Raw genomic sequence first — 57,671 nt, forward strand, 5'->3', positions numbered from 1 at the left:
ACCCCGGGGCCGACCGCCACCCAGGCTCCGGCCGCCCCGCAGATGCCCTGACCCACCGTGGCCCCGCAGATGACGGCCGGTCGGATCGCGCTGCTGCTGACCAGCCCGCGCGTGGCGGGGCTGCTCGCCTGGCCTGCCTGGGAGCTGCTGCACGGGCCGGCCAGGTGCTCACCGACGACGCCGACCACCCGCAACGCGCGGCGGTGGAGGCCGCCGGGGTCCGCGTCCTCGTGGTCGAGGACGCGCCCGGGCCGGGGGAGCTGGCCGACCTCCTCGTGACCAGGGCGCGTGCCGGCGTCGACGTGGTGTGGCTGGCCGCCGACGACGGTGATCCGCGCTCGGCCGGGCGCTCGGTCACCTGCTGGCCACCGCCGCCGAGGCCGGTACGCGCGGCCTGCCCACCCTGGAGGTGGTGCCCGCCTCCTACGACCTGCCCGGCGCTCGGCTGCTCGACCTGGTGTCGGTGATGGACCAGCTGCGCGAACGCTGCCCGTGGTGCGCGACCAGACGCACCGCTCGCTGGTGCGGTACCTCGTGGAGGAGTCGTACGAGACCGTCGAGGCGATCGAGACCGGCGGCCGGCAGCACCTGCGCGAGGAGCTCGGCGACCTGCTGTTCCAGGTGGTGTTCCACGCCGGCTGGCCGAGGAGGACGCGGAGACGCCGTTCTCCATCGACGACGTCACCGCCGACCTGGTGGAGAAGCTGATCAGGCGCAACCCGCACGTCTTCGGCCCTGCCGCGGGTGGCCCGTCGGGACTCCGGAGTCGACGGCGGCCGAGGTGGAGAACGTCTGGGACCAGTTGAAGGCCGAGGAGAAGCGGCGGACTTCCGCGGTCGAGGGCGTGCCGCTGGCGCTGCCCGCGCTGACGCTCGCCGACAAGCTGCTCGGCGTACGAGAAGGTCGGGCGTCCGGGTCGACGGGCCCGATCCGGGCGTACTCGCCGAGGTCGCCGGTCACACCCTCGGCGAGCCGGGACGCCTGGACGCCGACCGGCTCGGCGCGGCGTTGCTGGCCCTGGTGGACCGCGCGCGCTCCGCGGACCTCGATCCCGAACAGGCGTTACGGGACGCCTGCCGGCGCTACGTCGATGCCGTTCGCGCCGCCGAGAATCCCGGTTGATCGCGAGTGATCCCGGCGGTGCGCGGGTCGGTTCGCGGTGCGCACAGGCGGCGCCGCTAGGGTGAAACCTGCCCTGGGCTCGGGGCATCCGTGACCTGAGGTTGTCTGGGAGGAAGCACGTGGCAACGATCGAGGCCCTCACCGCCCGCGAGATTCTGGACTCGCGCGGCAATCCCACCGTCGAGGTCGAGGTGGGTCTCGACGACGGCACCATCGCCCGCGCCGACGTACCCCCGGTGCGTCGACCGGCGCGTTCGAGGCGGTGGAGCTGCGCGACGGTGACGACAAGCGCTTCGTCGGCAAGGGTGTCACCAACGCCGTGCGCGGCGTGGTCGACGTGATCGCCCCGGAGCTGGTCGGCTACGAGGCCAGCGAGCAGCGGCTGATCGACGCCCGCCTGATGGACCTGGACGGCACGCCCAACAAGGCCAAGCTCGGCGCCAACGCTGCTCGGCGTGTCCCTGGCCGTCGCCCGCGCCGCGCGTCCTCGGCCGACCTGCCGTTGTTCCGTTACGTCGGCGGCCCAACGCGCATTTGCTCCCGGTGCCGATGCTCAACATCGTCACGGCGGTGCGCACGCCGACAACGACGTCGACTTCCAGGAGTTCATCGCCCCGATCGGGGCGGCCACCTTCGCCGAGGCACTGCGCTGGGTGCGGAGACCTACCACGCGCTGAAGGCGGTTCTGAAGAGCCAGGGCCTGTCCACCGGTCTCGGTGACGAGGGTGGCTTCGCGCCCAACCTGCCGTCCAACCGGGCGGCGCTGGACCTGATCGCCACCGCGGTCGGCGCGGCCGGCTTCCGGTTCGGCACCGACGTCGCGGTGGCCATCGACGCCGCGGCCACCGAGTTCTACGACGCCGACAGCGACCGCTACCGCTTCGAGGGCGGCGACAAGACGTCGGAGGAGATGGCGGCCTACTACGCCGAGCTGCGTGCGTCGTACCCCCTGGTGTCACTGGAGGACCCGCTGGCCGAGGACGACTGGTCCGGCTGGGCCGGGCTCACCGAGACCCTCGGCGGGAAGGTGCAGCTGGTCGGCGACGACCTGTTCGTCACCAACCCCGAGCGGATCGGCCGCGGCATCGCCGAGCGGTCCGCCAACGCGGTGCTCATCAAGCTCAACCAGATCGGCACGCTCACCGAGACCCTCGACGCGGTGGACATGTCCCACCGCGCCGGCTTCCGCACGATGATCAGCCACCGGTCCGGTGAGACCGAGGACACCACGATCGCCGACCTCGCGGTGGCGACCAACGCGGGCCAGATCAAGACCGGTGCCCCCGCGCAGCGAGCGGGTGGCGAAGTACAACCAGCTGCTGCGGATCGAGGAGGAGCTGGACGACGCGGCCCGCTACGCCGGACGTACGGCGTTCCCGCGGTTCACCTCCGAGTAGGTCCGGTGAGCGACGCGCGAGGTGGTCGCAACGCCCGGCCCGCGGGGCGCGGGCGAGGGCCGGGACGCGCCAAGCCCGGGACGTCCGGGCGTGGCACGTCCGGACGCGGTTCGCGAGGTGGTGCGGGCACTCCCCGGACCACCCGCCGCACCGCCGGCGCCGGCCCCACCCGCACGGCCGCCCGGGGCGAGGCCCGTCCGGAGGCGGTGCGGCCCGGTGTGGCCCGCCCCGCCGGACAGTGCCCGGTGCTCGTCGCGGCCCCGGCCGGTCCGACGCCACCAAGCCCGCTTCGCGGCGCAACGGCAACGTCACCGGCCGGGCGGCGATCCTGCCCTGGTGATCGCGGCGCTGGTCATCTCGTACGCGTCCAGCCTGCGGGCCTGGGTCGAACAACGCAGCCAGATCGCCGCGTTGCGCACCGAGGAGACCCAGCGCACCGAGCGCGTGGCCTCACTGGAGAAGGAGTTACGGCGCTGGCACGATCCGGCGTACGTCGAGGCGCAGGCCCGCGAGCGCCTGCGCTGGGTGAAGCCGGGCGGACCGGATACGTCGTCGTCGGTGAGGACGGCTCGGTCGCGAAGGCGCCGGCCGCCGCCGGTGGCGCCGCCGTCCGCTCGGGGCCCCAGCAGGCCTGGTGGTCCAGCCTGTGGGGAGTGTCGAGCGCTCCGGTGTGCAGCCGACGACGCCGCCCGTCGGCAAGACGCCCAGCACGCCGAAACACCAGCCGCCGAAGACCATCGACCCCAGCCCCACCCAGACGCCGCGACCGAACCGATGACCGCAGCACCTGACCCCCCCGACCCCGTGGATCCGGACGCCCCGGTGGACCCGGCCGACGTGTGGCGGTCAGCGCCCAGTTGGGCCGGCCGGCCCGCGGTGTGCACCGCGTCGCGCACCGGTGCCGGTGCGGACTGCCGGACGTCGTGGAGACCGAGCCGCGGCTGCCCGACGGTACGCCGTTCCCGACCACCTTCTACCTCACCTGCCCGCGCCTGGCTGCCGAGATCGGGCGGCTGGAGGCGAGTGGGCTGATGCGGGAGTGGACCGAACGACTGGCCGCCGACCCCGACCTGGCCGCCGGCTACCGGCGCGCACACGAGCACTACCTCGCCGCGCGCGAGCGTCTCGGCCACGTACCCGAGATCGCCGGAATCTCCGCCGGCGGCATGCCCGACCGGGTGAAGTGCCTGCACTCTCTCGTCGGCCACGCGCTCGCGGCGGGACCGGGAGTGAACCCGCTCGGGGACGAGGCGCTGGCGCTGTTGCCGGACTGGGCGGCGGGGGGACGCCTGCGTCGAGGTGGCCCGCCGGTACGCGTGGCAGCCGTGGACTGCGGCACCAACTCCATCCGGCTGCTGGTCGCCGACATCACCACCGAGCCGGCGACGGGAACCCGCCATCTGCACGAACTGGACCGCCGGCTGGAGATCGTCCGGCTCGGGAGGGCGTCGACCGCACGGGCCGGTTGTCCGAGCAGGCGCTGGCCCGGACGTTCGCCGCCTGCGAGCGGTACGCCGAGCGGATCCGCGAACTGGGTGCCGACCAGGTGCGGTTCGTCGCCACGTCCGCCTCCCGCGACGCCGACAACCGAGCCGAGTTCGTGACGGGGATTCGGAGATCCTCGGTGTCGAACCCGAGGTGATCACCGGTGCCGAGGAGCCGACCTGTCCTTCGCCGGCGCGACCCGCGAGCTGGCCGGTCGCCGGATCCCGACGCCGTACCTCGTCGTCGACATCGGCGGCGGCTCCACCGAGTTCGTCCTCGGCGGCGCCCGGCCGGAGGCGGCGGTCTCGGTCGACATGGGCTGCGTACGACTGACCGAGCGGTACCTCACCGACGACCCGCCCACACCTGAGCAGTGGAGCGGGCCCGGGCGGAGGTCGAGCGCCGGCTGGACGAGGTGGCCGGGGAGGTCCCGCTGGGAGCCGCGCCTCGCACCCCTCGTCGGCCTGGCCGGCACGGTGACGACGGGTGGCGGCGACGGCGATGGACCTGCCGGCGTACGACCGCGACCGGATCCACCACGGCCCGCATCGGCGCGGCCGACGGCACGCGCCGCGGCCGTTGCTGACGATGACCCACGGAGCGGAAGGCCTGCCGTCATGCATCGGGCGGGGGACGTGACGGCCGGGCACTGATCCTGGACGCATCCTGCCGTCCACCGGGATGCTCGACGGCTCGCTGACCGTCCAGCTCCGGCGATCCGGGCGAGGCTGAGGTGAGCCCGGCGAGGTGCGTCCAGGATCAGTGCGCGCCGCGGCCGATCACAGTCCACCCGGCCCGGATGCATGAACGGCAGCGCCTTCCGCTCCGCGTGGGTCATCGTCAGCAACCGGCCGGCGGCCGCGTGCACGTCGGCCGCGCCGATGCGGGCGTGGTGGATCCGGTCGCGGTCGTACGCCGGCAGGTCCATCGCCGTCGCCGCCACCGTCGTCACCGTGCCGGCCAGGCGACGAGGGTGCGAGCGCGCTCCAGCGGGACCTCCCGGCCACCTCGTCCAGCCGGCGCTCGACCTCCGCCCGGGCCCGCTCCACCTGCTCAGGTGTGGGCGGGTCGTCGGTGAGGTACCGCTCGGTCAGTCGTACGCAGCCCATGTCGACCGAGACCGCCGCCTCCGGCCGGGCGCCGCCGAGGACGAACTCGGTGGAGCCGCCGCCGATGTCGACGACGAGGTACGGCGTCGGGATCCGGCGACCGCCAGCTCGCGGGTCGCGCCGGCGAAGGACAGGTCGGCCTCCTCGGCACCGGTGATCACCTCGGGTTCGACACCGAGGATCTCCCGAATCCCCGTCACGAACTCGGCTCGGTTGTCGGCGTCGCGGGAGGCGGACGTGGCGACGAACCGCACCTGGTCGGCACCCAGTTCGCGGATCCGCTCGGCGTACCGCTCGCAGGCGGCGAACGTCCGGGCCAGCGCCTGCTCGGACAACCGGCCCGTGCGGTCGACGCCCTCCCCGAGCCGGACGATCTCCAGCCGGCGGTCCAGTTCGTGCAGATGGCGGGTTCCCGTCGCCGGCTCGGTGGTGATGTCGGCGACCAGCAGCCGGATGGAGTTGGTGCCGCAGTCCACGGCTGCCACGCGTACCGGCGGGCCCACCTCGACGCAGCGTCCCCCCGCCGCCCAGTCCGGCAACAGCGCCAGCGCCTCGTCCCCGAGCGGGTTCACTCCCGGTCCCGCCGCGAGCGCGTGGCCGACGAGAGAGTGCAGGCACTTCACCCGGTCGGGCATGCCGCCGGCGGAGATTCCGGCGATCTCGGGTACGTGGCCGAGACGCTCGCGCGCGGCGAGGTAGTGCTCGTGTGCGCGCCGGTAGCCGGCGGCCAGGTCGGGGTCGGCGGCCAGTCGTTCGGTCCACTCCCGCATCAGCCCACTCGCCTCCAGCCGCCCGATCTCGGCAGCCAGGCGCGGGCAGGTGAGGTAGAAGGTGGTCGGGAACGGCGTACCGTCGGGCAGCCGCGGCTCGGTCTCCACGACGTCCGGCAGTCCGCACCGGCACCGGTGCGCGACGCGGTGCACACCGCGGGCCGGCCGGCCCAACTGGGCGCTGACCGCCACCACGTCGGCCGGGTCCACCGGGGCGTCCGGATCCACGGGGTCGGGGGGGTCAGGTGCTGCGGTCATCGGTTCGGTCGCGGCGTCTGGGTGGGGCTGGGGTCGATGGTCTTCGGCGGCTGGTGTTTCGGCGTGCTGGGCGTCTTGCCGACGGGCGGCGTCGTCGGCTGCACACCGGAGCGCTCGACACTCCCCCACAGGCTGGACCACCAGGCCTGCTGGGGCCCCGAGCGGACGGCGGCGCCACCGGCGGCGGCCGGCGCCTTCGCGACCGAGCCGTCCTCACCGACGACGACGTATCCGGTCTCGCCCGGCTTCACCCAGCGCAGGCGCTCGCGGGCCTGCGCCTCGACGTACGCCGGATCGTGCCAGCGCCGTAACTCCTTCTCCAGTGAGGCCACGCGCTCGGTGCGCTGGGTCTCCTCGGTGCGCAACGCGGCGATCTGGCTGCGTTGTTCGACCCAGGCCCGCAGGCTGGACGCGTACGAGATGACCAGCGCCGCGATCACCAGGGCCAGGATCGCCGCCCGGCCGGTGACGTTGCCGTTGCGCCGCGAAGCGGGCTTGGTGGCGTCGGACCGGCCGGGGCCGCGACGAGCACCGGGCACTGTCCCGGCGGTGGCGCGGGCCACACCGGGCCGCACCGCCTCCGGACGGGCCTCGCCCCGGGCGGCCGTGCGGGTGGGGCCGGCGCCGGCGGTGCGGCGGGTGGTCCGGGGAGTGCCCGCACCACCTCGCGAACCGCGTCCGGACGTGCCACGCCCGGACGTCCCGGGCTTGGCGCGTCCCGGCCCTCGCCCGCGCCCCGCGGGCCGGGCGTTGCGACCACCTCGCGCGTCGCTCACCGGACCTACTCGGAGGTGAACCGCGGGAACGCCGTACGTCCGGCGTAGCGGGCCGCGTCGTCCAGCTCCTCCTCGATCCGCAGCAGCTGGTTGTACTTCGCCACCCGCTCGCTGCGCGCGGGGGCACCGGTCTTGATCTGGCCCGCGTTGGTCGCCACCGCGAGGTCGGCGATCGTGGTGTCCTCGGTCTCACCGGACCGGTGGCTGATCATCGTGCGGAAGCCGGCGCGGTGGGACATGTCCACCGCGTCGAGGGTCTCGGTGAGCGTGCCGATCTGGTTGAGCTTGATGAGCACCGCGTTGGCGGACCGCTCGGCGATGCCGCGGCCGATCCGCTCGGGGTTGGTGACGAACAGGTCGTCGCCGACCAGCTGCACCTTCCCGCCGAGGGTCTCGGTGAGCCCGGCCCAGCCGGACCAGTCGTCCTCGGCCAGCGGGTCCTCCAGTGACACCAGGGGGTACGACGCACGCAGCTCGGCGTAGTAGGCCGCCATCTCCTCCGACGTCTTGTCGCCGCCCTCGAAGCGGTAGCGGTCGCTGTCGGCGTCGTAGAACTCGGTGGCCGCGGCGTCGATGGCCACCGCGACGTCGGTGCCGAACCGGAAGCCGGCCGCGCCGACCGCGGTGGCGATCAGGTCCAGCGCCGCCCGGTTGGACGGCAGGTTGGGCGCGAAGCCACCCTCGTCACCGAGACCGGTGGACAGGCCCTGGCTCTTCAGAACCGCCTTCAGCGCGTGGTAGGTCTCCGCACCCCAGCGCAGTGCCTCGGCGAAGGTGGCCGCCCCGATCGGGGCGATCATGAACTCCTGGAAGTCGACGTCGTTGTCGGCGTGCGCACCGCCGTTGACGATGTTGAGCATCGGCACCGGGAGCAAATGCGCGTTGGGCCCGCCGACGTAACGGAACAACGGCAGGTCGGCCGAGGACGCGGCGGCGCGGGCGACGGCCAGGGACACGCCGAGCAGCGCGTTGGCGCCGAGCTTGGCCTTGTTGGGCGTGCCGTCCAGGTCCATCAGGCGGGCGTCGATCAGCCGCTGCTCGCTGGCCTCGTAGCCGACCAGCTCCGGGGCGATCACGTCGACCACGCCGCGCACGGCGTTGGTGACACCCTTGCCGACGAAGCGCTTGTCGTCACCGTCGCGCAGCTCCACCGCCTCGAACGCGCCGGTCGACGCACCGGAGGGTACGTCGGCGCGGGCGATGGTGCCGTCGTCGAGACCCACCTCGACCTCGACGGTGGGATTGCCGCGCGAGTCCAGAATCTCGCGGGCGGTGAGGGCCTCGATCGTTGCCACGTGCTTCCTCCCAGACAACCTCAGGTCACGGATGCCCCGAGCCCAGGGCAGGTTTCACCCTAGCGGCGCCGCCTGTGCGCACCGCGAACCGACCCGCGCACCGCCGGGATCACTCGCGATCAACCGGGATTCTCGGCGGCGCGAACGGCATCGACGTAGCGCCGGCAGGCGTCCCGTAACGCCTGTTCGGGATCGAGGTCCGCGGAGCGCGCGCGGTCCACCAGGGCCAGCAACGCCGCGCCGAGCCGGTCGGCGTCCAGGCGTCCCGGCTCGCCGAGGGTGTGACCGGCGACCTCGGCGAGTACGCCCGGATCGGGCCCGTCGACCCGGACGCCCGACCTTCTCGTACGCCCGAGCAGCTTGTCGGCGAGCGTCAGCGCGGGCAGCGCCAGCGGCACGCCCTCGACCGCGGAAGTCCGCCGCTTCTCCTCGGCCTTCAACTGGTCCCAGACGTTCTCCACCTCGGCCGCCGTCGACTCCGGAGTCCCGGACGGGCCACCCGCGGCAGGGCCGAAGACGTGCGGGTTGCGCCTGATCAGCTTCTCCACCAGGTCGGCGGTGACGTCGTCGATGGAGAACGGCGTCTCCGCGTCCTCCTCGGCCAGCCGGGCGTGGAACACCACCTGGAACAGCAGGTCGCCGAGCTCCTCGCGCAGGTGCTGCCGGCCGCCGGTCTCGATCGCCTCGACGGTCTCGTACGACTCCTCCACGAGGTACCGCACCAGCGAGCGGTGCGTCTGGTCGCGCACCCACGGGCAGCGTTCGCGCAGCTGGTCCATCACCGACACCAGGTCGAGCAGCCGAGCGCCGGGCAGGTCGTAGGAGGCGGGCACCACCTCCAGGGTGGGCAGGCCGCGCGTACCGGCCTCGGCGGCGGTGGCCAGCAGGTGACCGAGCGCCCGGCCGAGCGCGGGATCACCGTCGTCGGCGGCCAGCCACACCACGTCGACGCCGGCACGCGCCCTGGTCACGAGGAGGTCGGCCAGCTCCCCCGGCCCGGGCGCGTCCTCGACCACGAGGACGCGGACCCCGGCGGCCTCCACCGCCGCGCGTTGCGGGTGGTCGGCGTCGTCGGTGAGCACCTGGCCGGCCGCGTGCAGCAGCTCCCAGGCAGGCCAGGCGAGCAGCCCCGGCGCCACGCGCGGGCTGGTCAGCAGCAGCGCGATCCGACCGGCCGTCATCTGCGGGGCCACGGTGGGGTCAGGGCATCTGCGGGGCGGCCGGAGCCTGGGTGGCGGTCGGCCCCGGGGTGACGAGCTGGCCGCCCGGCTTCACCGCTCCGCCGGACCAGGTGCCGTAGCGGGGGTTGACCCGGACGCCGACCTGCTTGGCCGTCTTCGCCATCTCCCGCCCGACCAACTGGTCGGCCTTGGCCTGGTCCTGCTGGCTGGCCGGCTCCCTGCCGAGCAGCTTGGTGTTGAGTGCCCGCCGCAGGACGACCCACCGGGCGAAGCCGTCCAGCATGTCCGGCGGGATGACCACGCGCTGGGACTGGATCTGGGACTTCACCTGGTCGATGTCGGCCTGGCTGGCGCTCACCCCGGCACGCCTGGCGGTCGGCACGATCAGTGCGTCGTCGACGAGTTGCTGCAGCAGGTCGCTCTGCAGCTTCGTCGACTCGGAGTCGCTGAGATCGGACCGGCCGGCCTTGGCCAGGATGTCGCGCGACTGCTTCTGGAGGTAGGACACCGAGATCGTCTCGTCGCCGACTGTGGCCGCGGCTCCGGGGTTGGAGACCGCGCCGCAGCCGGACAGCGCCAGCCCGGCGACCAGAGCGACAACGGCGACTCGACCAGCGTGCCTTCGACCGACCACGGGACCTCTTCTCGTAACGGAAACCAGCCACGTCGCACCCGATCGTACGCAGGGCCTTCCGGCGGCGGGCCGACGGGCCGGACCCTACTCTCGACCCATGTCCGGCCCCATCTCCGAACGAACCGCACCCTCCGGAGCCTCCATGGTCCGGTTCCGGGCGGGCCTCGCCGCCGCCGGGCTGCTCGTCCTGGCCGGCTGCGTGGCGGCGTTCCTCGTCAGCCCGTTCGTCAGCGTTCCCGCGGGTGTGGCCGCCGGCGGCCTGGCCGGAGTACTGGTGGCCGGCCCGGCGCACCGGACCGCCCTGGTGCCTGTCGTGACCGTCGCAGCACTCGTCTCCCTCGCCGCCACGATTCTCGTCCCGGAGCCGCTGCCGCCGAGCGTGCAGTGGTTCGGGCTGTTCGAGCTGGCCGGGCTGCTGTGGCTGATCGTCCTGGTGGTCCGGCTTGCCCCGGCCCGGCAGGCGGTCGCCGTCGGCCTGCTCGCCTCGGCCGCGCAGGCGACGATGATCCTTCGTGCCGTACGCGGCTGGTCCCTGCTGGACCAGGTGGGGTCGGTCGGCTTCTGGGCGCTCGGCGCGGTGTGTGCCGCTCTCGGTGGGACCTACCTGCGGTCACTGGACAGCACCCGCGAGCGGGCCGTTCGCGAGGCACGCCGGACGCAGCGGCTGGCGCTGGCCCGGGACCTGCACGACTTCGTGGCGCACGACATCAGCGGCATCGTGGTCCAGGCGCAGGCCGCGCGCGCGGTGGCCGCGCAGCGGCCGGAGGCCGTTCTCGACGCGCTCGCCCGGATCGAGGAGGCCGGGCTGGCGGCGCTGTCCTCGATGGACCGGACCGTGCACATGTTGCACGACCCGGACGAGGACTCTGCGGAAGGCGGCGCGGAGCCGCCCGGCGCTGCGGACACCGGCCGGGCAGTCGCACCAGGTGTCGCCGACCTGCCCGAACTCCTCGACCGGTTCGCCGCCGGCGGGTCCGGGCCGGTCCGGCTGCACCTGCCCCCGGACCTGGCCGCCGCCATCCCCCGCGAGATCGGCTCCACCGTCCACCGGGTGGTGGTGGAGGCGCTGACGAACGTACGCCGGCACGCACCGCTCGACTCCGCCGTCACCGTCCTGCTCACCCGCGGGGACGGCGACGCCTCGACACTGACCGTGGAGATCACCAACCAGCGGGTCGGCCCCGGCCGTACGGACGCTCCCGTCGACGGCGGCGAACGCCGGGGCGGCCTCGGTCTGGTCGGCCTGGCCGAACGCGTACAGGCGCTCGGTGGCACCCTGTCCGCCGGTCCGTACGGCCGGGCGGGATGGCGTACGACCGCGGTCCTCCCCCTGTCCACCGGTCCGTCCACCGGTCGAGCCGGCCGGGGCGACGACCGAGGTGACCACCCCGTGACACGAGGACGAGAATGACCGGCGTGGCCACCCGGATCCTCATCGCCGACGACCAGGAGAACATCCGCAGCGGCTTCCGGTTGGTCCTGGACTCCCAGCCGGACATGCACGTCGTCGCCGAGGCCGCGGACGGCGCCTCGGCGCTGGAGCAGGCCCGGCTCCTGCGGCCGGACGTCGTGATCGCCGACATCCGGATGCCGCGGCTGGACGGCCTGGAACTCACCCGGGCGCTGGCCGGGCCGGACGTCCCCGACCCGCTGCGGGTGGTGGTGGTGACGACGTTCGACCTGGACGAGTACGTCCACACCGCGCTGGCGTACGGCGCCTGCGGGTTCCTGCTCAAGCGTGCCGGTCCCACGCTGCTGGTGGAGGCGGTGCGCGCGGCGGTGGCCGGGGACACGTTGATCAGTCCGTCGGTCACCGTTCGCCTGCTGCGCCACGTCAGCGAGCGGCGGCGCACCCGCACTGCTTCCCCGGTCGAGCCGCTGACCGAGCGGGAGGTCGAGGTGGCCCGCCTGGTCGCCGCCGGCAAGACGAACGCCGAGATCGGCGCCGACCTGTTCATCTCGGCGGGTACGACCAAGACGCACGTCGCGAACATCCAGCGGAAGCTGGGCGTACGCAATCGGGTGGGGATCGCCGCGTGGGTGTGGGCGTCAGGCGAGACGATCCCCTGAGAGCCACAAGTGCGGTGTGGGCGTCAGGCGAGACGATCCCCTGAGAGCCACAAGTGCGGTGTGGGCGTCAGGCGAGACGATCCCCTGAGAGCCACAGGTGCGGTGTGGGCGTCAGGCGAGACGATCCCCTGATTCGCGTCAGGAGCGGCGCGGGTGCCGTGGCGTGGGCGGGTCCGGCGCCAGCGAGCCGTCCGGGGCGATGTGCTCGAAGATCTGGTCGACAAGGGTGAGGACGTGCGGGTCCTCCACGGCGTAGATCTGCCGCCGGCCCTCTCGCCGGGCCGTCACCAGCCCGGCCAGCCGGAGCTTGGCCAGGTGCTGGCTGACCGCGGCGACGTTGGCGCCGGTGCTCTCCGCGAGCGTGCCCACGTCGTACTCGTGCCGGGCGAGCAGCCACACGAGGTGCAGCCGGGTGGGCGAGGACAGCAGGTCGAACGTGTCCGCCGCCGCTCGCAGCTGCGGCCCGGACAGCATGGGCTGCCCGATCGGCTCAGGTGACCCGGTCGGCTGGGGCGGATCGGCTGGATTGACCATGACGCCGCCGATTCTTCCGCATGCGCCAGGTGAGCGGAACGGCCGGATGTGAGCTGGCCCACAACAATTCGTCACTTGCGCAACTGGTTGACAATCCTGCCGGTCCGCGCCAGGCTGTACGACGCGAAGGGGAGTAGCCCCCAATGCCGCGGTCGACACGCTGGCAGCCCCTGTGGCGCCCGGCCCGGCAGCCTCCACCAGGCGGGCGAGACCTTCGACCAGGCGGATACGCCCGGGTCGAGAGGTCGCATCCCTCGGTCCGGCCTGATCGAGGAGCGACACTTCGCATGGATGCCCTGACGGCCAGCTTCTTCCTCAGCTTCGGCGTCATCTTCGTGGCCGAGCTCGGCGACAAGTCTCAGCTGATGGCCCTGACCTTCGCCACCCGCTACCGCGCACTCCCCGTGCTCGTAGGGATCACCGTCGCGACGGCCGTGGTGCACGCGGTGTCGGTGGGCGTCGGCTACTTCCTCGGTGCCAACCTGCCCACCGGTTGGATCTCCCTGGTGGCCGCGCTGGCGTTCTTCGGGTTCGCCGGCTGGACCCTGCGTGGCGACAGCCTCTCCGAGGACGAGGAACAGAAGGCCCGCCGGGCCAAGCAGTCCGCGATCGTCGCGGTCTCCGTCGCGTTCTTCCTCGCCGAACTCGGCGACAAGACGATGCTGGCCACCATCACCCTGGCCACCCAGCACGGCTGGCTGGGCACCTGGCTCGGGTCGACCGTCGGAATGGTGGTCGCGGACGCCATCGCCATCGTGATCGGCCAGCAGCTCGGCCGCCGGCTGCCCGAGCGTGCGATCAGGTACGGCGCCTCGGCCCTGTTCGCCGTCTTCGGCGTCTGGCTGCTCGTCGAGGCGATCACCCAACTGCGCTGACGCGTACGGCGCGTACGGCACGTACGACCAACACGGCGAACGAAAGGCGGCGGCCCGTCCTCACCGGACGGGCCGCCGCCTGTTTCACGTCAGAGCGCCAGCGGGCCACGTCGAAGGGTCAGGAGCCCAGCGTGTCGGGGTCGCCGCCGGTCCGCTCGTCTCGGTTCAGGGCGGTGATCGCACCCAGGTCGCCGGCCGACAGCTCGAAGTCGAACAGGTCGAAGTTCTCCTTGATCCGCGACGGAGTGACCGACTTCGGGATGACCACGTTGCCGAGCTGGATGTGCCACCGCAGCACGATCTGGGCAGGCGTCTTGCCGTACTTCTCCGCCAGCCTGCCGATCTCGGGGTCCTTCAGCAGCTCGCCGCCCTGGGCCAGCGGGCTCCACGCCTCGGTGGCGATGTTGTGCTCGCTGTTGAACGCCCGCAGCTTCTCCTGGATGAGGTACGGGTGCAACTCGATCTGGTTGAGGACCGGGACGTCGGTGGCCTCGTCGAACAGCCGCTGGAGGTGGTGCGGGTTGAAGTTGGAAACGCCGATGGAGCGGACCCGCCCGTCGGCGTACAGCTTCTCGAACGCGCGCCAGGTGTCGACGTACTTGTCCTGGCTCGGCACCGGCCAGTGGATGAGGTACAGGTCCACGTAGTCGAGCTTGAGCCTGCGCAGGCTCTCCTCGAACGCCGCGAGCGTGGAGTCGTAGCCCTGCTCGCCGTTCCACAGCTTGGTGGTGACGAACAGCTCCTCGCGGGGGACGCCGGACTCGGCGATCCCCTTGCCGGTGCCCTCCTCGTTGCCGTAGATCGCGGCCGTGTCGATGCTGCGGTAACCGACCTCGATCGCGGTGCGCACGGCGGCGGTGGCGTCCTCGTCGGGCACCTGCCAGACGCCGAAGCCGAGCTGCGGCATCTCCACACCGTTGTTCAGGGTGACGTTGGGTACTGCGGACATGCGCGTGAACCTCCATGGGAGTGCACTGGTGTGCCGGTCGTGTCGGCGACTCGTGAGGTCACGACCGGTCATCCCAAACATCAGACCACAGCGGCGGCCTTGCGGCGAGCGGGGGTCAGCGGGCCCGGCGACCCGGCGGTCGGTCAACGGGCCGGGCGACCCGGCGGTCGGTCAACGGGGCCTCGGCGGCGGGCGTACGGGCGCCGGTTAGATTTGCCCGCGTGGAGCTGCGCACGGTCGGCTTCGACCACCCCGATGCCCAGACGCTGACCGAGCAGGTGCAGCAGGAGTACGTCGTACGCTACGGCGGGATCGACCGCTCACCGATCGACCCGCGCGAGTTCGACCCGCCGACAGGACTGTTCCTGGTCGGCTACCTCGACGGCCGGCCGGTCGGCTGCGCGGGCTGGCGTACTCCGCCGTACACCCTGCTGTGGCCCGGTGACGCCGAGGTGAAGCGGATGTACGTCGCACCCGAGGCTCGCGGGCGGGGCCTGGCCCGCCGGATGCTCGCCGCCCTGGAACGCGACGCCGCCGCGGCCGGGAAGACCCGGATGGTTCTGGAGACCGGCCTCGGCCAGCCGGAGGCGATCACGCTCTACCTGTCCGCGGGTTACGCGCCGATCCCGTCGTTCGGCCTGCACCGCGACTCACCCGGCAACCGGTGCTACGCCAGGTCACTGGCGACCGGGACCGATCCGGCGCCGGAGCAGGTGGGCGGAGCTCAGCGGTAGCCGAAGTCCTGCGTCCACCACGGTCCACCGGGCCCGATGTGGGCACCGACGCCGATCGCCTTGATCTTGCAGTTCAGCATGTTCTCGCGGTGGCCCCGGCTGTCCAGCCAGGCCCGGGTGACGTCCTGCGGTGTCTGCTGGCCGCGGGCGATGTTCTCCGCGGCGGGAGCGTCGTAGCCGGCGGCCCGGATGCGGTCCCAGGGAGTCCTGCCGTCCGGCGTGTTGTGCCCGAAGTAGTCGCGGGCGGCCATGTCGGCGGAGTGCGCGTGCGCGACGGATCGCAGCCGGTCGTCCACCCGCAGCGGTGCGCAGCCGACGCGCGCACGGGCGGCGTTGGTCAGCAGGACCACCTGGGTCTCGTACAAGGCCTCCTCGCGGGTACTGGTGGTTCCCGAATCGGTCTGCGGCCTGGCGGTGCGGGCGGGAGGCGCCGGCTCCCGAGTGTGCAGGGACGTACGCCGGGGGGCCGGCGAGTCGACCCTGGCCTTCGGCTGCTCGGCCTTCTCGGCCGCCTTCGGCTCGGGTGGGTCGGCGGCCTCGCGCTTCTTCGGCGCCGGACCAGCCGGCTTGTCCGCGGGGGCGGTGTTCTTCGGGGTGGCGGCGCGCTCCGGCGTGGCCGCGGGCGGCGCCGTCACCCTCTTGGCCGGGGTGGGGGCCGGCTTCGCGGCCGGGGCGTCGGCGGCCCGCTCGGGCGTACCGGCGTGAGGCGGATCGGCCACCACGCGTTCCTGGCCGGCCCGGGGAGTCTGGTCGGCGGGCTGGAGGTAGCCGCTCAGCGCGAGCGCACCACCGCCGAGCCCGAGAACGCCGGTAGCCACCAGTGCCGGGACCATCAGGCGGCGCGACAGCGGGCGCCTGCCTCGGTGGCGCGGCCGGTCCGCCTCCTCGTCCCAGTAGCCGCGGTCGTGACGACCGTCGTCGTGGTGGAGTACGTCTCGGTCCTCGCGCGCCACGGCTTCTCCCAGGTCTCGAGTGCTGGCGGTCGATGGTCGTTCGGTCTGTTTCGCCCCATCGGCGGCACCTGTCGCGGATGTCGGTTACGGAAGATCCGGCACCGGAATATTAGGCGATGCCGGGAGCGGCAGCGGCAGCTTGGGCGACGGTTTCCGGGTGGGCGTCGGGTCGCTGGTCGGCGACCGCCTCGGCGAGGGATCCTTCGTCGGGGACTGCGTGGGTTTCGGCATCGCGGTGGGTTTCGGCGTCGCGGTGGGCGAGGGATCCTTCGTCGGCGACTGCGTGGGCTTCGGTGTGTCCGTCGGCGTCGGGCTGCTCGTGGGCGTCGGGTCCTTCGTCGGAGTCGCCGTCGGCTTCGGCGTGGCTGTGGGTGTCGGCTCGCCGGTCGGGGTGGGCGTACCCGTCGCCGTCGGGTCGCCGGTGGGCTCGCCGGGCTGTTCGGGTGTGCTCGTCCGGCCCGGCGTCGCGGTCTGGGGTGCGACGGCGCCGGGCCTGGCCACGCCCGCGGCCACCGGCGGGCCGGCGGCGAGCACGAACGGCGACTTCGCCGGCAGCACCTCCTGGGGAGCCGGCGCGCCGGGAACCGCGTTCGGCTGCGCGCCCGGCTGGGCGTTCGGCAGGGCGTTCGTGAGCGTGGACGGCAGCCCCAGCAGCGCCAGGCTCACGGCGGCCGCACCGGGACGCTGGGTCATCGCCGGGAGGTACGGAGCCGGCAGCGACTGGGCGGATCCCGACCCCGCCGCGTGGGCGGTGGACCCGAGGGGGCCGCGCACCGCGCCCGCGGGCACCGGAGTCTCCGTCGCCCCGTCGGGGCGGAGAGTCGACGCGGCCAGCGTGCCCGGCTCGTCGTGTCCCCCGCCGAGGAGGTACCACCCCACGCCGGTCGCGGCGGCACCCGCGGCGACGACGCTGGACAGCACCGCGGCGACCACCAGGGTCGGTCGGGGCCGGCGGTGCCGGCCCGGGCGCCACCGGTCGGAGCCCTCCACCGCGGCGAGCTCACCCGCGCCGGACACCGGGTGGTCGTCGTGTGCCCGCGAGGCGGACGGAAGGTCGTCGGGCATCGGCGCTACTCCTGGAAGGTATGGACACCCCGCGCCGTCCTCCCCACGGCCACGGGTCCAAAGCAGTCGCAACCATAACCGATTTCCGCAATGCCGCCTTTCGGGCACAGTGCGTCATACCCGCGGCAACTGGTCCGCCGTCAGCCGGACGACGCGCCCACGGGGGCGTCCAGCAGGACCGCGTCCACCAGGTCGTGCGCCCACTTCAGGAGCTCGACGTCCCGCAGCGGCTGCCCGCCGATCGGGGCGGTGGCCGGGCGGGGAACCAGGATGGTGTGCGCCGGCCGCTTCACGATCGTGCGCGGGTAGAGCCGCATCAGCCGCAGTTCCTGGCTCTCCCGCAGGTCGACCGGCGCGAACCGTACCTGGCTTCCCTGCAGGGTCACGTCGGTCAGCCCGGCCCGTTTGGCGTGCAGCCGGAACCGCGCCACCTCCAGGAGGTTGACCACCGGCTCGGGCAGGGTGCCGTACCGGTCGGCGAGCTCCTCCCCCACCTGGTCGACCTCGGCCTCGTCGCGGACGGCGGCCAGGCGTTGGTACATCTCCAGCCGCAGCCGCTGGCTGTCTACGTAGTCGTGCGGGAGGTGCGCGTCGATCGGCAACTCGACCTTGACGTCGTTCTCCTCCTCGGGGCTGTCGCCGCGGTACTCCGCGACCGCCTCGCCCACCAGCCGGACGTACAGGTCGAACCCGACGTCGGCGATGTGCCCGGACTGCTCGCCGCCCAGCATGTTGCCCGCGCCCCGGATCTCCAGGTCCTTCATGGCCACCGCCATTCCGGCGCCGAGCTCGGTGTTCTGGGCGAGCGTGGCCAGCCGGTCGTGTGCGGTCTCGGTGAGCGGGCGCTCGGGCGGGTAGAGGAAGTAGGCGTACGCCCGCTCCCGGCCGCGGCCGACCCGCCCCCGCAGCTGGTGCAGCTGGGACAGCCCGAACAGGTCGGCGCGCTCGACGATCAGTGTGTTGGCGTTGGAGATGTCCAGGCCCGCCTCGACGATCGTGGTGCACACCAGCACGTCGGCGCGCTTCTCCCAGAAGTCGGAGATGACCTCCTCGAGCTGGTGCTCGCCCATCTGGCCGTGCCCGACGCTGACCCGCGCCTCGGGCACCAGCTGCCGGATCCGGGCCGCCGCCTTCTCGATCGTGTTGACCCGGTTGTGCACGAAGAAGACCTGGCCCTCGCGCAGCAGCTCGCGGCGGATGGCGGCCACCACCTGGCGTTCGTCGTACGCCCCGACGAACGTCAGCACCGGGTGCCGCTCCTCCGGCGGCGTCATGATCGTGGACATCTCCCGGATGCCGGTGATCGCCATCTCCAACGTGCGCGGGATCGGCGTCGCCGACATGGTGAGCACGTCGACGCTGGCCCTCAGCGCCTTTAGCTTCTCCTTGTGCTCGACGCCGAAGCGCTGCTCCTCGTCGACCACGATCAGCCCGACGTCCCTGAACGACACGTCCTGGCCGAGCAGCCGGTGGGTGCCGATGACCACGTCGATCTCGCCGGTCGTCAGGCCGCGCAGCACCTCCTCGGCCTCCTTGTCGGTCTGGAAGCGCGACAGTGCCCGCACCGTCACCGGGAACGGCGCGAACCGCTCGGCGAAGGTGGAGTAGTGCTGCTGGACGAGCAGGGTGGTGGGGACGAGGACGCCGACCTGCTTACCGTCCTGCACCGCCTTGAACGCCGCCCGCACCGCGATCTCGGTCTTGCCGTAGCCGACGTCGCCACAGATCAGCCGGTCCATCGGGACGGTCTTCTCCATGTCGAGCTTGACGTCCTCGATGGTGGCCAGCTGGTCCGGCGTCTCGACGTAGGGGAAGGCGTCCTCGAGCTCGCGCTGCCACGGGGTGTCGGGACCGAAGGCGTGCCCCTGAGTGGCCTGGCGCGCGGCGTACAGCTTGATGAGCTCGCCGGCGATCTGCTTCACGGCCTTGCGCGCCCGGCCCTTGCGCTTGGCCCAGTCCGAACCGCCCATCCGGTCCAGGCTCGGCTGCTCGCCGCCGACGTAACGGGTCACCTGGTCGAGCTGGTCGGTGGGCACGAACAGCCGGTCGCCGGGCTGGCCCCGCTTGGAGGGGGCGTACTCGACGACGAGGTACTCCCGGGTGGTGCGGTGCTGGCCGGTGCCGACCGTGCGCTGCGCCATCTCGACGTAGCGGCCCACGCCGTGCTGCTCGTGCACGACGTAGTCGCCCGGGGTGAGCTCCAGGGGGTCGATGGTGCGCCGGCGCCTGGCGGGCATCCGCCGCATGTCCTTGGTGGACGCACCGGACCGGCCCGCCAGGTCGGCCTCGGTGAGCACGACGGCCTGCGCCGTGGACGCCACGAACCCGTGGTCGATCCGACCGCAGGTGACGTGGACGACCGACGGCTCGGGCGCGTGGTCGAGGTGCTCGTCCAGGCGGGCGGGCAGGTCGTTGCCGCGCAGCACCTCCACCATCCGGTTGGCCGGGCCGTGGCCCTCGGTGACGAACGCGATCCGCCAGCCGCGCGCGATCCAGTCGCGTACGTCGGCCAGCGCGCGTTCGGTGTCGCCCTGGTAGGTGTCGACCGCCCGTGCGGCGATCGCGTGCGACTCCACCGCGCCGGTGTCGACGTCGACGTCGAGCGCGACGATCTCGCCGGTCTCGGTGCGCAGCGGCGCCGTGGGCGGGGCGTCGTCGGGCTCCAGGGCGAACGGCGAGACGCTCCACCAGGCCAGGCCGGTGGCCAGGGAGTGCCGGCGTACGTCGGCCAGGGTGCGGTAGGCCGCCGGGCCGAGGTCGATCGGCGCCTCGCCGCCACCGGCGGCGGCCGCCCAGCTGGCCTCCAGGAACTCCTGGCTGGTCGCCACCAGATCGTGTGCCCGGCTGCGGACCCGCTCGGGCTCGGCCACCACGACGTGGGTGTGCTCGGGCATCAGGTCGACCAGCAGCTCCATGTCGTCGACCAGGACCGGGGCCAGCGACTCCATCCCCTCCACCGCGTGGCCGTTCGCGAGCTTCTCGAACAGCTCGGCCAGCTCCGGGTGCGCCGCGGCGAGCTTGGCCGCCCGCTCGCGTACCTGGTCGGTGAGGAGCAGCTCGCGGCACGGCGGTGCGTACAGACGCTGCTGCTCGCCGCTGTCGAGCGAGCGCTGGTCGGCGACCTTGAAGGAACGGATCTCCTCCACCTCGTCGCCGAAGAACTCCACCCGCAGCGGGTGCTCCTCGGTGGGCGGGAAGACGTCGACGATGCCGCCGCGCACCGCGAACTCGCCGCGCCGCTCCACCAGGTCGACCCGGGTGTAGGCGGCGGCCGCCAGCCGGCGCACCAGGTCGTCGAGGTCGATCTCGTCGCCGACGTGCAGCCACACCGGCTCCAGGTCGGCGAGGCCCTTCACCTGCGGCTGGAGCACACTGCGTACCGGTGCCACCACGACCTTCGGAGCCGGGGTCTCCTCCGTCGGGTGCACCAGCCGGCGCAGGACGGCCAGCCGGCGGCCCACGGTGTCCGACCGCGGGGACAGCCGCTCGTGCGGCAGCGTCTCCCACGCGGGGTAGTAGGCGGCGGCCTGCTCGTCACCGAGCAGGCTCTGCAACGTCTCGGTGAGGTCCTCGGCCTCCCGTCCGGTGGGGGTGACGGCGAGGACGGTGCGGCCGGCACCGCCGTGGTCGGGTGAGGCGGCCAGGGCGGCGATCGCGAACGGCTGCAGGGCCTTGGGTGCGGTCAGATCCAGCGGGGCGCCGGCGCCCGCCCGTGCGGTCTCCACGGCGGCGGCGAGCGCGGGATCGGCGACGACAAGCTCGACGAGTCCGGTGAGGCTCATGGGTTCCTTCGCGTGCGGAGGAGTGCGAATGAGGTGGAAGGCGCCACCGCGGGCGGCGCGAAACACCACGAACGCCCCGATTCGCGTGGCGAACCGGGGTTGCGTGTCCAGGCTAGCGCGACCCACCGACAGGCTCGGTCGCGGCGGAGCGGCCGTTGCTTGCGGGCTGGACGCGCCAAACTCTAGGGTCTGGCATAGCACTCGGGCGTACGCCGCCGCATCACCGCGGCCCGCCGCTTCGCCGGCCACTTCCTCTGCCCGGGTCCTTCCTCCTCTCCGGTCCGCCGCTCCGTCACGCTGCCGTGGCGTACCCCTCTGGCCGGCTCGGCCGACTCTCCCCCACTCCGTTCCGTACTCGCCAATCCGCACCGTGACCGGAGTCGTCATGCCCTCGACATCCCTGCCGGGCGAGCCAGGCCCCCGCCGGCTGCTCGCACTGATCAGCGCCACCCAACTGCTGGCCGTGCTGGACGGGACCGCCGTCACCATCGCGCTGCCCCGGATCCAGCGCGACCTCGAACTGTCGTCCGCCGGCCTGGCCTGGGTGCTGAGCGCGTACGCCCTCGCGTTCGGGGCCCTGCTGCTCCCCTTCGGTCGCGCCGGGGACCTGCTCGGCCGGCGACGGGTGCTGGTCGCCGGAGCGGCGATGTGCACGGCCGCGTCGCTGGCCGGCGCGCTGGCACCGAGCGGTGCCTGGCTGATCGCCGCCCGGGTCGCCCAGGGCGCCGGGGCCGCCGTCGCCATGCCGGCCGCCCTCGCGCTGGTCACCACCGGCTTCGCGGCCGGGCCGGCACGCACCCGGGCGTTCACGCTGCTGGTCCTGGTGTCCGGACTGGGCGGCGTGCTCGGGATGGTGCTGGGCGGCGCGCTGACGGCGTACGGCTGGCGTTGGACGCTCCTGCTCACGGTGCCGCTCGGCCTTGCCACCGTGGCGCTCGTTCCCACCCGCCTTCCCGGCGAGGATCCCGCACCCGCCACCCGTCCGCGCGGACCGGCACCGAGCCACACGCTCTGGTCGACGCTGACATCGGCGTCCACCGCGGTCGGCGGGTTGGTCGCGCTGCTGCTCGCGCTGTCCCGGCTCACCACGCGCGGCTGGACCGACCCGGGAGCGTACGCCCTCCTCGGCCTGGCCGGCCTACTGCTGGCGGTGTTCGTCCGGGCCGACCCGCGGTCGCCGAGGTCGCTGCTGCCGTACGTCCCGCTGCGCGACCGCGACCGGCTGGCGGTGTGCGGAACGATGTTCGCGATGGGTGCGGCCCTCCTGGCCACGACGTACGGGCTGACGCTGTTCGTGCAGGACGTGCTGGGGTACGGGCCGCTGCGCGCCGGGATCGCGTTCCTGCCGTCCAGCCTCGGGCTGCTGGCGGCGGCACCGCTGGCGGCGCATCTGTCCGGGAGGATGCCCGCGCGACTGCTGGGCGGATTCGGCGGGATCGGCTGTGCTGCCGGCATGGGCTGGCTCGCGCTGGCCGAACCGGGCACGCACTACGTCACCGGGCTGCTCGGCCCGATGACGCTGATCGCCGTGTGCCGCGAGCTCGCGTTCGTGCCCCTCACCCTGGCCGCCATGGACGGAGTGGAGTCCGGCGACGCCGGCGGGATGTCGGCCGTGCTCAACACCATGCTGCAGGTGGGCGGCGCGCTCGGAGTCGCGGTGCTGAGCGCCCTGCCGGCGCAGCCCGCGTTCGCCGCGGCCGCGGCCACCACCGCCGCGGCCGCCGGTTTGGTGCTGCTCTCCCGGCGCGGGCGAACTCCCCTACGCGGACGCGCGCTCGGCGAGCGTCAGCGCGCGGGTTCGCCCGGGTCGGCCGACCGCACCGAGGCGGCCGCTGACCGCCACACCGGCGGCTGACCGAGCAGCTGCGCGAGCTCCTCGTCGTACGGCGCGAAGTAGTCGTCCAGGCGGCGGCGGAGCGGTTCGGGCAGCGGCTTGCCGGGGCGGGCGTTGTACCGCTCGAAGGACGCCGGTCGCCAGGCGGGCAGGCCGAGGAAGTCGAGGATGCCCGCGAAGACGGGTTCGGGCCGGGCGGAGAAGTCCTCGCTCGCGACCACGTGCACCTGCCCGGGGTCGAAGACGTCGTACAGCCGCCGCAACTGTTCGACGTAGCGCCCGCGGGTGAGGTAGGCGTGGTGACGATGGGAGTGACTGACGTAGCGCGGGTCGGTCCGCAGCCGCTCCTCCTCACCGGCGAGCCGGCTCTCCTCCAGCTCCAGCGCTCCCTCGAACGTCGGCTCGGTGTCGAAGCCCCGCGCCACCGCGTGCTTGTAGGCGGAGTAGGCGCGCTCGACCGGATCCCGCAGCATGACGATCAGGCGTACGTCGGGCAGGTCCTGGCTGATCCTCGGCAGCGCCAGCGGGTGGTAGAGGTAGTAGCCGCTGGACTCCATCGCCTGGGGTTCGGGTGGCCCGGACGCACCACCCGTGAGCGGGAGACGCGCGCCGGCCGCGCGGCGGCGGGCGGTGGCCCGCAGCGGGAAATGCCCGCGGTACCACTCCGGGCCGTGGTGGTAGCCGAGGTCGAAGTAGTTGATCCCCTTGTGCAGCACGGGTCCGGCCACCACCGGATGGGCGATCAGCGCGCGGTGCAGCGCCGTGGTGCCGCACCGCTGACCGCCGATCACGAGGAACGAGGGCAGCAGCCGGTGGCTCGCGGTGAGCCGTCCGAACGTGACGCTCACCTTCCGGCCCGCTTCCTTCACCCACTGCGGCGCGGACGAACGCAACGGCTCCTTGCCCGTGCCGGTTCCCTGCATGCTCACGGGCCTGCTCACCGGTCGCGTACCTCCAGCACCAGGCTGGCCTGTCCCTTGGTCTCGTGCAGCCGGAACTGCGCGCGGCGGGTCACGCCGACGCCGAACTTCAGGCTGCCCGCGACGTTGTGCACCAACAGGATCTCGCGCACCTGCGGCTGCCCGGGCGTGAGGTCCGGCGGCACGGCCAGCCGGCCCCGGACGTTGGGGTTGGTCAGCTTGAACGACACCTCGAGGTAGGCGTTCCCCTCCACCGCGATCGGGTCGTCCTCGGGGTGGGCACGTACTACGTCGACGTACCGGACCTCGTACTTCGGCACGACCTCGGTGCCGGCGAAGCGGAACGTCACCGTCTCCGACCCCTGCCCGCGCGCGGTGGTCAGCCCGACCAGGCGTGCCCGGGCCGTGCTGGTGTTGGTCCGCGGCTTCACGCTGAACACCTTGGCGGGTACGGGTACGGGTGCGGGGCTGGGCGTCCTGGTCGGCACGGGAAGCTCCCGCTTCCGGGTGGGCGCCTTCGGCTCCGACCCGTCGTCGTCCCCGGAAACCTGGACGACCTTCCTCGTGGGCGTCGAGGTCGCGGTGGGCTCGGCCGTGGCGGTCGGCGTGGCCGGAGGGGTCGTTCGCGAGGACCCGGCGGGCGCCCCCTGTGCGGCCGGGTGTCCGGACTCGTTGTCGCCGGTGGAGTTCGCGCACGCGCCGAGGCCGACGACGAGCACCGAGACGGCCAGCAGGGCACCTACCTTCCGGGCGGTGCTCCTGCCCCGGCTGGGCGGGTTCTCGATGGTGGCGTGGGAGGTCACGATCGGGCTCCGATCAGGAAGGACCACATGGTGGCCTGAGCGCTCGCTGAGTCGGCGGTCGCGGTCAGCCCGCCCGCCGTGGTCGTGCCGGCGGCGACGGTGCTCTCGGTCGCCAGCGTGGTGATGTGGCCACCGCCGGTGCCGGTCGCGCTGCGGCGCACCTCCTGCCCGGCCGGGCCGGTCAGCGCCGTGGTGGCCGAGGACTTCTCGGCCCAGTAGCTGACCAGCCGCGGCGCGGTGCCGGCCGGCACCGCGAGCGTCGGGGTGGTGTGGGTGGTCCCGGACGCGGTCTCCGACCTGCCCGCGGCACCGAGTATCACGAGGTTGTCACCGCGGTAGGCGAGCAGTGTCAGGTCGCCCTTGACATAGATGGAGGTGGTCACCGTCACCGACGTTCCGGCGTCACCGGCCGCGGCCACCTTCTGCCAGCCGCGGGTCACCATGCCGTTGGTCTGCTGGGGCGCGACGTCGGACCAGCCGGTGACACCGGTGGGCCCGGAGATGGTGGCCGTCACGTCGTTGAACGAGGCCAGGAGCAGCAACCGGTCACCGGACTGCACGGAGGACGGAACGGTCACCTTGTGGGCCGTGGCGTTGCCGTTGGCTCCGGCCACCCCGACGAACTCCACCCCGGTCGGCACCGTCGTGGTCGTCACCGTGTAGTTCGTCGTCGAGGTGGCGCCTTTGTCGTCGGTCACGGTGAGCCGGACGACCTGGTCGGCGGCGGTGGCGAAGGTGTGCGAGACCGTCGCGCCGTCGCCGGTGGTGCCGTCGCCGAAGTCCCAGGAGTACTTCGCGATCGTGCCGTCGGAGTCGTGCGACGCCGTACCGCTGAAGGTGCACACGAGGTACCGGCAGTCACCCGTGGCCACCGCCACGGGTGGGTCGTTGACCGCCGGGGCACCCTGGGTGGACACGAACATCGCCCGCGACCGCCAGTTGAGCCCGTCGATCGAGGGACCGCTGACGATGCGGACCGTGCCCGACACCAGCTGGTCGTTCAGGAAGTCCACCCGGCGCAGGTTGCCGTCGACCGAACTGCCCCAGTAGAGGCGGCCGTTGGAATAGAACATCCCCGTCACCTTGGAGAAGTCGATCTGCGGCGTGCTGGCCGAGGCGATGAACCGCTGGGCGCCCACCACGTAGCTCTCCACCGTGAACCTGCGGTAGTACAGCGAGGTCGAGCCGGCGACGGTGTAGTAGAGCCGGCCGTCCTTCCAGAACATCCCGGTCGCCGCCGCGACGTCGTTGTGCCAGGCCGTGTCGTTGACGATCTGGTCGGCCAGGGTGATCGGCGTGGCGGTGCCGTAGCTCGTCCCGTCGAAGGTGCGCCGGTTGAACACTCCGTTGGACCAGCCGGTGTAGATCTGGTTGCCGAGCATGAAGGCTCCGCGCACGCTCGTCCAGTCGATGCCGCCACCGGGAACACTTCTACTGGGGCCGGAGGAGGTTTCGGTGACGGCCCGCACCACCGGGAGGTTGGCGGTCGTGGGTACGACGTACACGTCACCGGGAATCGTGCCGACCGCCGGCCGCGGCGGTGTGGTGCCGCCCGCGATCGGCAGGAAGCCGATCCGGGCGTGGTACTCCCAGTTGCCGAGCCGGTCGGTGTCGCTGCCCACCCACAACCCCGCCGAGGTGGCCAACATGTCGAACACGCCGACGCCCTTGGTGCGGCCGGGGTTCCACTGGAACGGCAGGCCGGTCTGCGGGTCCAGGGCCGCGATGCCCTCCCTGCTCACCGCGCCCGGACCTGCCTTGTCGGCGGCCCACGGGTTGTTGTGCCAGCGGAAGTGGCCACCGACGTAGACCGCGGCGCCGGTCACCGCCACCGCGTAGGTCGTGTCGCCGCCGGTGTACTCGGCCCAGGTCGGGGTGATGCCGGTACCACGGGTGCGGGTCTCGAACCGGCTGTTGGTGTCGCAGGCCTTGGGTGGCCCACCCGAGTACGCCCCGGTCGTGGTGACGACGAAGTAGGTGCCGTCGGGTGAGATGTCGATGTCACGCATGTAGGAGTCGAACGACGGCGAACAGACCGACGTGAAGAAGTCCGTCCGCCAGTTGGCGACCGACGCCGAGGCGCCGCCGATGTCCAGCATCGCGATCTGCGTGCGGGACTGCCCGCCGACGACGGTGAAGTTGCCGATGGCGACCAACGTGGAACGATCCGGAGTGACGTCCATCTTCATGACCTGGAGCACGCCGCCGTTCTGCGGGCCGGCGAACTGCACCTGGTCGAAGGGGTCGTACGCGCCGGTGGTCGCGTTGATCGTCGCCAGACCCGGCTGGACGTGCCCGTTGACGCGGGTGAACGTGCCGGCGATCCACAACCGGCTGCCCACAAGACGCATGTCCTTGATCCGGCCGTCGAGCACCGGGCTGGTGAAGCCCGCTGTCAACTGGCCGTTGGCAACGTTGATCTTCGCGGTGCTCTTCGCCGGCTGACCGTTGATCGTGTTGAAGAAGCCGCCGGCGAACACCGTCGAACCGTCGGCCGACACGATCAGTGTCGTCACCTCGCCGTCGGCTCTGGGATTGAACGTCGTACTGACGACTCCGGTCGTGGCACTGAAGGCGACGAGGTTGGAGCGGTTGTAGATGGTCGTTCCGTCGGCGGAACTCACCTGGGAGAACTCCCCGCCCAGAATGATCATGCCGCCGACCTGGACGATCGACATGACCCGCCCGTCGAGCACGTGCGGTGTCCAGTTGACCGGGTTGTCGCTGACGACCTTCGACTGCGGAACCTGGACCGCCGAGGCCTGGGACGGCAACACGACCGTCGCCAGCGCGACCAGCACGAGGGCAGCGGCGACACGCATGCGGCGCAGCAACACGAGTTCCCCCCAAGGAACGAAACCCCGCCGGCACCTCAGGGTTGGAGGTGAGATGTCGGCCAGCGCGGCAAGATGCCGCGTATGCGTGAATGGTGCCAGTCCAAGTCCCCCAGGACCACAAAAGTAACCATATCTTTCTGAACGACACCGATGGCCGGACTCGTCTCGTATCCTCGGGGATGGTCAGGGGCAGATCGGTGCAGGTCACACAGTCCGGCGACGGTGCAACTTCCCTGCCCCGAACGACGGCCCGGTCGGCCTTCGCACAACCCACCCTGGGAGGCCACCCGGTGCGGGACGAGCAGCGCGAGAGTGCGCGGAACGCCATGCTCACAACGCGCCCGGCGACAACTCCTCCGTCGACGGATCCAGCAGCGACGTCCGCGACGCCACCGGCTGCGACGACACGGGCCACGACGGTGACGCCTCCGGTGGGCACCGGGTCGGCCGGTTCGTGGACCACCCCGAGGGTGTTCAGGCCCGGGTGGCCGCTGACGGCGTTGTTCCTGCTGTTCCCGTTGTGGTGGGTACTCGGCCTCACGTCGTTCGCGTTCGTCATCTTCGCTGTGCCGCTCGCCGTCGAACTCCTTCGCCGGCGGGGACTGCGCGTACCCCGCGGCTTCGGCACCTGGCTGCTGTTCCTGGCCTGGATGCTGGCCGGCGCGACCATGCTGTGGAGCGACGCACCCACCGGCGAACCCGGTGGCGGGGGCGCCGGGCGGCTGATGGTGTTCGGCTTCCGCGCCGCGATGTACCTCGCCGCGACCGTCTTCCTGCTCTACGTGGTGAACGCCGACGAGCGCCGGCTGCCGACCCGTCGGGTGCTGCGGCTACTGGGGTTCATGTTCGTCGTCACCACGTGTGGCGGGCTGCTCGGCGTCGTGGCGCCAGGGTTCGAGTTTCGCTCGGTGCTGGAGTTGGTGCTGCCGCACGCGGTGGCCGCCAACTCGTTCATCAACCCGATGATCCATCCGGCTGCGGCCGAGACGCAGAACATCCTCGGGTACGCAGAGGGCCGGCCGATCGCGCCGTTCGCGTTCGCCAACTCCTGGGGCGCCAACTATTCGCTGTACCTGCCGTTCTTCCTGCTGGCGTGGTTCGGTCCCGACGCGGGGTGGCGGCGCAGGCTGGCGCCGATCGTCCTGTTGCTCAGTCTGGTGCCGGTGGTCTACTCGCTGAACCGCGGACTGTGGGGGGCACTCGGCGTCGGCATCCTCTACCTCGCGCTGCGGCTGGCCGCGATGGGCAGGGTGTGGGCGTTGCAGGCCGTGGTGGCGGCGCTCCTGCTCGGCGCCATCGCGTTCGTCGCCAGCCCGCTCGGCACGATGGTGCAGGCCCGGCTCAACGCACCGCACTCCAACGAACGCCGGTCCCAGCTCGCCACCGACACCGTACGCAACGTGGTGGAGGGATCGCCGGCCCTCGGCTTCGGATCGACCCGGAAGGTACGCGGCAGCTACTTCTCCATCGCCGGCGGATCGACACCGGACTGTCCGGCCTGCGGTGTGCCGCCGCTCGGCACGCAGGGCCAGCTGTGGATGGTCGTCTTCTCCCAGGGGCTGGTGGGCCTCGCGCTGTTCCTGTACTTCTTCGCCCGGCGGTTCATCGCGCACTGCCGAGATCGTGCGGCGCTGTGCATCGCGGGGTGCGTCACGCTCATCTTCTGGGCCATCGAGCTGTTTGTCTACGACACTCTCGACGCCCCGCTGATCACGGTGATGATCGCGGTGGGGCTGATGGCGCGGATGCCGCGGACGGAACGAAGGGCAGAGGGGGCGCGATGAGCGAGCTGCCGTGGCCGGCCACCGAGGACCGCCACCAGACCACGCTGGAGGCGCTGCTGGAGACCATCCGGCTGTTGTGGCCCGCACCCGCGTGCAGCCGGGCCGAGGGCCCGCTGCCCCAGGACCACCGGGTGGTACGCGAGTACGCCCTGCTGCCGGACCGGCGTCAACCCCGGCTTGCGCTTCCGGTGGGAACCCCGCGGGTCGCCGCGGAGCTGTTCCGGAAGTACAGCCAGGGGCTGTCCCGCCGCGAGCGGTACAGCCGGGCCGCGATGGCTCGGCTGGCCGGCACCCGCCTCGGCAACAGTGCCGTGGCCCGGTTCGCCCCGGACCGGCTCACCGTCAGCGTGCCGGCAGGCCGGCCGGTCGAGTCGATCGAGGACCACCTCTCGCAGCTCCTGGGCAGCGACGTACTGGTCACGGTCGGCGTCGGCCCGCCCCGGGCCAACCGCAAGCCGATCCTGCGAGCGCTCACACCGGACGGTCGCACTCTCGCCTTCGTGAAGGTGGGGTCGTCGCCGGTGACCACCGAACTAGTCCGTGGTGAGGCCGAGGCGCTCGGGCTGTACTGGTCCGCCGGCCCGGCGGGGCAGCTCGTCCGTGCGCCCCGCGTCCTGCACCACGGGCGGTGGCGCTCGCTGGAGCTGCTGGTCCTCGAGCCCATGCTGCCCGGCCGCACCCGCTGGAGCCGCCCGGACGTACCGACCGCCGCGATGGCCGAGCTCGGCGGCCGGCTCGGTACGACCCGGCGCCCGCTCGACCGCAGCCTGGTGTGGGAGGGCGCTCGGGCCGGCCCGCCCGCGTTGACCGACCCGGACCAGGCGGCGGCACTCGCGCGGATCGTCGCCACCGTGGAGCGCCGCTTCGGGTCGACACCGTTGACGTTCGGCGCCTGGCACGGCGACTGGACCCCGTGGAACATGGCCTGGGACGACGACCAGGTGTTGTTGTGGGACTTCGAACGCTTCGCCGTCGGCGTCCCGCTCGGGTTCGACCTGGCGCACTACCGCCTGCAGTCGATGCTGCGCTCGTACGGGGAGGCGGCCGCGGCCGAGCGGGCGCGAGCAGGTCTGCTCACCGGCGGGGCCGCCCGGGGGTCGGCAGGGGAAGCGGCGGGCGACTGTGCGCCCGGTGACGATCCCGAGGCCGTCCAGGTGGTCTACCTCGTCGAGCTCGCCCGCCGGTACGCCGTTGCCAGCCAGCCCGTCGAGGGCACGCCGCTGCGTGCCCGCACGGCCTGGCTGATCGCGTTGCTGAGGGGACTGGTGGACCGATGACCGGCACCACCCCGGCCGACACGGCGTCCGTCACCGCACCCGGCCCTGGTACGACGTCCGACACCATGGACACCCTCGAGGTGGCGGGGTACTCGCGGTTCGTTCGCCGGCACTGGCTGGTGTGCTGCCTGTTGGGCCTGGTGGGGTTGGCGATCGGCATGCTGGGGTCGCTGCGTACGCCACCGAACTACCAGTCGACGGTCGAGGTGTTCGCGCCGGCGACGCCTGCCTACCTCGCCATCTCGGTCGACCCGGCGGCACCGGCCGTCGACCCACGGGAGTGGACCCAGGACACCGAGGCCGCGTTGCTGCTTTCGGAGCCCGTGCTCACCGCGGTCGCCCGCCGGCTGCCCGGCCACCCCGATCCTGCGACTCTCGCCGACCGGACCGAGATCACCGTTCCCACGAGCACCCGGGTGTACCAGATCGGCTTCAGCGACCGCGACCCCCGGCGAGCTCAGCAGGGAGCGCAGGTGCTGGCCGAGGAGTTCACCCGCTACCGGACGAAGATGCTCACCGCACGCGCCGACCGGGTGGCCACGGCCCTCGACTCCCGCCGTACGTACCTCCAGGACCTGCTGGACGCCATTCCGGTACCCGGCAGCATGCAACCCGGCGACTCCGAAGCCGACACGGCTGCTCCCGGTCCCGCACCCGCCAACCTGGTGCCACGCGGGCAGATCCAGTCCCAGATCGGCCAGATCGACGATGCGCTGACCAAGACCGCGCTCACCGGGTCGAACACCGCCACGGTCGTGCATCCAGCCACCCTGCCGACACGGCCCGAACGCCACAACGCCGAGGTACCGCCGATGTCCGGGCTGATGGCCGGACTGCTGGCCGGACTGGCCGTCGGCGCGGCGCGCGAGTGGGCCCGTCCGGCAGTGCACGAGGTCGCGGAGGTCGCCGCCGCCACCGGCCTGGCGCCGGTCGCCCTCGTCGACGGGCGGGCCCTGCGCCGTCCCGCGGGGCACCGCGACGCCGCCGACCTGCATCCTCTCGCCGTACAGGTCCGGCTCATCCTCGCCGGGGAGTCCGCCGTCGGTTCGGCCTCTGGTTCCGCCACCGGTCCGGCCGGCCCTTCGATCGATGATCCCCCGGTCGTCCTCGTCACCGGGCCCTGTGCGGACGACCTGACCGCCGCCCTCGCCGACCAGTTGCGTACCGAACTGACCTCGGCGGCCCACACCGCCGGTGACCCGCTGCTGAACGTGCGCGTACCCACCAGCCGTCCCGACGCCAGGGACACCTTCGCGCTGGCCCGGGCCTCGGACGCCGTGCTGCTGGTCGCCGACCTCGCGCAGAGCACCCGGACCGAACTCGACCGTTGCGCCCGCCTGCTCACCCGGGCAGCGGGGCCGCGCGTCGCCACCGTCGCGATCGGCAACCGGTCGACCCGCGCCGAACGGAGCAGCTTCAGATGAACACCCACCCCACGTCGTCCACCAGCACTCCTTCGGCCGTACCACCGGGCATGCCGTTGGTCTCGGTCGTCATCGCAACCCGCGACCGGCCCGAACTCCTCCGCCGTGCCGTGCGCGCGGCCCTCGGCCAGGACTACGCCGGCCCGGTCGAGTGCGTCGTGGTGTTCGACCAGACGCCACCGGACACCTCGCTCGCCACGGACAGGGGCCCCGGCACGAGCACCGGCGACCTCGCCCGCCGCCCGGCCAGGTCGATCCGGGTGATCGGCAACACCCGCACGCCCGGCCTGGCCGGTGCCCGCAACTCCGGCATCGACGCCGCCGCCGGGGAGCTGGTCGCGTTCTGCGACGACGACGACGAGTGGCTGCCGGACAAGCTGCGGCTGCAGGTTGCGCAACTGTCCGCGACGGGCGCCGACGTGGCCGTGTCCGGCATCGAGGTCCACTACGAGGACCGGGTGATCACCCGGGTCCCGTCCACCGCCGACGTCGTAGCCGTCGCGATCGCCCGGCACCGGGTGATGGAGGCGCACCCGTCGACGGTGCTGGTGCGCGCCGAGGCGCTGCGCGACCGCATCGGACTGGTGGACGAGAAGATCCCCGGCAGCTACGGCGAGGACTTCGACTGGATACTGCGCGCAGCGCAGTCCGGACCGATCGCTGTCGTCGAACGCCCACTGGTGAAGGTGTTGTGGGGCAGCCAGTCGTACTTCTCCGACCGCTGGGCGACCATCATCGAGGCCATCGACTACGGTCTCGCGAAGCACCAGGTGTTGCGCACCGACCCCGTCGCGCAGGCACGGCAGCAGGGCAGGAAGGCATTCGCGTACGCGGCCATCGGTGACCGGCGGTCGGCGCTGCGCTGGGCCCGGCACACCCTTCGGCTCAACCCGCGCGACCCACGCGCCTACGCCGCGATCGCGGTCGCGCTGCGGTTCGTGTCCGCCGACCGGGCGATGCGGCTGGCGAACTCGGCCGGCCGCGGAATTTAGGGTCTGTCCTGCCCTAACTGAAGAGACCGGCCACCAGTGAGCCGAACCGCTGCACGGTCGCGGCCGTCTTCCGGTCGTCGTCGGTGTCGCCGCGCCGCACCATCACCGGATCGGCCAGCGCCGCGTCCAGCAGGAGCTCGAACTCGTGCTGGGTGGTCGCGGTGAGTACCTGGCCGGTCTGCGCGAGCCGGTCGGTGAAGAGGTACTGATGATCGTCCACGTGCTCGCCCCACCGCGACCGCCGCGGTACGACGATCGGGCGGCGGCCGAGACGCCGGGCCTCGACGATGGTGGTCGGCCCGCCGTGACACACGAGCACCTGGGCCTTGTCCATCCAGGCGTTGAGCTCGTCGGGTTCGACGTAGGCCAGGCCACGGGCGTGGCGGGGAGGCATGGACGTGCCGTACTGGATCATGCAGTCGTCGGCAGGGAACCGCCTGCTCCACTCGTCGACCCAGCGAACGAGGCGGTGGAACGGGTGGTGGTCTGTGCCCACCATGGTGAGGACTCGCATGTTGCTCCGCCTGGTTCAGAGGAGGGTTCCCACCACGTGGGAGCCCTTGTAAAGCGTGGCTTGCTCTTCCCACTGGACGCAGAAAAGGGACGACAGCGGCCGGCACAGCCGCCCGGTGAGGGTGCGGCTGTCGAGCCGGTCGTACACCTCGAGGTAGACGGTCCGGATCCGCATCAGCCGGGCGACAAGGAAGAACGGGAACGCCACACCCGCACCGGTGGAGACGACGAGGTCGGGGCGTTCACGACGGATGACGCGCACGGCCAGCACAAGGTTGCGTACGAGGTTGCGCAGACTGCGGGTCGTCGGGAAGTACGCCCACGCGACCTGCTCGTCGCGGAGCCTCGCCTTGGCGTCCTGGGTGGCGAACGTGACCCAGGTTCTCTCCCGCCCCTCCCACCAGGGTTTCAGGGCGAGGAGCTGGGCGAGGTGACCGCCGCTGGAACCCACCAGGAGCAGGCGCTGCGGTGACGTGGTCACTGCCTCTTCGGCCGGTGCGGCCTCGTTGATCACGTGCATGTTCGCCCCCCCGACGATTCTGAGCACGGTGCGTGGTGGAAAGTGCCGAAATAGGTGATCTTTTGCCTTCGGAGGTGAGTGGTGGGGCTGCGATTGAACGTCGTGGTGGCGGAGAAGGTCCCAGAACACTTGCTGGAGCTAGGTACTACCCACCGCTTATGGGTCTCATAAACCAATTCTTGCTCAGAAGATAGGGGAAAGCACCCGGCGGCGCAGGACCGTTGCCGACCGGCAACAATCGTCCCAAACGGCACCGAAACACGGGCTGCTGGTCTACCGTCGGTCCAGCACGGCACGGGAGTTGGGGGGTTCATGCGCGACGACGACAACGCGTCCGCGCTCACGTCGTTCGTACTCGACGCGCTCCGCCGTCATCTCGTTCTCCTGGTCGTCCTCGGCGTGGTGTTCGGAGCGGCCGGCGCCGGGGTGGCACTGCGCAATGGTCTGCACTACACCGCGAGCTCCTCGATCCTGTTGAGCCCTCTCCAGGGCAATCCGTACACCCCCGACGGCCGCGGCGACCAACTCGTGAACCTCCAGACCGAGGCCCAGCTCGTCGGCACCAACGGCGTGGCCTCCGACGTTCGCCGACGGCTGCACCTGTCGCAGAGCGTGGAGGAGATCCGCACTCACGTCGCGGTGGAGAACCCCACCAACACGCAGGTCCTGAAGGTGTCGTACACCGCCCGCTCCTCCCGCGACGCGGTCCGTGGTGCGCAGGCGTTCGCCGACTCCTATCTCTCCTATCGCGAACGGCGTGCGAACTCGATCATCAGTTCCCGGCTGAGCAAGATCCACCAGCAGCAGACCAGAACCCAGCGGTCGCTGGACGAGCTGAGCGACGAGATGGGCCGGACGGACACGAGCGATTCCCGGCGGGCCTATCTCGCCGAACGCCTGAGCGCACTGGCCTCCCAGCTGGCCAGCCTGGAGAGCGAGACCAGCACCCTTACCGCGAGCGACCAGTGGCCCGGCCAGGTGATCAGCTCCGCGGCACCGGACTCGGGCACCGGGCCCCGCGACGCGATCGTTCTCGGTGGCGCCGGCGCGGTCGCCGGCCTGTTGCTCGGTGTGGCTCTCGCGTTGCTCCGGACGCGGGTCGACCCGCGGCTGCACCACCCTTACGACGTCGAGCATCTGGGCGTCCAACTGCTCGGGCTGGTCGGCTCGGGCCGGCGGATGCGGCTGCGCCGATCCACCACCGACCCGATCGACCTGTCCGAGCCCTACCGCGCGCTGCGTACGTCGATCATCACCGGCACCGACGTCCCGCCGGTGACGCTCACGGTGACCGGGATGTCGGACGGAATCGGCGCGGCTCCCGAGGCCGCCGGGCTCGCGGTGGGTCTGGCCCGGGCAGGGTTCGGCGTCGCGGTCGTCGACACCACCGGCGAGGTGTCCCGGCTGCTCGTCGGCGGCGGTTCGCAGCTTCCCGGGTTGTCCGAACTCCTGGCCGGTATCGCCGACCTGACCGAACTGCTGGTCCAGCCCGAGGACAACCTCGCCGTGCTCCCTCTCGGCTATCCCGCCCGGCAGACCATGGACCAACTGCTTTCCGAGCCCATGCGGGCAACCCTGACCCGGCTTCGGGAGTGGTACGACTACGTGATTCTCTGCGGACCGCCGGCCGCCGGAGCCGACGGGCAGGCACTGGCCTCGCTGGCCGACGGCGTGGTGCTCGTCGGCGCGGTCGGCGTCACCACCCGTACCGAGCTCACAGTCGCGACCGCGGCACTTGAGCACGTCCACGCCGTGCTGCTCGGCGCCGTGATGGTCGAGGGGGTGTCGGCGCGCCGCGGCGGAGGCGGGCACTCGCGCCGCCAGGAACGCCGGGAGGAACGCCGGGGACGCGAGGCGGGTGGCCGCCGGCCCGCCCACGGCCAGGCCGTACGGCCCCGCTCCCCCGAATACACCCGGCAGGCCGGGCCCCCTCCGGCCGGAGCTCGTCCGACCAACGGCGGCCACTGGTCGTCCAACCCGACCGCGGACACCACGGTCGACGAACCACTCGACCGGCCACGGTCCTAGGGAGATACACGCGGTGAGTTCGGTGACTGCGGCTGCTACGTCGAGTACAGCGAGTACGCCATCCATCCAACGGCTGGCACGCAACGGAATCCTCAACCTGGCCGGCACGCTCGTCGGCGGGGCGGCGAGCATCGCCCTGGTCGTGGTGGTCGCCAACGGCGTCCCCCAGGACGTCGCCGGGATGCTGTTCGCGGCCACGTCGTTCTTCCTCATCGTCACCGCGATCTCCGGCCTGGGGACCGACGTCGGCCTGGCGCACACCATCCAGCGCCAGCTCGCCGCCGGCAGTCTCGCCGGCGCGGTGCGCACGGTGTGGATCGCCCTGCGTCCCGTCCTCGGGCTGAGTGCCGCCGCCGCGGTGGTGGTGTGGCTGGTCGCGCCGTGGCTCGCGACCGTGCTGGGCACCGGTGAGAGCGGCGGCGTCACGAGCGCGGAGCACGGCGCCACGATGACGGCGATGCTGCGCGTGCTCGCGGTGAGCCTGCCGGTTGCCACGGCGTACGACACGATCCTCGCCGCCACCCAGGCACACCAGACGATGCGGCCCAACGTCATCGTGGAGAAGCTCGGCCGGCTGCCCGGGCAGATTCTCTGCATCGTGGTCGTGCTGCTCGTCGGCGCCGGCCCGGTGTGGCTGGCGGTCGCCTGGGTCGCGCCGTACGCCGTCGGCCTGCTCGGCGTAGCGTGGTGGTACCGCTCGCTCGTGGCCAGGCTGCAGGCCGACCCGGCCGGCGACCCCCTCGGCCCGACGCCGGGAGACGTCGCGCCGCCGGCCACCCTCGCCCGTGACTTCTGGGGATTCACCGCCCCCCGTGCGCTGGGCCGGATCTGCCAGGTCGCGCTGCAGCGCTCCGACATCGTCCTGGTCGCCGCGCTGCTGTCCCCGCGGCACGCGGCCGTCTACACCGCCGCGACCCGCTTCCTCGTCCTCGGCCAGCTCGGTGTCCAGGCCATCCAGCAGGTGCTGCAGCCGCAGCTCGCGGGGTTGTTCGCCCGCGGGGACCTGGCGGGGGTTCGCGAGGCGTTCTCGGCGTCGACCGCGTGGCTGATGGCGCTCGCGTGGCCGATCTACCTCTGCAGTGCGGTCGCCGCACCGGTGCTGCTGAAGGTGTTCGGCGGTGGGTACGAAGCCGGCCGGGCCACGGTCGTCATCCTGGCCCTCGCCATGCTGGCCACCACCGCCACGGGTTCGGTGGACGTCGTCCTGCTCATGGCCGGGCGCAGTCGGCAGAGCCTGGTCAACAACGCCGCCGCCCTCGTCGTCGACGTCGTGCTCGTCGTCCTCCTGGTTCCCCGGCTCGGCATCACCGGTGCGGCGATCGCGTGGGCGGCCGCGCTCGCGGTCCGCAACACGCTGCCGATGGTGCAGGTGCGGCGGGCGTACGGCGTGATGTCGTTCGGCCCGCCCGTGCTGTGGGTCGCCGCATCAGCGGGTCTGTGCTTCGGTGTGGTTCCGCTGCTGGTGCACCTCGTCGCACCGATGAACGTCGGTGTGGTGATCGGCTGGCTGGTCCCGATGTGTGCGGTGTACGCCGCGCTGTTGTGGAAGGGCCGAAACCACCTGCAGCTCGCGGCGTTCAAAACGGCGCTGGCGGGCATACCCATGGGCCGGATCGGCGCTCCGGTGCGGCGCCTGCACGGCCGGGCCCGGCAGACCGCCGGGGAGACCCTGCTGGCCGGCGTGAACGCGCTGCGCCGGTTACCGCTTCCTCAGGGCGCCCGGGTGGCGTTGTCCACGCTGGTGCTCCGCAGGCCCGGGCTGGCACGGGTGCCGCTGGACCGGCTGCTGCTCGGCATCCAGGACGGCGTACCAGCGGCCCCCTACGCGGCGGAGTTCGACGACCTGCTGTGGGCATCCACGCCGATCACCCGCGGGCCGCACGCCGACCTGCTCCGCCTGGCGGCCGAGCACGGTGAGCTGACCGACGAGGCCATCCTCGCCTCGCCGTACGCCGAACACGCCCGCCGCTGCCTGCTGCTGACCGGACGCTACTTCTGGGCCACCGACGAACGCGGTGTCGTCGAGGTCGCCCGGTCGTTCCTTGCCCGGGCAGCAGCCGCCGGCCCGCCCGGGGGCGTGCCGTCGCCGATCGCGGTCGGTACGGCGGTGGGAACCGCCGTCGCCGGCGCGGCCGGCCCCGATCGAGCGACGGGCACCGTGCAGACGACCGGCGCGACGAATGGCCCGACGAACGGTCCGGGTACCGGCCCTGCGACCGCATCGACACCTGACAGCGGCGGGGAGCTGGTGCGGGCCGGGCAGAGCGGCCCGTCCGACCCGATCCTGGTGGCACCGATCCGCGACTCCGACTGCTTCCAGGTGCTCGACGGCCACCACCGCCTGGCCCTGCTCGCGCACCGCGGCGCGGAGTCCGCCTCGGTGAAGGTGAAGCGCGTTGCGGTGACGACGCCGCTGCAGGACCTGCTGGGGCAGATGAGCTGGATCGGCGGGAAGAAGGAGCTGTACCAGCCGATCGACGCACCCGAACTGCAGCGCAGCTGGACGACCGTACGCCGTTGCACCGACCGGCTGTCGATGATGGAACGCCGGCTGGCGACCGAGGGCATCGACGGGCCCGGCCACAGCTACCTCGACGTGGCCTGCTGCTACGGGTGGTTCGTCCACCGGATGGAAGAGCGCGGGTTCGCGGCCGAGGGCATCGAACGCGACCCCCTGGCACCGCGGCTCGCCGCCGGCGTCTACGGGCTGGACCCGGCCAGGATCACCGTGGGCGACGCCGTGGAGTTCCTCCGCGCGGCCCGGGACGCCGGCCGGAAGTGGGACGTGGTGTCCTGCTTCAGCCTGCTGCACCACTTCGTCCTCGGCCGGGCCAGCGTGTCCGCGGAGGAGTTGGCCGGACTCCTGGATTCGGTGACCGGGCGAGTGCTGTTCCTCGACACCGGCCAGGAGCACGAGGCGTGGTTCGCCCGGTCGCTGCGCGGCTGGGACACCGAGCACGTCCACCGCTTCCTCACCACTCACACGAGCTTCGACCGGGTGGTCGACCTCGGACCGGACGAGGACGCGGTGGCGCCGTACGCCGACAACTACGGCCGGCACCTGTTCGCCGGGATCCGCTCCGCACGTCCGGACGACCCACCGCTCTAGGGAAACCACCGCTGGCCGGCACGCCTGGCGTAAGGGCCAGTCGGTGGTGGTTCCGCAGCGCTCTCCTGATCGGCCTAGGGGTTGAAGTACGGCAACAGCCCCGTGGTGCGATACGCCTGCAACGACGCCGTCGTGGAGTCGATGCGGGTCGCCCCGACCGTCCGGTCGGACGCGGCGTTCCAGTACACCATCGCCTTCACCGCAGGCCAGTTCTTCGCCTGTGAACCCACGGCCTTGAAGAAATCCGGTTTTCCGGCCGGATTTCCTGGCTGCTCGGCGACTCCCCATTCGGCGAGCATCAGTGGCTTTCCGGGCGCGAACTGCGTGGCCCAGGTGTAGAAGCCGGGCCAATTCGGGTACTGCGAGAACTTCCGATTGAAGAGATCGGAAACGGGGCCCCAGTAATCGCCACTACCGAAGATGTACGGGTCATAGGCGATCCAGTCGACCACGTCGTTGCCGGGGTAGAGGTCCTCGAACCACGACTTCGAGCCCCACGTCGGCAACCCGATGTAGTTCATCACGGTGACGATCTGGGTGGCTCCGTTCCCGCGCAACCGCTGCACGACGTGGCGATACATCGCGCGGTAGTCCTGTGCGGAGTAGCCGGATCCCGACGTCTGAACGACCTCGTTCTCCGGTTCGTGGTGGATGACAAGGAAGAAGGGCTGGTTGAAGTGGGCCTTGACGTACGCCGCCAGCTCGTCCAGCCTCTGGTCCTGCGCACCGGCTGCCACCTGCGCCCAGGTCTTCCCGCCCTCGGGCTTGTAGTTGATCAACAGCAGGCGTCCCTTGCCTGCCTGGTTGGCCCGGGCTATCTCCGTCGCCGTCGGGAACAACTGCCCGGACGAGTGGTAGTAGTGCGCGATGTTCACCGGACGCTGAATCTGGTTCTCGAAATTCGTCAGCGCCTGGTCCCAGCTTTCCCCGGCAAGGGGATTGGCGGCAACGCCCCACCACGCGCCACATTTCGGCGTGAGCTTTGTGCCCACACCGCAGGTGCTCTTCACGACTTTCCCCGCCGGCGTCGACTTCTGGCCGGGCTGGCAGGCGGCACCGGCAATCAGCACGACCACGAGTACTACTGCGAGAAAAAGTTTCCGAAACACGATGGCCCCTCCCGTCTGGCCAATTCATTCACCATAGGCAGGGGTCGTTGTCGGCCTCAGCCAAACGAAGCTGTGTGTCCGACAAAAAGGGGTTCCCAGTGGGCCGGAGGGTAAACATTAAAATGCCGGCTCCACGCACCCCCCGGGCGCGAAGCCGGCACCTACGTACCCACCGACTCCCCGGTGACGGAGAAAGTTGCATGCGAGATCGAACCGTGACCTGAACGTCGTGGTCAACCCTCACGGGCATCGAAGGGGCGGGCAGGCCCGGAAAGTCAGCCGTGCCAGGTGTTCTGCGCACGGTCGAGCCCCTCGGCGACCAGTGCCTCCACAGCGTCGGCGGCGTTGTCGACGAACAGCGGAACTTCCTTGCGCTCGGCCGCGGAGAAGCCGGACAGAACGAAGTCGGCCGGGTCCTGACGTCCGGGCGGGCGGCCGATGCCGCACCGGACCCGGTGGAACTCTCCGGTGCCGAGAGAGCGGCGAATCGATCGGAGACCGTTGTGCCCGTTGTCGCCGCCACCGAGCTTGAGCCGCAGCGCGCCGAACGGGATGTCGAGCTCGTCGTGGACAGCTACCACGCGCTCGGGCGGAACCTTGTAGAAGGTGGCCAGACTCGCAACCGGGCCACCCGTCTCGTTCATGTAGGAGCGGGGCCGGGCCAGGACGACGCGTACGCCGGGAACGCCGCCGAGACGACCTTCGAGCACGTCCGCGCGGCCACGTGGGTGGGGCCTCATCTTTCCGCCCACCCGGGTGGCCAGCAGGTCGACGACCTGCTGGCCGATGTTGTGCCGATGGGCGGCGTACGTGGGCCCGGGGTTGCCCAGGCCCACGACCAGCCATGGGCTTTCGGACCTACTGTCGGACATGAAGGCTTACGCAGGTCGCGCCGGCGTACGGCTCGACTACTCCTGCTCGCCGGAGGACTCCTCGCCGGCGCCTTCCTCGGTCGCCTCGGGCGCGGCAGCCTCGGCACCCTCGCCCTCGCCGACACCGGCCTCGGCCAGCTCGCCCTCGATCTGCTCGGCGGTCGGCGCGGCGGCGACGTTGACGACCAGCGTCTCCGGCTCCAGCTGCAGGGTCACGCCGCGCGGCAGCGGGATGTCCTTGGCCAGGATCTGCGTGCCGACCTCCGACCCCTCGATGGAGACCTCGATCCCCGCGGGGATGTGCGTGGCCTCGGCCTCGACGGACAGAGTGGTGTGCTCGGTGGAGACCAGGGAGCCCGGTGCGGCCTCGCCGGTCAGCGTCACCGGGACCTCGACGACGACCTTCTCGCCGCGGCGGACGATCAGCAGGTCGACGTGCTCGAGGAAGCCCTTGATCGGGTCCCGCTGAACCTGCTTGGGGATCGCGAGCTCGCTGCGCTCACCCAGGTCCACGTCGAACAGCGCGTTGGCGGTCTTGAGCGCGAGCATCAGCTCGTGACCCGGCAGCGTGATGTGCACCGGAGCGCTGCCGTGGCCGTACAGGACGGCGGGCACGAGACCCGCGCGTCGGATCCGTCGTGCCGCACCCTTGCCGAACTCGGTGCGGGACTCGGCCTTGATCTTGACCTCGGACACGGGAACTACTCCTCAAGAACGTGCGACGTCGGCTGCGGTCGATGGCTGCTCGGCGGCGCACATGTCCGCAACCGCGTCGATCACGGAGCCGGAAACGGGCGTCCCTCGCCGAGGCAACCGGGAAAGAATACCTGTCGACCTGTCAGGGAACGCGCAGGGGTCCGCCGAGTCGCGGATGAGAAACCCGCAGGTGATCAGCTTGCGCCGTTGAACAGGCTGGTCACCGAGCCGTCCTCGAACACCTCGCGGATCGCCCGGGCGATCAGCGGGGCGATGGACAGCACCGTCAGCGTGTCGAAGCGGTGCTCCTGCGGAATCGGCAGCGTGTTGGTGACCACGACCTCGCGGATGCGGGAGTTCTTCAGCCGGTCGACGGCGGGGTCGGACAGCACGCCGTGCGTCGCGGCGACGATCACGTCGGCGGCGCCGGCGTCGACCAGTGCCTCGGCGGCCTTCACCACGGTGCCGCCGGTGTCGATCATGTCGTCGACCACCACTGCCGTACGGCCCTCGACCTCACCGACCACGCGGTTGGCCACCACGGAGTTGGGGACGTTGACGTCGCGGGTCTTGTGGATGAACGCGAGCGGGCAGCCGCCGAGCCGGTCGGCCCATTGTTCGGCGACCCGCACCCGGCCGGAGTCGGGCGCCACGACGGTGACCCGGGAGGTGTCCACACGGGTCTCGATGTAGCTCGCGAGTACGGGCAGGGCGAACAGGTGGTCGACCGGTCCGTCGAAGAAGCCCTGCGTCTGGGCGGTGTGCAGGTCGACCGCCATCAACCGGTCGGCGCCCGCCGTGCTGAGCAGGTCGGCCATCAGCCGGGCCGAGATCGGCTCCCGGCCGCGGTGTTTCTTGTCCTGCCGGGCGTAGCCGTAGAAGGGTGTCACCACGGTGATCCGCTTGGCCGAGGCCCGCTTCAGCGCGTCGACCATGATCAGCTGTTCCATGATCCACTCGTTGATCGGCGCCGGGTGACTCTGGATCACGAAGGCGTCGCAGCCGCGCACGGACTCCTCGAACCGGACGTACGTCTCACCGTTGGCGAAGTTGTACGAGGTGGTCGGCACCAGGTCGACCTTGAGAAGCTCGGCGACCTCGTCGGCCAGCTCGGGATGAGCCCGACCCGAGAAGAGCATGAGGTTCTTCTGGGTGGTGAGTTTCATCCCGGTCACTGCTCACTCCTCTTCGGCGCGTCATCGACATCGCCAGTGTCTCTCGTCCCGTTCGCGTGCGGTGCGCCGGTCTCCCCCGTCGCCTCCCGCCCGGATGGTGTAGCCGGCTCGCCGGACCGCGCCCGCTGCGCCGCCTCGGCGGCCTCGGCCGTCCGGGTGCCGGCACGCTTGCGGGCGACCCAGCCGCCGATGTTGCGCTGCTGGCCGCGGGCGACCGCCAGCTCGCCCGGCCCGACGTCCTTGACCACCGTGGAACCGGCGGCGACGTAGGCCCCGTCGCCGATCTGGCGGGGCGCGACCAGCACGGAGTCGCTGCCCACGAAGGAGTGCCGGCCCACGTCGGTGTGGTGCTTGTGCACCCCGTCGTAGTTGGCGAAGATCGTCCCGGCGCCGATGTTGGTGCCCTCGCCGATGGTGGCGTCGCCCACATAGGTGAGGTGCGGCACCTTCGCGCCCGGGCCTATCTCGGCGTTCTTCGTCTCCACGAAGGTCCCGATCTTGCCGGATTCGCCCAGGTTGGTGCCGGGACGCAGATAGGCGTACGGACCGACGTTGGCGCCTGCGCCGATCACCGCGCGCTCGCCGTGGGTGCGGACCACCGCGGCGTCCGGGCCGACCGTGACGTCGGTCAGGGTGGTGTCGGGGCCGACCTCGGCACCGGAGGCGACGCTCGTCGCTCCCCTGAGCTGGGTCTGCGGGTGCAGCGTGACGTCGGGTTCGAGGCGTACCGTCGCCTCCACCCAGGTGGTCGCGGGGTCGACGACCGTGACGCCGGCCCGCATCCACTCGGTGAGGATCCGGTCGTTGAGCACCCGGCCGAGCTGGGCGAGCTGCACGCGGTCGTTGACGCCGAGAATCTCCGTCTCGTCCTCGGCGACGAACGCGCCCACCCGGTGCCCGTCGGCGGCCAGGATCGCGAGGACGTCGGTGAGGTACTCCTCACCCTGGCTGTTGTCGGAGTCGAGCCTGCCGAGCGCGTCGGCCAGCCGGGCGGCGTCGAAGGCGAACATGCCGGAGTTGATCTCGGCGATCGCCTGCTGGGCGGGGGTGGCGTCGCGGTGCTCGACGATGCCCCGCACAGCGCCGTCGGGTCCACGCACGATCCGGCCGTAACCGGTGGGGTCGGCGACCTGCGCGGTCAGTACGGTCGCGGCGGCTCCCTGCTCCTCGTGGGTGGCGAGCAGGGCGCGCAACGTCCCCGGCCGCAGCAGCGGGACGTCGCCGTTCGTGACCACCACCGTGCCGCGTAGTGGCGGAAGAGCTTGCAGGGCGGTGCGGACGGCGTGGCCGGTGCCGCGTTGTTCGGCCTGGACCACCGGCTGCGCACCCGGGTCGACGGCCTCCAGATGAGCCGCCACCTGTTCGCGGGCGTGTCCGACGACCACGACGAGGTGCTCGGGCTCCAGCGAGCGGCCGGCCCCGACCGCGTGGGCGAGCAGACTGCGGCCACCGAGCTGGTGGAGCATCTTGGGGGTCCGGGACTTCATCCGCTTGCCCTCGCCGGCGGCGAGCACGATGACGGCGGCCGGCTTCACAGACGCGATCACTGGGGTGCTCCTCAGGCGTCGCGGGCAGGTTCGGGGCGAGCATATCCGTGACCGAACGCTCCCGTGGCCGGGCCCGGTCAGCGGGTCGGCCGGATGCCCTCAGGCCGGCATGCCGTCGGAATGCCCTCAGGTCGGAATGCCGCCGGGTCAGAGCAGGCGCTCGCGGCGGCGCCACGCGGTGGGCGGGCGGCCGGTGCGGTCGCGGAAGATCCGGGAGAAGTAGTTCGCGTCGGCGAACCCGCACCGCCGGGCGACCTGGGCCACCGTCAGCGGCGTGGTGCGCAGCAGCCCGCGGGCGCGCTCGATCCGCTGGTCGAGGACCCACCCCATCGGCGACCGGTGCAGATAGGTGTCGAACCGACGGCTCAGCGTCGCCCCGCTGCAGCCGGCGACCTCGGCCAGCCCGGCCACGGTGAGCCGGTCGGCCAGATGGTGTTCGACGTACGCCAGAACGCGGCGCAGCTCGTCCGGCACCACACAGGTGTCGGAGCTGCCGCCGCCGACGCCTCCCCCGAAGCCGGCCGGTCCGGCGTACCCCGCCTGGTCGCCGGTGCGCGCGGCGAGCTGGTACGCCAGCCCGGTCAGCTCGTCGACCATCATCGTGCCGAGCGCCCGGATCGACGCCTCCGACGGCGTACCCCGCCGCCACACCTCCACCGCGTACGCGCTCAGCTGCGCCAGTCCCGGCGCGGCGTCCGCGGTCGTGGCCACCACCTGCGTACCCAGGTCGGGCTCGCCGTCGCGCCGCCAGCGGCAGCCGGCGTAGCGGTGGTTCGGGTCGTGCGGGACCGTCGGCTCCAGCGGGAACCCCTCGTCGTGCCGCGGTACGAGGTGCACACCGACCAGCAGGAACGGGTCCACCTCGGCCGCCGTGTAGTGGATCCGGTGTCCCCACGGCAGGACGAGCAGCACACCCGGGACCAGTGACCAGCGCACCCCGTTGACCCGAGCCTCGCCCCGGCCGGCCCGGCACCAGGTCACCATGCGCGACTCCACGCGGGGAAAGCCGAAGCGTTCGCCGGGGCCGAACTGCACGGCGTTGGCCTGCAGCAGCGCAGGGAACGCGGGCGGCGCCGGCGGGGTGCGAACCGGATCGAGGGGCTGCACGAGAGCCTGACCGAGGGGCTGACCGAGGGGCCCGCCGAGAGGCTTCGGTGCCCGTGCCGGTTCGGTCACCGCGGTGGTTCCCGAGGCTGCCCGCGGCGCCACGTCCGGCAACGGACCTGTCATGCGTGGATCCTCCAGTCTTCGACAGCCCAGACCATGTCGCGACGGCCCCGGTGCGTGGTGGGCTGGACGCATCCGCCGATCGGGAGCGAACGCGCACTCGGGAGCGACCATGACCACACCGGCGACGACACCGACGACACCGGCCACGCCGGCTACGGCGGCGCGCACCGCGGACTTCCTCGACTCCTCCGCACTCCTCGACGACCCCGCCGCGCTGCGGGCCCGCGCCGACGAGCACGGCTACCTGTTCTTCCGCGGACTGCTGCCCGTCGACGACGTGCTCGACCTGCGCCGGCGGTTCCTGCAGATTGTCCGCCGGTACGGCTGGCTGGTCGACGGAACGCCGGTCTCGGACGGCATCGCCGACGTCGCGGCGTTCGACCGGGTGCCGCGTGAGGAGACGGCCTTCTGCGGCGTGGGCATCACCAGAGCGGCCTACGCCGACATCCAGCGGGTACGCGAGTTCCACGAACTCGCCCACCATCCACGGCTGCTCGCGGTCTACCGGAACCTGTTCGGCGAGGACGTACTCCCCCATCCGCGCAACATCGCCCGGGTGGTGATCCCGGGCGGGGTCACCCGGCCGACGCCACCGCACCAGGACTTCATCCACATCCAGGGAACGCCGCGGGTGTGGACGGCGTGGTTCCCGCTCGGCGACTGCCCGCGCGAGCTCGGCGGCCTGTCCGTGCTGGACGGCTCGCACCGCGAGGGCCTGATGTCCTACCACGCGGCCGAGGGCGCCGGCGGCCTGGAGGCGTATTTGTGCGACCTCGACCTGCCGTGGGCGCAGGGCGACTTCGCGGCCGGCGACGTACTGACCTTCTCCAGCCACACCGTCCACCGTGCGTTGCCGCACGCGGCCATCGACCGGGTGCGGCTGTCCTGCGACTTCCGTTACCAGCCGGCGGCGGATCCGCTGCACGAGGGATCGCTGCGGGTGCACTGCGACGTACTGGGCTGGGACGAGGTGTACGCGGACTGGCCGGACCCGTACGCGCCGGCCACGTCCGGCTCCGGCCGTAGCTGGTCCCCGGGCGACGTGCGCTGGTACTGGCGCGACCTGAACCTGCGGCGCAGCGAGTGGGACGAGTCGATCCGCTGGCAGAAGGACCGCATCTGCTGAACCTGCCCAACCTGTTCGAACGTACGTGGCAGGCACGACAGTCACGACGAAACCCGAAAGAGAAGGTGACCTGTGAAGCTCGGATGCAACACGGTGCTGTTCGCCGGATTCGACGTGCAGGACGCGCTCGACCAGATCGCGTTCGCCGGTTACGAGTACGTCGAGCTCGCCGCGATCAAGGGCATGTGTGAGCACCTCTCCGTCGACCAGGGCACCCGCGGCGCGGAGGTAGTCGGCAAGCGGGTCGAGGCGGCCGGGCTCACCGCCACCGCCGTCGAGGCCGCGACCACCGACCCCGAACGGCTGGCCCGGGTCTGCGAGCTCGCGGCGACGATCGGCATCGACATCGTGAACGTCGGGTCGGGTGGGAAGTCCGGCGACGAGGAGTCCACCAAGGAGGCGATCGCGAACGTCGTCCGGCTGGCCGACGTCGCCCGCGACCACGGCTGCCGGCTCGCGGTGAAGCCCCACGTCGGGCAGGCGATCTTCGACGCGGCGACCGCGTTGCGGCTGACCGCCGAGGTCGACCACCCGGCACTCGGGCTGAACTTCGACCCGAGCCACCTCTACCGCGCCGACGAGGACCCCGACGACGTGGCCCGCCAGTGGGGTTCGCGCATCATCACCAGCCACTTCCGCGACTGCGCGTCCCGCGAACGCCTGGTCGGCCCGCCGCCCACCCAGGTGCCCGGCCGCGGCACCGTCGACATCCCGGCGACCCTGCGTGCGCTGAAGGAGGTCGGGTACGCCGGACCGCTCAACCTCGAGGTGATCGGCGCCGCGTCGTACACCCTGCCGCAGGCCACCTCGATCGCGGCGGAGACCCGCGGCTACCTCAACCGCTGCCTGCAGGAGCTCGGCTGACCCGGCCGGACCCGACTCTGCTCCTACCCCTTCGAAAAGGAGACCCATGTTGCGTGTCGCAGTCGTCGGCCTGGGCAACATCGGCAAGACGCACTCCCGCTACTACTCGGAGAACCCCGACGCCGAGCTCGTCGCCCTGTGCGACATCGACGCCGGCCGGGTCGACCCGGTGGCCAAGACCTACGGCGTACCCGCCTATCACGACCTCGGTGAGATGCTCGCCGCCGAACGCCCGGACGCGGTGAGCATCGCCACCGCCGGACCGGAGAACGGCGGTCACCACCACGAGCCGACGATGCAGGCGATCGAGGCCGGCGTGCACGTCCTGGTGGAGAAGCCGATCTCCAACAACATCGAGCACGCCCGGGAGATGGTGCGGGCGGCCAAGGAGCGCGGCGTCCTCATGGGCGTCAACCTCAACCACCGTTTCACCCCCGCGGCCGAACGCGCCAAGAAGCTGCAGGAGGACGGCACGCTCGGCGAGGTGCTGTTCCTGAACATGGCGCTGTGGATCAACAACCCGAACGAGAGCTCGCCGTGGTTCCACCTGCGGGCGCTGCACCCGCACTCGATCGACGTGATGCGCTACTTCGGCGGGCCGATCGCGAAGGTGCAGGCCTTCTGCCACAAGGGCCCGGGCCGCCAGATCTGGTCCAACGCGTCGGTCAACGTGCAGTTCGCCAGCGGTGCGGTCGGTCACCTGACCGGCAGCTACGACGCCAGCGGCCTGCACCCGATCGAGCGGTGCGAGGTCGGCGGCAGCGCGGGCCGGCTGGTGATCGAGAACGTCTACCAGAAGCTGGAGTTCTTCCCGCGTACGTCGCCGGAGAAGCTGGTGGTGGAGAACTCCATCATGGGCGGGATGGGCAACTTCAACGAGACGTTCCGCAACCGGATCAACGCGTTCGTCTCGCAGGTCGCCGCCGGCGGTCCGCTGGACGCCTCCGGTGAGGACGGCCTGGCCGCGCAGGAAGTCATCGAGGCGGCGATCCGGTCCTTCGAGAACGGCACCATCGAGGAGGTGGCCGGATGACCGACGACGCCGAGCGCACGCCGTCCGCCGGCCGCAGGCGACCGAACATCGTCCTGATCGCGCTGGACACCCAGCGCGCGGACCACCTCGGCTGCTACGGCTACGGCCGCGACACCAGCCCCAACATCGACGCGATCGCCTCCGAGGGCGTGGTGTTCGAACGCTGCATCGCGCCCAACATCCCCACCCACCCGAGCTTCACCACGTTGTTCTCCGGCAAGGAGGCGATCACCCACGACATCGTCAACATCGGCGGCGGCGTGCCGGTCGCCGACGGTGTACGCCTGCTGCCGGAGATCCTGCGGGACAACGGATACGCCACCGCGGCGGTGGACAACATGGGCCGGCACTTCACCCGCGGCTACGAACGCTACGAGCAGTACCGATGGGATCGTTCCGACCCGACCGTGCTGCGCAAGGCCGAGACGGTGACCAACCTCGCGCTGCCGGTGCTGGACGACCTGGTCGCCGGCGAACGGCCGTTCTTCTGCTTCCTGCACTACTGGGACCCGCACACGCCCTACCTCCCGCCGCCCGGCTACGAGGACCTCTACACCGACAGCGGCCGGGACCCGTACGACCCGGACAACCACAGCATGGACGAGGCGTGGAGCTGGGAACCGTTCAAGTGGTACTTCCACGACTGGATGCCCGGCGTCACCGACGCCCAGCACGTGATCGACCTGTACGACGGTGAGATCCGCTACATGGACGACGATCTCGCCCGCGTCTTCGCCGCGCTCGAACGCGTCCGCGAGGACACCATCGTGGTGATCACCGCCGACCACGGCGAGGTCCTCAACGAACAGCTCGGCTACTTCGACCACCACGGGCTGTACGAGGGGAACGTCCACATCCCGCTGATCATCTCCTGGCCGGGGACGCTGCCCGCGGGCAGGCGGATACCCGGACTGGTGCAGAACCTCGACGTCGCGCAGACCCTGCTCGACGCCGTGGGCATTCCGCAGCGGGAGCACATGGAGGGGCTGAGCCTGTTCCCTGTGCTGTCCGGCGTACGCGACGGCAACTACGACACCGTCTACCTGTCCGAGGCGACCTGGGAAGTCAAGCGCGGGTTGCGCACCGACCGGTGGAAGTTCATCCGGGCGATCGAGCCGGACCCGCACGGGCGGCCGATGGTGGAGTTGTACGACCTGCACGCCGATCCGGGCGAGCAGGACAACATCGCCGAGAGCGAACCCGCCGTGGTGAAGGAGCTGTCGGACCGGCTGGACGCGTGGCTCGGTCGGCGGCTGACCGAGACGGGGAAGACCCGGGACCCGGTGGCCGAGCAGGGCGCGTGCGCGTCGGCGATCGGTCAGCCGAGGCCGGACGAGGTGGTCGGCGCGGGGGCGACGCCGTTGCGCGACCGCGTCGGTTCCGGGGGCGGCGCGGCCAACATCCCCGACCCGAGCGAACTCAACGCCGGCCGCTGAGATCGGCTCGGCCACCGCGCACCGAATCACCGCGCACCGAATCACCGAACGGAGCCGAACCCAACGTGCGAAGGCGTCCGCACATCGTCGTGGTGGGGATCGACACCCTGCGTCCGGACCATCTGGGGTGCTACGGCTACCGGCGCCCGACGTCTCCGGGCCTGGACGCGCTCGCCGCGCAGAGCGTCGTCTTCGACGCGTTCTGCGCGGCGGGCATTCCCACCACGCCGGCGTTCACCACGCTGCTCACCGGCCTGCACCCGCTGGTGCACCAGGTCGTCACCCACCCGGCCCGGCACCGGATGGGTCCCCGGATCGCCAGCCTGCCCCAGCTCGCGCAGGACGCGGGCTACCACACCGCGGCGTGCGACAACCTCGTCGTGCAGGGATCCGGCCGGGGCAGCTGGTTCGCCCGTGGGTTCGAGCAGTACTCCGGCTTCGTCTACACGCCGTTCGGTGACCAGAGCGCCCGCATCACCGACGCGGCGCTGTCGCTGGCGGCGGACGCCTCGGACGCTCCCGGGGACGACCCGCTGCTGCTGTTCGTGCACTACTGGGACCCGCACACGCCCTACGGTCCGCGGCCGCCGTACGACACCCTCCACTACGAACCGGGGTCCGGGCCGTTCGACCTCGCCGAGGTCCGGGCCCTGTCGCCCGGCTACTACGACGCGTTCCTCGCAGACATGCGGTTGCGGCACCCGGACGACTATGCGTACGTCCTCGCGCAGTACGACGGCGAGATCAGCCAGGTCGACGCGCAGGTGACCCGGCTCGTCGAGGGCCTCACGAGCTTCGGCCTGTGGGACGACACGGTGTTCGTCGTCCTGTCCGACCACGGCGAGTGCTTCGGCGAGGGCGACTTCCACTTCGACCACCACGGCCTGTACGACGCGGTGACCCGCACGGTCTTGATGATGCGCGTGCCCGGCCTGCCACCGGGCAGGCGCGGCGCCCTCGTCTCGCACGAGGACCTGCTGCCGACGCTGTGCGACCTGGGCGGGATCCCGTTGCCGGCGTACCCGCTGACCGGCACCAGCCTGCGGCCCGTACTGACCGATCCCGCCGCGCCGGGCCGGGAGCACGTGCTGTCGGTGGAGTCCACCCGGCAGGCCTCGGTGTCGGTGCGTACGCCTGACCACAAGCTGGTCCAGCCGGTCACCGCGCTCGCCGACGGCACGCCGTTGCCGGACTTCTACGGGCGCCCGCGCCGTCCGGACCCGCTGGTGTTCGACCTGCGCGCCGACCCGGGCGAGACCCGCGACCTGTCCGGGGAGACCCCCGAACTGACCGAGTGCCTCCAGGCCCTGCTGGAGCACGAGCGCTCCCGGCTGCTGGCGTACCACGGCGGTCCGGATCCCCTGCTCACCCAGGGACTCGGCCTGCCGTTCGAGCGCTTCCTCGCGCGGGTGCTCGCCCGCGCACCCGCAGGGCGGTGATCAGGGCGCACAATGGAGGCAGCCGCTTCGCTCGCCCCGCAGGAGGTCGCAGATGACCGACACCACCGGCCCCCGGGAACGCTTCACCGACGAGGAACTCGCGTTCCTCCGGTACGTCCGGTTCGGCGAGCTGCCCGAGCGCGTTTCGCCGGCAGAGTGGGTCGAAACGGCCGAAACCGACCCGCCGGAGCCGTTCCCCAACCGCCGGGACGACCCGCGCCACTGGGGCGGCGTCAACCCCGTCTGACCAGCGGAAATCTTCCGGCGACCGACAATTTCCTCGGGGATCCATGGTCGGAGGCCTCGCGGACCGGGAAGACATGCCTGGGACCCGCGGGACGGAGGCACCACCATGACCAACTCCACGACCACGGAGCCGCCCACGCCACCGGCGGGGCCGGACACATCGTCGGGCACACCGTCGGGAGTCGCCGCCACGAGCGGCTACGTGCCGGTGAACGGCCTGGAGCTGTACTACGAGGTGCACGGCGAGGGTCGTCCTCTCGTACTGCTGCACGGTGCGCTCACCACGATCGGCACGTCGTTCGGCGCAGTCCTACCCCTGCTGGCCGAGAGGCACCGGGTGGTCGCCGTCGAGCAGCAGGCGCACGGCCACACCGGCGACATCGAGCGCCCGCTCACCTACGAGCAGCTGGCCGACGACACCGCGGCCGCGCTGCGCCACCTGTCTGTACACGACGCGGACATCCTCGGCTTCAGCATGGGCAGTGGCATCGCCGTCTGTCTCGCCATCCGCCATCCCGAGCTCGTCCGCAAGCTGGTGCTGGCCACCCCCGCGTACGACCGGGACGGCTTCCACCCCGGCGTCGTCGAGGACATGGCCGCGCTCCAGCCCGAACACCTCGCGGGCAGCCCGTTCGAGGAGGACTACCTGCGGACCGCGCCCAGGCCGCAGGACTGGCCGGTGCTGATCGAACGCGTGAAGCGGCTCAACCTGGAGTTCGTCGGCTGGCCGGAGGAGGCGGTGGCGGCCATCAAGGCGCCGGCGCTGATCGTCGTGGGCGACTCCGACGTCGTGCGTACCGAGCACGCGTTGTCGATGTTCCGGCTGCTCGGCGGCGGGGTCCCCGGTGACACCGCCGGCCTTCCGAACTCCCAGCTCGCCGTGCTTCCGGGCACCGGGCACCTCGCGCTGATGGAGCGCGCCGAGTGGCTGACGACCATGGTCGAGGCGTTCGTGGAGGCGCCGGTACGCGCGAAGCCGTGAGTGCCGGTCACCGCGTCGAGGCGGTCGGCAGGTCCGACGCGCCGGGCGCGCCGGGCGCGCCGATGAGGTCGCGGGTGTAGCGGAGCTCGTACGCGGCGCCGATACGCTCCCACCCGGCGGCCGACTCGGCGAGCAGAGCGGGATCTCCGGATGCTCGTCCCCGCGCACGGGCGAGGCACGCCGCCGCCCAGGCGTTCTGCTCGACCCAGGTCGCCGCCTCCGCCAGCCGGCCGGCGGCATCCGGCAGGTCCGCCACCACCGCCAGCTCCGCACCGGCCGCGTGGGCGTACGCCTCGTGCCGGCTCAGCGGATAGGCCCCGAACGCGCGCCGCACCACCTCCGCCGCGTCGTCCAGACGCCCGGTGTGCACCGCGATCCGCGCGTCGACGAAGGCAGCGAACGACGCGACGCCGGGCGCGTCGTCCATGGTGGCCGGGCCGGCCGGGTCGGTCGCGCCGCCGGTCCCGCCGACCCCGCTCACCCGCTGGGCCCGGGCTCGCCAGTCCGCGAACCTCTCCTGGTCGCCGCGCAGGCCGTGGACCAGCGCGACCGAGAGGACGGCCGGCGCCAGGGGGGTCGACACCGGTCGCCCGGCGCGCAGCCAGCCGTCCCACATCTCGTCGGCGTGGTCCAGCGCCTCGCCGAACGCCCCACACAACGCGAGGACGGTGATCAGCTTTCCGGCGGAGGCGTACGGGTGGTTGCCGACGAGCTCGTCGGCGTGCAGCCGGACCGCCGCGGGCCTGGCGGCGGGCAGGTCACCGGCCGCGACGGCGTACGTCACCGCCATGTGGAGCGCGTCGGCGATCTCCGCGCCCGCCGCAGGGTCGTCCCGCGCCATCTCGTCCACCAGCGGGAGCCGCTCCCCCGACACGTGGTGGGCCTCGCGCAGCCGGCCGGCCCGGATCGCCGCCGCGCTCACCGCGTCCAGGCAGGCGCTGACCAGGACCGGATCGTCGTCGGCTGCACGGGCCGCCGTCACCGCCTGCCGCGCCGTCTCGGGATCCGGCGCCCGCCGGGTGTACCCACCCGCCCACGCGGCCGCCGCCGCCAGCGCTGCGGCCGTCACCGGGTTGCCCGGATCGGCGCAGGCCCGCGCGTCGGCCAGCAGCCGGGTCAGCCGCTCGCGGGGAACCGCCGTCGGATCGGCGGTGAATCTGCAGGCCGCCTCCACGGCCCGGGCCAGTAGCCTCGCCCGGACGTCGGCTTCGCCGGCCTCGCCGGCCCGCTGCGCACCGGCGACGAGCAGGTCGAACGCCTCGGTGCCCGGGTTGAGGCCGGCCAGTGTGGTCTCGGCCGCGCCGCGCAGGTCCCGGGCGGCGTCACCCGGTGCGGGAGCGAGGTCGGCCGCCTGCCTGAAGTGCAGGGTCGCCTCGCTGACGAACCTGCGGGCGTAGCTCAGCGCAGCGAGGGACCGGGCCAGGCCGTGTGCACGCCCCGTCAGGGTCACCGGGAGACTCGATCTGTTCGCCCAGGCGTGCGACACGGCGGCTCGCAGGTCGTCTGCCACCACGTCGAAGTCGTCCTGCCACGGCTCGCCCGCGATCCGGCGCCGGTCCAGCTCGGCGGTGACGCCGGTCGCCCACTCCAGGTGACGGCCGCGCACCTCGGTCAGCTCTGCGCTCGCCCGGAGCTCGTCCGCAGCGAACGCGCGGACCGTCTCCAGCAGCCGCCAGCTGCACCGGGCACCGCGCTGCCGTACGACCATGCTCTTCTCCACCAGCCGCCCGAGCAGGTCGGCCGCCGCGCTCGCGTCTCCGCCGTGGACCATCGCCGACGCCGCGGCCAGGTCGAACGACCCGGCGAACACCGCCAGCCGCCGGAACAACCCGCGCTCGTCGGCGTCGAGCAGTCCGTAGCTCCAGCTGATCACGTCCCGCAGCGAACGATGCCGTACGTGGGCGCCCCGGCCGCCGGAGACGAGCCGGAGCGCGTCGTCCAGCCCGGCCCGCAACCCCTCTCCACCCAGCGCGGGTACCCGGGCCGCAGCCAGCTCGATCGCCAGCGGCATCCCGTCCAGCCGCCGGCACACCTCCCCTACGACCGGTGGGTCCAGCACGACGTCGGGATCGACCGCTGCCGCGCGTACCCGGAACAGCTCCTCCGCGTCAGACCCGAGCGGCAGCGGAGCCACCGGCAGGACCCGCTCACCGGGCACAGCCAGCCGCTCCCGGCTCGTCGTCAGGACCGTCAGCTCGGGACAGCCGGAGAGCATCCGGTCGGCGAACGCGGCGACGGCCTCCACGAGGTGCTCGCAGTTGTCCAGCACCAGCAGCGAGCGGCCCACGCCGAGGCGGCGGACGATCCCCTCCATCAACGTCTGCCTGCCCGACTCGGTGACACCGAGGGCGGCCGCGACGGCCTGTACGACGAACTCCGCGCCCACCGGAACCAGGTCCACGAACGCACCGCCGGAAGGGAACGCCGGGCCCGCCACCCACGCCGCGCTCGCCGCCAACCGGGTCTTGCCGACCCCACCCGGGCCGAGCAGCGTGACCAGACGTTCGGTCCGCAGCGCGGACAGGATCGCGTCCCGCTCGGGTACCCGGCCGATGAAGGGAGTCCGGGGTACGGGCAGGCCGACGATCTGAGCAGGGGACGAACCCGCCGTCGCACCATCCGGGCCGCTGCCGGTGGCGCCGTCCGGCGCGCCGGCGAGTGCTGCCAGGGCTGCCCGGTCGGGTACGCCGTACTTGCGCAGCAGGGAGGACACGTGGCTTTCCACCGTGCGGACCGAGATGTGCAGCCGGCCGGCGATCGCGGCGTTGGACAGCCGGGCACGCAACAGGCCGAGCACCTCGGCCTCCCGCTCGGAAACCGGGGCCGCGCCGGTCCTTGCCTCCCCCACGAGTGCACCGTATCCGCCTGACGGTGCGCAGCGGTCCAGTGGTGAATCCGTGGTGGGTCCGTGGCGGATCCGTGGCGGATCCGTGGCGGCCACGGATGCCTGGCCACGCCCGTCGGCCGACGATGGTGCTCGTCCGGAAGGCCGGGCAGCGGCAGTGGCCGTGGCTACGACCACTCGACGGACACCACCGCATGCACCGCAGACCCCATGTGCAGAAGGAGATTCACGATGACGGAGGGCTACACCTACAACCACACCCGCACGCTCGACGCGCCGGTCGCCAGGGTGTGGGAAGCGTGGACGACCCCCGAGCAGTACGCCCAGTGGGCGAACGCCGTCCCCGGCTCGGTCGAGATGGACGTCCGGCCGGGTGGCAGGTGGAAGGCCACCATGGTCACCCCCGGCGGGGAGTTCCCGCTCGCCGGCTCCTACCTCGAGGTCGCGGAGAACCGCCGCCTCGTCCTCGGTATGGAGGTCCCCGGCCGGCCCGACCCTGTGGTGATGTCCGCCGACTTCAACGACCGCGGCGAGCGATCCGAGATCACGGTGTCCCAGACCTGTGACACCCCGGAGGAGCGCGACGCCACCGAGCAGGGCAGCACGATCCTCGTGGACGGGCTGAGCAGGTTCGTCGCGAACTCCTGAGCCCCGAGCGCACCCGCCCCTCCGCGTGGCGGCCCGAGCCGTCGGGCCGCCACGCACCCTAGATCGGATCCAGGGTGTAGTGGCCCTGCGCGTCCTCGAAGTACACGATCACGGCCCAGTCGTCTCCGCTGATCGAACCGTGGCAGACCGCGACCACGCCCTGGGCCACCGAGGCGACGTCCGGGCACCTCATCGCCCCGACGTCGCCGCCGTCGTCGGTGATCCGGTTCGTCACCACGTCCTCGAGGTCCGCACCCCGGACACCGGCCGACGAGGTGGCCAGCTTCCCGGTCAGCTTCCCGGTCAGCGGACCGCCTCCATCAGGGCCTCCGCCGAGGAACAACACCAGCACCGCGATCACGCCGATCAGGGCGATGCCGGAAAGGACGAGGCTCACGATCGCGAGCTTCGACGGCGAGCCCCGGTCGGCCCTGACAGGTTGGGGCGGCATCGCGGGCCAGACCGGTTGTGGGTTGTGTGCGTCCGTACCGTGCTGCATCTGACCGCGCTCACCTTCGGAAGTTCCATGGTGCGTCGCAGAACGGTAGGCCCCGCTCGGTCGTACCGGCGCGGCGATCACCCAGGTTGGCCATTTCGGCCATTTCGGTGTGTACGACATCGCCGCAGCCGTCTCGGGCGCACGCCTACCCATCTCGCCGACGAGGTTCGAGTGAGCCCGAAGGGCGGCGAGGAGCATGGCACCCTTGCCGGTACGCACAGACGCTCGGCAACAGGATGGAACACCCAGCTTGAGCGAGATCCGGATCCACGTCCGCATGACCGCGCGGTCGGTCGACGAGCCGCACCGCGCCTCGAGTCAGCTCGAGTTGTTGTTCGACCTCACGTTCGTGGTCGCGGTCGCGAGCATCGTGGCCCAACTCGCGCACGGCATCGAAGCGGGCCACGCGGTCGCTGGGGTCACGCCGTTCCTGGAGGTGTTCTTCGCGATCTGGTGGGCGTGGATGAACTTCACCTGGTTCGCCTCGTCCTACGACACCGACGACGTCTCGTTCCGGCTCCTGACGCTGGTGCAGATGGCCGGGGTCCTCGTGCTCGCGGCGGGCGTGCCGGCGGCGGTGCACGACGGCAACCTCGGCGCGGTGACGCTCGGGTACCTGATCATGCGGGTGGGTCTCGTCGCCCAGTGGCTGCGGGCGGGGATCGAGGATCCGCCAAGTCGTGGGACGGCCTTCCGTTATGCCGCGGGGATCTCGATCCTGCAGGTCGGCTGGGTGCTGCGCCTCCTCCTCGCCGAGGCCGGGGTACTCCCGGAAGGCTCACTGCTCCCGATCTTCCTGGTTCTCGTCGCGCTGGAGCTCACAGTGCCCGTTGTGGCGGAGCGGGCCGTGTCCACGACCTGGCACCCGCACCACATCGCCGAACGCTATGGCCT

Annotated in this window: 51 protein-coding genes and 4 pseudogenes (1 of these 55 running past the window's edge); 30 read left to right on the plus strand and 25 right to left on the minus strand. The window is 71.9% G+C overall.

Translation table 11 applies throughout. The annotated features are described in order from the left end of the window. From BLU27_RS30135 to BLU27_RS31045, 10 genes and pseudogenes are all read left to right on the plus strand, one after another. Positions 1–467 (plus strand): annotated as a pseudogene (locus BLU27_RS30135) (hypothetical protein); the annotation flags it as partial. Positions 468–495: 28 nt separating this feature from the next. Then, a complete protein-coding gene (locus tag BLU27_RS30730; RefSeq protein ID WP_277869264.1) occupies positions 496–708 on the plus strand; it encodes a MazG nucleotide pyrophosphohydrolase domain-containing protein in 213 nt (70 codons plus the stop codon). After that, positions 672–806: a nucleoside triphosphate pyrophosphohydrolase family protein gene (locus BLU27_RS30735; protein ID WP_277869321.1), complete on the plus strand. Its 135-nt coding sequence runs from the start codon at positions 672–674 to the stop codon at positions 804–806. The genes BLU27_RS30730 and BLU27_RS30735 overlap by 37 nt, the downstream gene beginning before the upstream one ends. Beyond that, positions 782–1,132: a hypothetical protein gene (locus BLU27_RS30145; RefSeq protein ID WP_241827698.1), complete on the plus strand. Its 351-nt coding sequence runs from the start codon at positions 782–784 to the stop codon at positions 1,130–1,132. The genes BLU27_RS30735 and BLU27_RS30145 overlap by 25 nt, the downstream gene beginning before the upstream one ends. A gap of 109 nt (positions 1,133–1,241) precedes the next feature. After that, positions 1,242–1,463, plus strand: coding sequence for a hypothetical protein (locus BLU27_RS31025; protein ID WP_422386068.1), 222 nt, complete (start codon positions 1,242–1,244; stop codon positions 1,461–1,463). Beyond that, a pseudogene (locus BLU27_RS00010) lies at positions 1,385–2,353 on the plus strand (phosphopyruvate hydratase family protein); the annotation flags it as partial. The gene BLU27_RS31025 and the pseudogene BLU27_RS00010, both read left to right, overlap by 79 nt. A gap of 502 nt (positions 2,354–2,855) precedes the next feature. Next, positions 2,856–3,551 carry an FtsB family cell division protein gene (locus BLU27_RS31030; RefSeq protein ID WP_422386113.1) on the plus strand — a complete coding sequence of 232 codons (696 nt, stop codon included), beginning with the start codon at positions 2,856–2,858 and terminating at the stop codon, positions 3,549–3,551. Next, a pseudogene (locus tag BLU27_RS31035) lies at positions 3,443–3,715 on the plus strand (DUF501 domain-containing protein); the annotation flags it as partial. The gene BLU27_RS31030 and the pseudogene BLU27_RS31035, both read left to right, overlap by 109 nt. Beyond that, positions 3,703–4,161: a Ppx/GppA phosphatase family protein gene (locus BLU27_RS31040; protein WP_422386114.1), complete on the plus strand. Its 459-nt coding sequence runs from the start codon at positions 3,703–3,705 to the stop codon at positions 4,159–4,161. The pseudogene BLU27_RS31035 and the gene BLU27_RS31040, both read left to right, overlap by 13 nt. Positions 4,162–4,225: 64 nt before the next feature. After that, entirely contained in the window at positions 4,226–4,657 is a 432-nt protein-coding gene (locus tag BLU27_RS31045; protein WP_422386115.1) for a Ppx/GppA phosphatase family protein, read from the plus strand. A 126-nt stretch (positions 4,658–4,783) separates the two neighbouring features. Here BLU27_RS31045 and BLU27_RS31050 read toward each other — a convergent pair whose 3' ends face one another. From BLU27_RS31050 to BLU27_RS29440, 7 genes and pseudogenes are all read right to left on the minus strand, one after another. Then, on the minus strand, positions 4,784–5,206 hold the full coding sequence (locus tag BLU27_RS31050; RefSeq protein WP_422386116.1) for a Ppx/GppA phosphatase family protein: 423 nt from the start codon (positions 5,204–5,206) through the stop codon (positions 4,784–4,786). Next, complete coding sequence (locus BLU27_RS30745; protein ID WP_277869322.1) at positions 5,095–5,616, minus strand: Ppx/GppA phosphatase family protein; 522 nt, start codon at positions 5,614–5,616, stop codon at positions 5,095–5,097. Before BLU27_RS30745 ends, BLU27_RS31050 begins: the two co-directional genes overlap by 112 nt. A 24-nt stretch (positions 5,617–5,640) precedes the next feature. Next, a pseudogene (locus tag BLU27_RS29435) lies at positions 5,641–6,141 on the minus strand (DUF501 domain-containing protein); the annotation flags it as partial. Continuing rightward, positions 6,138–6,917 (minus strand): FtsB family cell division protein, encoded by a 780-nt coding sequence (locus BLU27_RS00035; RefSeq protein ID WP_092649364.1) that lies wholly within the window; start codon positions 6,915–6,917, stop codon positions 6,138–6,140. The pseudogene BLU27_RS29435 and the gene BLU27_RS00035, both read right to left, overlap by 4 nt. 5 nt (positions 6,918–6,922) lie before the next feature. Beyond that, positions 6,923–8,212: a phosphopyruvate hydratase gene (eno, locus tag BLU27_RS00040; RefSeq protein WP_092649366.1), complete on the minus strand. Its 1,290-nt coding sequence runs from the start codon at positions 8,210–8,212 to the stop codon at positions 6,923–6,925. A 119-nt stretch (positions 8,213–8,331) separates the two neighbouring features. Continuing rightward, positions 8,332–9,393 carry a MazG nucleotide pyrophosphohydrolase domain-containing protein gene (locus tag BLU27_RS00045; RefSeq protein ID WP_092649368.1) on the minus strand — a complete coding sequence of 354 codons (1,062 nt, stop codon included), beginning with the start codon at positions 9,391–9,393 and terminating at the stop codon, positions 8,332–8,334. 19 nt (positions 9,394–9,412) lie between these two features. Then, a complete protein-coding gene (locus BLU27_RS29440) occupies positions 9,413–10,027 on the minus strand; it encodes a SurA N-terminal domain-containing protein (protein WP_172804836.1) in 615 nt (204 codons plus the stop codon). 97 nt (positions 10,028–10,124) lie between these two features. On the opposite strand from BLU27_RS29440, the gene BLU27_RS00055 reads away from it, so the two are divergent. Further along, a complete protein-coding gene (locus BLU27_RS00055) occupies positions 10,125–11,438 on the plus strand; it encodes a sensor histidine kinase (protein ID WP_092649372.1) in 1,314 nt (437 codons plus the stop codon). 5 nt (positions 11,439–11,443) lie between these two features. Beyond that, positions 11,444–12,097: a response regulator gene (locus tag BLU27_RS00060; protein ID WP_197681841.1), complete on the plus strand. Its 654-nt coding sequence runs from the start codon at positions 11,444–11,446 to the stop codon at positions 12,095–12,097. A 138-nt stretch (positions 12,098–12,235) separates the two neighbouring features. Here the strand turns inward: BLU27_RS00060 and BLU27_RS00065 are convergent, their stop codons facing one another. Next, a complete protein-coding gene (locus tag BLU27_RS00065) occupies positions 12,236–12,631 on the minus strand; it encodes an ArsR/SmtB family transcription factor (RefSeq protein ID WP_338417588.1) in 396 nt (131 codons plus the stop codon). Positions 12,632–12,918: 287 nt separating this feature from the next. Here BLU27_RS00065 and BLU27_RS00070 point away from each other — a divergent pair, with 287 nt between their 5' ends. After that, positions 12,919–13,506 carry a TMEM165/GDT1 family protein gene (locus BLU27_RS00070; RefSeq protein WP_092649377.1) on the plus strand — a complete coding sequence of 196 codons (588 nt, stop codon included), beginning with the start codon at positions 12,919–12,921 and terminating at the stop codon, positions 13,504–13,506. A 118-nt stretch (positions 13,507–13,624) separates the two neighbouring features. Here the strand turns inward: BLU27_RS00070 and BLU27_RS00075 are convergent, their stop codons facing one another. Beyond that, positions 13,625–14,455, minus strand: coding sequence for an aldo/keto reductase (locus BLU27_RS00075; RefSeq protein ID WP_092649379.1), 831 nt, complete (start codon positions 14,453–14,455; stop codon positions 13,625–13,627). A 221-nt stretch (positions 14,456–14,676) separates the two neighbouring features. Between BLU27_RS00075 and BLU27_RS00080 the strand changes: the two genes are divergently transcribed. Beyond that, entirely contained in the window at positions 14,677–15,189 is a 513-nt protein-coding gene (locus BLU27_RS00080; RefSeq protein WP_092649381.1) for a GNAT family N-acetyltransferase, read from the plus strand. Here the strand turns inward: BLU27_RS00080 and BLU27_RS00085 are convergent. From BLU27_RS00085 to mfd, 3 genes are all read right to left on the minus strand, one after another. Next, a complete protein-coding gene (locus BLU27_RS00085; protein ID WP_092649383.1) occupies positions 15,180–16,142 on the minus strand; it encodes a CAP domain-containing protein in 963 nt (320 codons plus the stop codon). The two genes, BLU27_RS00080 and BLU27_RS00085, sit on opposite strands and share 10 nt — an antisense overlap. Before the next feature lie 84 nt (positions 16,143–16,226). After that, a complete protein-coding gene (locus tag BLU27_RS00090) occupies positions 16,227–17,207 on the minus strand; it encodes a hypothetical protein (protein ID WP_092649385.1) in 981 nt (326 codons plus the stop codon). Positions 17,208–17,347: 140 nt separating this feature from the next. After that, positions 17,348–20,989, minus strand: a complete 3,642-nt coding sequence (gene mfd / locus BLU27_RS00095; protein ID WP_092649387.1) for a transcription-repair coupling factor — start codon at positions 20,987–20,989, stop codon at positions 17,348–17,350. Between the two features lie 385 nt (positions 20,990–21,374). Between mfd and BLU27_RS00100 the strand changes: the two genes are divergently transcribed. Further along, positions 21,375–22,844, plus strand: a complete 1,470-nt coding sequence (locus BLU27_RS00100) for an MFS transporter (protein ID WP_157728113.1) — start codon at positions 21,375–21,377, stop codon at positions 22,842–22,844. Here BLU27_RS00100 and BLU27_RS00105 read toward each other — a convergent pair. The 3 genes from BLU27_RS00105 to BLU27_RS00115 are packed head-to-tail and all read right to left on the minus strand — an operon-like array spanning position 22,775 to position 27,368. Continuing rightward, positions 22,775–23,764, minus strand: a complete 990-nt coding sequence (locus tag BLU27_RS00105) for a sulfotransferase family protein (protein WP_241827699.1) — start codon at positions 23,762–23,764, stop codon at positions 22,775–22,777. The genes BLU27_RS00100 and BLU27_RS00105 overlap by 70 nt on opposite strands. Then, positions 23,761–24,546, minus strand: a complete 786-nt coding sequence (locus BLU27_RS00110) for an AMIN-like domain-containing (lipo)protein (RefSeq protein ID WP_092649393.1) — start codon at positions 24,544–24,546, stop codon at positions 23,761–23,763. Before BLU27_RS00110 ends, BLU27_RS00105 begins: the two co-directional genes overlap by 4 nt. Beyond that, the gene (locus tag BLU27_RS00115) at positions 24,543–27,368 is read right to left on the minus strand and encodes a PKD domain-containing protein (protein ID WP_092656935.1); all 2,826 of its coding nucleotides are present in this window, start codon (positions 27,366–27,368) and stop codon (positions 24,543–24,545) included. The genes BLU27_RS00110 and BLU27_RS00115 overlap by 4 nt, the downstream gene beginning before the upstream one ends. Before the next feature lie 485 nt (positions 27,369–27,853). On the opposite strand from BLU27_RS00115, the gene BLU27_RS00120 reads away from it, so the two are divergent. From BLU27_RS00120 to BLU27_RS00135, 4 genes are read left to right on the plus strand one after another with little or no spacing between them, the layout of a single operon-like run. Then, complete coding sequence (locus tag BLU27_RS00120; RefSeq protein WP_197681617.1) at positions 27,854–29,167, plus strand: hypothetical protein; 1,314 nt, start codon at positions 27,854–27,856, stop codon at positions 29,165–29,167. Beyond that, positions 29,164–30,444 (plus strand): phosphotransferase, encoded by a 1,281-nt coding sequence (locus tag BLU27_RS00125; protein ID WP_092649395.1) that lies wholly within the window; start codon positions 29,164–29,166, stop codon positions 30,442–30,444. The genes BLU27_RS00120 and BLU27_RS00125 overlap by 4 nt, the downstream gene beginning before the upstream one ends. Next, the gene (locus tag BLU27_RS00130; protein WP_092649397.1) at positions 30,441–31,868 is read left to right on the plus strand and encodes a GumC domain-containing protein; all 1,428 of its coding nucleotides are present in this window, start codon (positions 30,441–30,443) and stop codon (positions 31,866–31,868) included. Before BLU27_RS00125 ends, BLU27_RS00130 begins: the two co-directional genes overlap by 4 nt. Further along, the gene (locus tag BLU27_RS00135) at positions 31,865–32,860 is read left to right on the plus strand and encodes a glycosyltransferase family 2 protein (RefSeq protein WP_092649399.1); all 996 of its coding nucleotides are present in this window, start codon (positions 31,865–31,867) and stop codon (positions 32,858–32,860) included. The genes BLU27_RS00130 and BLU27_RS00135 overlap by 4 nt, the downstream gene beginning before the upstream one ends. A 13-nt stretch (positions 32,861–32,873) precedes the next feature. Here BLU27_RS00135 and BLU27_RS00140 read toward each other — a convergent pair whose 3' ends face one another. Beyond that, positions 32,874–33,374: a glycosyltransferase gene (locus tag BLU27_RS00140; RefSeq protein WP_092649401.1), complete on the minus strand. Its 501-nt coding sequence runs from the start codon at positions 33,372–33,374 to the stop codon at positions 32,874–32,876. A gap of 15 nt (positions 33,375–33,389) precedes the next feature. Beyond that, positions 33,390–33,893, minus strand: coding sequence for a PssD/Cps14F family polysaccharide biosynthesis glycosyltransferase (gene pssD, locus BLU27_RS00145; protein ID WP_092649403.1), 504 nt, complete (start codon positions 33,891–33,893; stop codon positions 33,390–33,392). 312 nt (positions 33,894–34,205) lie between these two features. On the opposite strand from pssD, the gene BLU27_RS00150 reads away from it, so the two are divergent. After that, positions 34,206–35,921 (plus strand): hypothetical protein, encoded by a 1,716-nt coding sequence (locus BLU27_RS00150; RefSeq protein WP_092649405.1) that lies wholly within the window; start codon positions 34,206–34,208, stop codon positions 35,919–35,921. Positions 35,922–35,934: 13 nt separating this feature from the next. Continuing rightward, positions 35,935–39,030: an oligosaccharide flippase family protein gene (locus BLU27_RS00155; RefSeq protein WP_172804837.1), complete on the plus strand. Its 3,096-nt coding sequence runs from the start codon at positions 35,935–35,937 to the stop codon at positions 39,028–39,030. Between the two features lie 74 nt (positions 39,031–39,104). Here the strand turns inward: BLU27_RS00155 and BLU27_RS00160 are convergent, their stop codons facing one another. The 6 genes from BLU27_RS00160 to BLU27_RS00185 all read right to left on the minus strand — a co-directional run bounded on the left by BLU27_RS00160 (position 39,105) and on the right by BLU27_RS00185 (position 45,659). Then, complete coding sequence (locus tag BLU27_RS00160; protein WP_157728114.1) at positions 39,105–40,106, minus strand: glycoside hydrolase family 26 protein; 1,002 nt, start codon at positions 40,104–40,106, stop codon at positions 39,105–39,107. Positions 40,107–40,414: 308 nt separating this feature from the next. Further along, entirely contained in the window at positions 40,415–41,011 is a 597-nt protein-coding gene (gene pth, locus BLU27_RS00165; protein WP_092649410.1) for an aminoacyl-tRNA hydrolase, read from the minus strand. 36 nt (positions 41,012–41,047) lie between these two features. After that, positions 41,048–41,707: a 50S ribosomal protein L25/general stress protein Ctc gene (locus BLU27_RS00170; protein ID WP_092649412.1), complete on the minus strand. Its 660-nt coding sequence runs from the start codon at positions 41,705–41,707 to the stop codon at positions 41,048–41,050. 194 nt (positions 41,708–41,901) lie between these two features. Further along, positions 41,902–42,882 carry a ribose-phosphate diphosphokinase gene (locus BLU27_RS00175; RefSeq protein ID WP_092649414.1) on the minus strand — a complete coding sequence of 327 codons (981 nt, stop codon included), beginning with the start codon at positions 42,880–42,882 and terminating at the stop codon, positions 41,902–41,904. Next, a complete protein-coding gene (glmU, locus tag BLU27_RS00180) occupies positions 42,879–44,429 on the minus strand; it encodes a bifunctional UDP-N-acetylglucosamine diphosphorylase/glucosamine-1-phosphate N-acetyltransferase GlmU (RefSeq protein WP_479683690.1) in 1,551 nt (516 codons plus the stop codon). Before glmU ends, BLU27_RS00175 begins: the two co-directional genes overlap by 4 nt. 147 nt (positions 44,430–44,576) lie before the next feature. Further along, complete coding sequence (locus BLU27_RS00185; protein WP_157728115.1) at positions 44,577–45,659, minus strand: AraC family transcriptional regulator; 1,083 nt, start codon at positions 45,657–45,659, stop codon at positions 44,577–44,579. Between the two features lie 109 nt (positions 45,660–45,768). On the opposite strand from BLU27_RS00185, the gene BLU27_RS00190 reads away from it, so the two are divergent. The 7 genes from BLU27_RS00190 to BLU27_RS00220 all read left to right on the plus strand — a co-directional run bounded on the left by BLU27_RS00190 (position 45,769) and on the right by BLU27_RS00220 (position 52,785). Then, positions 45,769–46,785 carry a phytanoyl-CoA dioxygenase family protein gene (locus BLU27_RS00190; protein WP_092649417.1) on the plus strand — a complete coding sequence of 339 codons (1,017 nt, stop codon included), beginning with the start codon at positions 45,769–45,771 and terminating at the stop codon, positions 46,783–46,785. Between the two features lie 72 nt (positions 46,786–46,857). Further along, positions 46,858–47,649, plus strand: a complete 792-nt coding sequence (locus tag BLU27_RS00195; protein ID WP_092649419.1) for a sugar phosphate isomerase/epimerase family protein — start codon at positions 46,858–46,860, stop codon at positions 47,647–47,649. A 46-nt stretch (positions 47,650–47,695) separates the two neighbouring features. Further along, entirely contained in the window at positions 47,696–48,682 is a 987-nt protein-coding gene (locus BLU27_RS00200) for a Gfo/Idh/MocA family protein (RefSeq protein ID WP_092649421.1), read from the plus strand. Then, positions 48,679–50,118 carry a sulfatase family protein gene (locus tag BLU27_RS00205; RefSeq protein ID WP_092649423.1) on the plus strand — a complete coding sequence of 480 codons (1,440 nt, stop codon included), beginning with the start codon at positions 48,679–48,681 and terminating at the stop codon, positions 50,116–50,118. The genes BLU27_RS00200 and BLU27_RS00205 overlap by 4 nt, the downstream gene beginning before the upstream one ends. A 65-nt stretch (positions 50,119–50,183) precedes the next feature. Beyond that, entirely contained in the window at positions 50,184–51,557 is a 1,374-nt protein-coding gene (locus BLU27_RS00210; protein ID WP_092649425.1) for a sulfatase family protein, read from the plus strand. Between the two features lie 52 nt (positions 51,558–51,609). After that, on the plus strand, positions 51,610–51,804 hold the full coding sequence (locus tag BLU27_RS00215; RefSeq protein ID WP_092649426.1) for a hypothetical protein: 195 nt from the start codon (positions 51,610–51,612) through the stop codon (positions 51,802–51,804). Between the two features lie 105 nt (positions 51,805–51,909). After that, positions 51,910–52,785: an alpha/beta fold hydrolase gene (locus BLU27_RS00220; protein ID WP_092649428.1), complete on the plus strand. Its 876-nt coding sequence runs from the start codon at positions 51,910–51,912 to the stop codon at positions 52,783–52,785. A gap of 7 nt (positions 52,786–52,792) precedes the next feature. Here BLU27_RS00220 and BLU27_RS30750 read toward each other — a convergent pair whose 3' ends face one another. Next, entirely contained in the window at positions 52,793–55,633 is a 2,841-nt protein-coding gene (locus BLU27_RS30750) for an ATP-binding protein (RefSeq protein WP_172804838.1), read from the minus strand. Between the two features lie 228 nt (positions 55,634–55,861). On the opposite strand from BLU27_RS30750, the gene BLU27_RS29445 reads away from it, so the two are divergent. Next, the gene (locus BLU27_RS29445; protein WP_172804839.1) at positions 55,862–56,278 is read left to right on the plus strand and encodes an SRPBCC family protein; all 417 of its coding nucleotides are present in this window, start codon (positions 55,862–55,864) and stop codon (positions 56,276–56,278) included. A gap of 58 nt (positions 56,279–56,336) precedes the next feature. Here BLU27_RS29445 and BLU27_RS00230 read toward each other — a convergent pair whose 3' ends face one another. Further along, positions 56,337–56,777, minus strand: a complete 441-nt coding sequence (locus BLU27_RS00230; protein ID WP_092649432.1) for a DUF4333 domain-containing protein — start codon at positions 56,775–56,777, stop codon at positions 56,337–56,339. Between the two features lie 250 nt (positions 56,778–57,027). Here BLU27_RS00230 and BLU27_RS00235 point away from each other — a divergent pair, with 250 nt between their 5' ends. Beyond that, positions 57,028–57,671, plus strand: partial view of a low temperature requirement protein A gene (locus BLU27_RS00235; RefSeq protein ID WP_241827700.1) — the 5' portion only. 562 nt of this gene lie beyond the right edge of the window; 644 of the gene's 1,206 nt are visible here — the first part of the coding sequence; its start codon is at positions 57,028–57,030; its stop codon lies beyond the right edge, outside the window.

This window comes from Actinopolymorpha singaporensis (assembly GCF_900104745.1).
Classification (GTDB): Bacteria; Actinomycetota; Actinomycetes; order Propionibacteriales; family Actinopolymorphaceae; genus Actinopolymorpha; species Actinopolymorpha singaporensis.

Coding starts and splice junctions, on each gene's coding strand:
- BLU27_RS00045 (WP_092649368.1), bottom strand. CDS start 9,393: ATGACGGCCGGTCGGATCGCGCTGCTGCTGACCAGCCCGCGCGTGGCG.
- BLU27_RS00055 (WP_092649372.1), top strand. CDS start 10,125: ATGTCCGGCCCCATCTCCGAACGAACCGCACCCTCCGGAGCCTCCATG.
- BLU27_RS00065 (WP_338417588.1), bottom strand. CDS start 12,631: ATGGTCAATCCAGCCGATCCGCCCCAGCCGACCGGGTCACCTGAGCCG.
- BLU27_RS00070 (WP_092649377.1), top strand. CDS start 12,919: ATGGATGCCCTGACGGCCAGCTTCTTCCTCAGCTTCGGCGTCATCTTC.
- BLU27_RS00075 (WP_092649379.1), bottom strand. CDS start 14,455: ATGTCCGCAGTACCCAACGTCACCCTGAACAACGGTGTGGAGATGCCG.
- BLU27_RS00090 (WP_092649385.1), bottom strand. CDS start 17,207: ATGCCCGACGACCTTCCGTCCGCCTCGCGGGCACACGACGACCACCCG.
- mfd (WP_092649387.1), bottom strand. CDS start 20,989: ATGAGCCTCACCGGACTCGTCGAGCTTGTCGTCGCCGATCCCGCGCTC.
- BLU27_RS00100 (WP_157728113.1), top strand. CDS start 21,375: ATGCCCTCGACATCCCTGCCGGGCGAGCCAGGCCCCCGCCGGCTGCTC.
- BLU27_RS00115 (WP_092656935.1), bottom strand. CDS start 27,368: ATGCGTGTCGCCGCTGCCCTCGTGCTGGTCGCGCTGGCGACGGTCGTG.
- BLU27_RS00125 (WP_092649395.1), top strand. CDS start 29,164: ATGAGCGAGCTGCCGTGGCCGGCCACCGAGGACCGCCACCAGACCACG.
- BLU27_RS00130 (WP_092649397.1), top strand. CDS start 30,441: ATGACCGGCACCACCCCGGCCGACACGGCGTCCGTCACCGCACCCGGC.
- BLU27_RS00135 (WP_092649399.1), top strand. CDS start 31,865: ATGAACACCCACCCCACGTCGTCCACCAGCACTCCTTCGGCCGTACCA.
- BLU27_RS00140 (WP_092649401.1), bottom strand. CDS start 33,374: ATGCGAGTCCTCACCATGGTGGGCACAGACCACCACCCGTTCCACCGC.
- pssD (WP_092649403.1), bottom strand. CDS start 33,893: ATGCACGTGATCAACGAGGCCGCACCGGCCGAAGAGGCAGTGACCACG.
- BLU27_RS00150 (WP_092649405.1), top strand. CDS start 34,206: ATGCGCGACGACGACAACGCGTCCGCGCTCACGTCGTTCGTACTCGAC.
- pth (WP_092649410.1), bottom strand. CDS start 41,011: ATGTCCGACAGTAGGTCCGAAAGCCCATGGCTGGTCGTGGGCCTGGGC.
- BLU27_RS00185 (WP_157728115.1), bottom strand. CDS start 45,659: ATGACAGGTCCGTTGCCGGACGTGGCGCCGCGGGCAGCCTCGGGAACC.
- BLU27_RS00190 (WP_092649417.1), top strand. CDS start 45,769: ATGACCACACCGGCGACGACACCGACGACACCGGCCACGCCGGCTACG.
- BLU27_RS00200 (WP_092649421.1), top strand. CDS start 47,696: ATGTTGCGTGTCGCAGTCGTCGGCCTGGGCAACATCGGCAAGACGCAC.
- BLU27_RS00205 (WP_092649423.1), top strand. CDS start 48,679: ATGACCGACGACGCCGAGCGCACGCCGTCCGCCGGCCGCAGGCGACCG.
- BLU27_RS00215 (WP_092649426.1), top strand. CDS start 51,610: ATGACCGACACCACCGGCCCCCGGGAACGCTTCACCGACGAGGAACTC.
- BLU27_RS00220 (WP_092649428.1), top strand. CDS start 51,910: ATGACCAACTCCACGACCACGGAGCCGCCCACGCCACCGGCGGGGCCG.
- BLU27_RS29445 (WP_172804839.1), top strand. CDS start 55,862: ATGACGGAGGGCTACACCTACAACCACACCCGCACGCTCGACGCGCCG.
- BLU27_RS00230 (WP_092649432.1), bottom strand. CDS start 56,777: ATGCAGCACGGTACGGACGCACACAACCCACAACCGGTCTGGCCCGCG.